This window comes from Sulfitobacter sp. G21635-S1, from assembly GCF_027213915.1.
In the GTDB taxonomy this organism is placed as follows: Bacteria; Pseudomonadota; Alphaproteobacteria; order Rhodobacterales; family Rhodobacteraceae; genus Sulfitobacter.
On sequence record NZ_JAPWGV010000024.1, the window covers coordinates 56,693 to 99,669 of the forward strand.

Annotated in this window: 33 protein-coding genes and 1 tRNA gene (1 of these 34 cut by a window edge); 5 read left to right on the forward strand and 29 right to left on the reverse strand. The window is 62.9% G+C overall.

What is annotated here, in order from left to right:
- From O4H53_RS20325 to O4H53_RS20395, 15 genes are all read right to left on the reverse strand, one after another.
- Positions 1 to 627, reverse strand: partial view of an alpha/beta hydrolase gene (locus O4H53_RS20325; RefSeq protein WP_443069621.1) — the 5' portion only. It extends 336 nt beyond the left edge of the window; only the first 627 of its 963 coding nucleotides appear in the window; its start codon is at positions 625 to 627; its stop codon lies beyond the left edge, outside the window.
- On the reverse strand, positions 612 to 2,477 hold the full coding sequence (locus O4H53_RS20330; protein WP_269366735.1) for an acyl-CoA synthetase: 1,866 nt from the start codon (positions 2,475 to 2,477) through the stop codon (positions 612 to 614). The genes O4H53_RS20325 and O4H53_RS20330 overlap by 16 nt, the downstream gene beginning before the upstream one ends.
- A gap of 146 nt (positions 2,478 to 2,623) precedes the next feature.
- Positions 2,624 to 4,426 (reverse strand): ABC transporter transmembrane domain-containing protein, encoded by a 1,803-nt coding sequence (locus tag O4H53_RS20335; RefSeq protein WP_269366737.1) that lies wholly within the window; start codon positions 4,424 to 4,426, stop codon positions 2,624 to 2,626.
- 89 nt (positions 4,427 to 4,515) lie between these two features.
- Positions 4,516 to 4,589, reverse strand: a tRNA-Gly gene (locus O4H53_RS20340).
- 105 nt (positions 4,590 to 4,694) lie between these two features.
- Entirely contained in the window at positions 4,695 to 5,729 is a 1,035-nt protein-coding gene (locus O4H53_RS20345) for a pyridoxal-phosphate dependent enzyme (RefSeq protein ID WP_269366739.1), read from the reverse strand.
- Between the two features lie 160 nt (positions 5,730 to 5,889).
- Positions 5,890 to 6,456, reverse strand: coding sequence for a hypothetical protein (locus O4H53_RS20350; protein ID WP_269366740.1), 567 nt, complete (start codon positions 6,454 to 6,456; stop codon positions 5,890 to 5,892).
- On the reverse strand, positions 6,456 to 8,696 hold the full coding sequence (locus O4H53_RS20355) for a xanthine dehydrogenase family protein molybdopterin-binding subunit (RefSeq protein WP_269366742.1): 2,241 nt from the start codon (positions 8,694 to 8,696) through the stop codon (positions 6,456 to 6,458). The genes O4H53_RS20350 and O4H53_RS20355 overlap by 1 nt, the downstream gene beginning before the upstream one ends.
- Positions 8,697 to 8,698: 2 nt before the next feature.
- Positions 8,699 to 9,157, reverse strand: a complete 459-nt coding sequence (locus O4H53_RS20360; protein WP_114275919.1) for a (2Fe-2S)-binding protein — start codon at positions 9,155 to 9,157, stop codon at positions 8,699 to 8,701.
- Between the two features lie 118 nt (positions 9,158 to 9,275).
- Positions 9,276 to 10,556, reverse strand: coding sequence for a hypothetical protein (locus tag O4H53_RS20365; RefSeq protein ID WP_269366745.1), 1,281 nt, complete (start codon positions 10,554 to 10,556; stop codon positions 9,276 to 9,278).
- A 144-nt stretch (positions 10,557 to 10,700) separates the two neighbouring features.
- Positions 10,701 to 11,927, reverse strand: coding sequence for a hypothetical protein (locus O4H53_RS20370; protein WP_269366747.1), 1,227 nt, complete (start codon positions 11,925 to 11,927; stop codon positions 10,701 to 10,703).
- A 196-nt stretch (positions 11,928 to 12,123) separates the two neighbouring features.
- On the reverse strand, positions 12,124 to 13,341 hold the full coding sequence (locus tag O4H53_RS20375) for a hypothetical protein (RefSeq protein WP_269366749.1): 1,218 nt from the start codon (positions 13,339 to 13,341) through the stop codon (positions 12,124 to 12,126).
- Positions 13,342 to 13,481: 140 nt separating this feature from the next.
- Positions 13,482 to 14,735 carry a hypothetical protein gene (locus tag O4H53_RS20380; RefSeq protein WP_269366751.1) on the reverse strand — a complete coding sequence of 418 codons (1,254 nt, stop codon included), beginning with the start codon at positions 14,733 to 14,735 and terminating at the stop codon, positions 13,482 to 13,484.
- A gap of 544 nt (positions 14,736 to 15,279) precedes the next feature.
- Entirely contained in the window at positions 15,280 to 16,488 is a 1,209-nt protein-coding gene (locus O4H53_RS20385) for a hypothetical protein (protein ID WP_269366754.1), read from the reverse strand.
- A 400-nt stretch (positions 16,489 to 16,888) separates the two neighbouring features.
- Positions 16,889 to 18,001 carry an S-(hydroxymethyl)glutathione dehydrogenase/class III alcohol dehydrogenase gene (locus O4H53_RS20390; protein ID WP_114275969.1) on the reverse strand — a complete coding sequence of 371 codons (1,113 nt, stop codon included), beginning with the start codon at positions 17,999 to 18,001 and terminating at the stop codon, positions 16,889 to 16,891.
- 106 nt (positions 18,002 to 18,107) lie between these two features.
- Complete coding sequence (locus O4H53_RS20395) at positions 18,108 to 18,560, reverse strand: Lrp/AsnC family transcriptional regulator (protein WP_114275926.1); 453 nt, start codon at positions 18,558 to 18,560, stop codon at positions 18,108 to 18,110.
- A gap of 136 nt (positions 18,561 to 18,696) precedes the next feature.
- On the opposite strand from O4H53_RS20395, the gene O4H53_RS20400 reads away from it, so the two are divergent.
- Positions 18,697 to 22,095 (forward strand): indolepyruvate ferredoxin oxidoreductase family protein, encoded by a 3,399-nt coding sequence (locus O4H53_RS20400; protein WP_269366757.1) that lies wholly within the window; start codon positions 18,697 to 18,699, stop codon positions 22,093 to 22,095.
- Positions 22,096 to 22,103: 8 nt separating this feature from the next.
- Here O4H53_RS20400 and O4H53_RS20405 read toward each other — a convergent pair whose 3' ends face one another.
- The 5 genes from O4H53_RS20405 to xylF all read right to left on the reverse strand — a co-directional run bounded on the left by O4H53_RS20405 (position 22,104) and on the right by xylF (position 27,228).
- Entirely contained in the window at positions 22,104 to 22,448 is a 345-nt protein-coding gene (locus O4H53_RS20405; protein WP_269366758.1) for a hypothetical protein, read from the reverse strand.
- A gap of 121 nt (positions 22,449 to 22,569) precedes the next feature.
- Entirely contained in the window at positions 22,570 to 24,006 is a 1,437-nt protein-coding gene (xylB, locus tag O4H53_RS20410) for a xylulokinase (protein WP_269366760.1), read from the reverse strand.
- Positions 24,006 to 24,755 carry an ATP-binding cassette domain-containing protein gene (locus tag O4H53_RS20415; protein ID WP_269366761.1) on the reverse strand — a complete coding sequence of 250 codons (750 nt, stop codon included), beginning with the start codon at positions 24,753 to 24,755 and terminating at the stop codon, positions 24,006 to 24,008. The genes xylB and O4H53_RS20415 overlap by 1 nt, the downstream gene beginning before the upstream one ends.
- Positions 24,756 to 26,057 (reverse strand): sugar ABC transporter permease, encoded by a 1,302-nt coding sequence (locus tag O4H53_RS20420; protein ID WP_269366763.1) that lies wholly within the window; start codon positions 26,055 to 26,057, stop codon positions 24,756 to 24,758.
- A 139-nt stretch (positions 26,058 to 26,196) separates the two neighbouring features.
- Positions 26,197 to 27,228: a D-xylose ABC transporter substrate-binding protein gene (xylF, locus tag O4H53_RS20425; protein ID WP_114275931.1), complete on the reverse strand. Its 1,032-nt coding sequence runs from the start codon at positions 27,226 to 27,228 to the stop codon at positions 26,197 to 26,199.
- A 208-nt stretch (positions 27,229 to 27,436) separates the two neighbouring features.
- Here xylF and O4H53_RS20430 point away from each other — a divergent pair, with 208 nt between their 5' ends.
- Entirely contained in the window at positions 27,437 to 28,702 is a 1,266-nt protein-coding gene (locus tag O4H53_RS20430) for an ROK family protein (protein ID WP_269366766.1), read from the forward strand.
- Positions 28,699 to 30,183, forward strand: coding sequence for a CRTAC1 family protein (locus O4H53_RS20435; RefSeq protein ID WP_269366768.1), 1,485 nt, complete (start codon positions 28,699 to 28,701; stop codon positions 30,181 to 30,183). The genes O4H53_RS20430 and O4H53_RS20435 overlap by 4 nt, the downstream gene beginning before the upstream one ends.
- 112 nt (positions 30,184 to 30,295) lie before the next feature.
- Here the strand turns inward: O4H53_RS20435 and O4H53_RS20440 are convergent, their stop codons facing one another.
- The 5 genes from O4H53_RS20440 to O4H53_RS20460 all read right to left on the reverse strand — a co-directional run bounded on the left by O4H53_RS20440 (position 30,296) and on the right by O4H53_RS20460 (position 35,710).
- The gene (locus tag O4H53_RS20440; protein ID WP_443069622.1) at positions 30,296 to 31,627 is read right to left on the reverse strand and encodes a cytochrome-c peroxidase; all 1,332 of its coding nucleotides are present in this window, start codon (positions 31,625 to 31,627) and stop codon (positions 30,296 to 30,298) included.
- Between the two features lie 382 nt (positions 31,628 to 32,009).
- Complete coding sequence (ggpS, locus tag O4H53_RS20445; RefSeq protein WP_269366770.1) at positions 32,010 to 33,497, reverse strand: glucosylglycerol-phosphate synthase; 1,488 nt, start codon at positions 33,495 to 33,497, stop codon at positions 32,010 to 32,012.
- A complete protein-coding gene (locus O4H53_RS20450; protein WP_269366772.1) occupies positions 33,487 to 34,251 on the reverse strand; it encodes an HAD-IIB family hydrolase in 765 nt (254 codons plus the stop codon). The genes ggpS and O4H53_RS20450 overlap by 11 nt, the downstream gene beginning before the upstream one ends.
- On the reverse strand, positions 34,251 to 35,381 hold the full coding sequence (locus tag O4H53_RS20455; RefSeq protein ID WP_269366774.1) for an NAD(P)H-dependent glycerol-3-phosphate dehydrogenase: 1,131 nt from the start codon (positions 35,379 to 35,381) through the stop codon (positions 34,251 to 34,253). The genes O4H53_RS20450 and O4H53_RS20455 overlap by 1 nt, the downstream gene beginning before the upstream one ends.
- Before the next feature lie 170 nt (positions 35,382 to 35,551).
- Complete coding sequence (locus tag O4H53_RS20460) at positions 35,552 to 35,710, reverse strand: hypothetical protein (RefSeq protein ID WP_269366776.1); 159 nt, start codon at positions 35,708 to 35,710, stop codon at positions 35,552 to 35,554.
- 90 nt (positions 35,711 to 35,800) lie between these two features.
- Here O4H53_RS20460 and O4H53_RS20465 point away from each other — a divergent pair, with 90 nt between their 5' ends.
- Positions 35,801 to 36,694: a UTP--glucose-1-phosphate uridylyltransferase gene (locus O4H53_RS20465; protein ID WP_269366778.1), complete on the forward strand. Its 894-nt coding sequence runs from the start codon at positions 35,801 to 35,803 to the stop codon at positions 36,692 to 36,694.
- A 34-nt stretch (positions 36,695 to 36,728) separates the two neighbouring features.
- Entirely contained in the window at positions 36,729 to 38,387 is a 1,659-nt protein-coding gene (locus tag O4H53_RS20470) for an alpha-amylase family glycosyl hydrolase (protein WP_269366780.1), read from the forward strand.
- A gap of 54 nt (positions 38,388 to 38,441) precedes the next feature.
- On the opposite strand, the gene O4H53_RS20475 is transcribed toward O4H53_RS20470, so the two are convergent.
- From O4H53_RS20475 to O4H53_RS20490, 4 genes are all read right to left on the reverse strand, one after another.
- The gene (locus O4H53_RS20475) at positions 38,442 to 40,199 is read right to left on the reverse strand and encodes a TRAP transporter permease (RefSeq protein WP_269366782.1); all 1,758 of its coding nucleotides are present in this window, start codon (positions 40,197 to 40,199) and stop codon (positions 38,442 to 38,444) included.
- Between the two features lie 57 nt (positions 40,200 to 40,256).
- Positions 40,257 to 41,207, reverse strand: coding sequence for a TAXI family TRAP transporter solute-binding subunit (locus O4H53_RS20480; RefSeq protein WP_269366783.1), 951 nt, complete (start codon positions 41,205 to 41,207; stop codon positions 40,257 to 40,259).
- A gap of 80 nt (positions 41,208 to 41,287) precedes the next feature.
- A complete protein-coding gene (locus O4H53_RS20485; RefSeq protein ID WP_269366784.1) occupies positions 41,288 to 42,127 on the reverse strand; it encodes a sulfotransferase in 840 nt (279 codons plus the stop codon).
- A 157-nt stretch (positions 42,128 to 42,284) separates the two neighbouring features.
- Positions 42,285 to 42,665: a rhodanese-like domain-containing protein gene (locus O4H53_RS20490; protein ID WP_269366786.1), complete on the reverse strand. Its 381-nt coding sequence runs from the start codon at positions 42,663 to 42,665 to the stop codon at positions 42,285 to 42,287.
- Between the last annotated feature and the right edge of the window lie 312 nt (positions 42,666 to 42,977).

Genomic DNA, 42,977 nt, shown 5'->3' on the forward strand with positions numbered 1-42,977 from the left:
ATCCGCGGCCGTAAGCTGTGGCGCATTTGCATGCTCCACATAAGACCCCTGCCCCCGGTCACCGCCCAAACCGGGATAGATCAGCAGCTGACCCCTGATCCGGCCCGGCAGCAACTGACGCGCCTGATGCGTCACCGCAGCGGCAAGGTTGCCGCCCGCGCTGTCGCCCGCCATGACCAAAGGACCTGGGTGAACCTTCGCGATGGCTTCGAAAGCGGCACAGGCATCGTTGAAACAACCCGGAAAGACCACCTCGGGCGCCAGCCCGTAATCGACCGAGATCACCCGGTATCCCGTGCGGTCACAGATCGCGGCGCAGATGTCGTCGTGGCTGTCCAGCCCGCCCACAACAAAACCGCCGCCGTGGTAATAGACCACCGTGACATCCGACGCCGTCTTCTCGTAGATCCGGCAGGGCACCGCGCCATAGGGGATGTCCCGCACAACGATTCCTGCGGGCCGTCCCTGATCAAAGAGGCGGCACATCCGGTCATAGACCTGCCGCTGCTCCCTGATCGTCATCTCGACGGCATCCGGCGGATAGGCGGCATCAAGCCGCGCAATAAAGGCCCAGGTCTCGGCGTCGATCAGCTGGTCATAATCCGGGGCGTTCACGCCTCCTCCCATGGCCGGGTAAAGCTGTCGAGCACGGCCCCGACGTCCTGCGGCGCGGCACCGTTCATGGAAATCCTGGCGACCAGGCCGCGTTTCTTGTCGTCGACCACATGATCCACCCGCGCGGCACTGCCCGCCGCCGTCAGCGCGGCATCATAGACACGGGTGATCGCATCCTTGCGCAGATCGGGTTTGAAAATCTTGCCCACCGCCGTTTTCGGCAGTTCCTTCATGATGGTGACATGTTTGGGCTGGGCCGCACGTTCGTGGACCTTCTCGCTGCAATAGACCAGCAATTCCTCTTCCGTGACCTCTGCCCCTTCGACCAGTTCCACATAGGCGCAGGGGATTTCACCCGCATGGGCATCCGGCTGTCCGATGGCCCCTGCAAAGGCGACGGCATCATGTCCCAGAAGCGCCTCTTCGATCTCGGCCGGGTCGATGTTGTGCCCGCCGCGAATGATCAGGTCCTTGGACCGGCCGGTGATCCACAGGTAGCCGTCCGCATCCATCCGGCCCAGATCACCGGTGCGCAGGAACTTGTCCTTGTAGTACAGATCCTTGTTCTTGTCCGCTTCGGTATAGGTATTGCCGACATAGACACCGGGGTTCGAAACGCAGATTTCCCCCACCTCGTCGATGCCCAGTTCCTTGCCGTTGCTGACGATCTTGATCTCGGTATAGGGGAAGGGAATCCCGATCGAGCCCACCTTTTTCAGCCCGTCCACCGGGTTGCCCGAAATCAGGCAGGTTGCCTCGGTCATGCCATAGCCCTCGACAATCGTCATGCCGGTTGTCTTCTCGAACCGGCGGAACAATTCCAGCGGCAGCGGGGCAGAGCCGGAGAACGCCGTCTTCACGCTGGAAATATCCGCATTGACCGGGCGCTGCATGGTGGCGGCAAGGGCCGTCGGAACAGAGACCACAAAAGTGACCTTCCAGCGTTCCACCAGCTTCCACAGGTTGTCGAACACGCCCTCGCCGCGATAGCCCTGCGGCGTCGGGAAAACGATATGCGCGCCCGACGACAACGCCCCCAGCAGCATCACCTGGCAGGCCATGACATGGAACAGCGGCAGCGGGCAGAGCATCACGTCTTCTGCGGTCAGCAGCAGTTCGGAGCCGATCCAGCCGTTGTAGATGGTGCCGGAATAGAGGTGCTGTGCAACCTTCGGCATGCCGGTGGTGCCGCCGGTGTGGAAATAGAAGGCCACGCGGTCTTCCTGCACGTCCTCAAAGGTCAGCTCCTTGGGTTGCTTGCTGATCTCGGCGTTGAAGTTCAGGTACTTCGCCTGATTTCCCACCAGCCCCTTGGGCCGGATCAGTGGCACGATCCAGGATTTCGGCGGCGTCAGGTAGCGCACAAGGTCCACCTCAAGCACCGTATGAACCCCGGGTGCAAGCTTGACGGCTTCGGCTGTCTTTTCGGCCACGTCGGTCTTGGGGAAAGGCCGCAGGGTGACCACCACCGATGCCCCGGTCTCACGCAGGATCGAGCCGATCTGTTCGGCGTCCAGCAGCGGGTTGATGGGGTTGGCGATGCCGGCCACGCCGCCCCCCAGCAGGGTCAGAACGGTTTCATTGCAATTGGGCAGGACATAGGCCACGACATCCTTCGGGCCGATGCCCAGAGACCGGAACAGGTTGGCCGTCTGGCTGACCTTGTCCTTGAGCTGGGTCCAGGTAAAGGTCTCGGCCTTGTCCTTGGGGCCGGAAAAGATCTGGTAACTGATGGCCTTGTGGTTCGGAAACTTTGCCGTTGTCCGGCTGATCAGACCATAAAGCGTTTTTGGCAGATCACGCTCTGCCCAGGGCATTTCGCCTTCGATCTTCTTGCGGTCTTCGATACCACTGTATCCCATGAACAATCCTCCCCAAATGCCGGTTTCCGGCTGAATTTTTCCTGGGTCAAAGGATGCGATGAAACCGGGTAATTCGCAAGGCAATGTCCACCCGCACCACGGTCAAATGACGCAGCGGCAGGATTCCGGGCCGGAATTTCGCGCCCCTATTCGGCAGCGATGCCATCGGTGAATTGCAACCGTGCCAGCCGGGCATAGAGGCCCCCCCTGGCCACCAGGGCATCATGGGTGCCTGTCGCCACCACGCGCCCCGCTTCCAGAACGACAATGCGGTCCGCCTTTTTCACGGTCGCCAGACGGTGCGCCACGATCAATGTGGTACGGTCACGGCTCAGGTGGTCCACCGCCTGTTGCACCGCACGCTCGCTTTCGGCATCCAATGCGCTGGTTGCCTCATCCAGCAGCAGCACCGGCGCGTCGCGCAGGATCGCGCGGGCGATGGCAATGCGCTGCTTCTGCCCGCCGGACAGCATGACGCCACGTTCGCCCAGATAGCTGTCATAGCCATCGGGCAGTGCCGCGATGAAATCATGCGCGGCAGCGGCCCTTGCGGCGACCTCCACTTCCGCATCGCTGGCTTCGGGCCTGCCAAAGCGAATGTTTTCCGAGGCCGAAGCGGCAAAGATCACCGGGTCCTGCGGCACCAGCGCGATGGCCTGACGGAAGGCATCCCGCGCCACTTCGCGCAGGTCCACCCCATCCAGCGTGATGCGGCCGGACGAAGGATCATAGAACCGCAGGATCAACTGGATGATCGTGGTCTTTCCCGCCCCGGATGGGCCGACGAAAGCCACCGTTTCGCCCGGCTGAATGTCCAGCGTCACCCCATCCAGCGCCGCAGTGCCGGGTCGCGCGGGGTATGAGAAATGCACATCCTCGAACAGGATCCGCCCGCGTACCGGGTCCGGCAAAACACCCGCTTCCACCGGGTCCTGCACACTGTCCTCGGCTTGCAGCAGTTCGACAAGCCGCTCCGTCGCGCCCGCCGCGCGCTGCAACTCGCCCCAGATTTCCGACAGCGCCGCAACCCCGCCCGCAACCATCACCGCATAGATCACGAATTGCACCAGTGCGCCGGGGGTCATATTGCCCTCGCGCACATCATTGGCCCCGATCCACAGAACCCCGACCACGCCGGAGAAAACCAGGAAAATCACGATCACCGTCATCGCGGCGCGGGTCTTGATCCGGCGGCGGGCGGCGTCGAACGACCCTTCGGTCATGCGGGCAAAGGCATCGCGCGTCACGGTTTCATGGGTAAAGGCCTGTACCGTCTGCACCGCACCCAGGCTTTCCGAGGCATTGCCGGAAGACGCCGCGATCCAGTCCTGGTTTTCCCGGCTGATGACGCGCAAGCGGCGGCCCAGCACAAGGATCGGGATGACCACCGCAGGCACGATCAGCAGCACCAGCCCGGTCAGTTTGGCCGAGGTCAGCAGCATCAGCGCAAGCCCCCCCGTGAAGATCAGGATGTTGCGCAGGGCGATGGAAACGGAGGAGCCGATGACGCTGAGGATCAGGGTGGTATCGGTGGTGATCCGGCTCAGCACCTCACCGGTCATGATCCGTTCATAAAACGCAGGGCTCATGGAAATGACCCTGTCAAAGACCGCGCGCCGGATATCGGCAACCACACGTTCGCCCAGCCGCGTCACCAGCGCATAGCGCAGCCCGGTGCCGACAGCCAAGAGCGCCGCGATCCCCAGGGCAGCCAGAAAGTAACGGTCCAGCAGTTCGGTTTCGGCAGACCGGAAGTTGTCCACCACCCGGCGCACCGCCAGCGGCAGGGTCAGCGACACCATCGCCGTCAGCATCAGCGCCAGCACCGCCAGGGCCATCAGCCCGCGATAGGGCAGCATGAAAGGCAAAAGCGCCCGAAGCGCGCCGATCCGCCGCGACTTTTCACGTTCTTCGGTCTGGGTCGGTGCGGGAACGGGTGCGCGTGCCATGGTTCGTCCTTTTTAGTCGTGACGTGTCATGGCGCGGCAGCACGCAGGGGTCAAGCGCCACCGATGTCGCAGTTGAACTTTGGAAGGGCTGGAGCGGGCGGCGGGAATCGAACCCGCATCATCAGCTTGGAAGGCTGAGGTCTTACCATTACACAACGCCCGCGCAGGGATTGAGTTAAGTCATCCGATCCGGAGCGTCAAGAAGGGCAATGCCGGCTTTCGACCCGCAGGCAGATATATCCGCCCCGCGCGGCGCACCCCGTCCCGGTCAGCTTTCCGGGCCCTCGCTGAGGATACACAGCACATTTGCCTTTGGCGTGATGCCCAGCGCGCGCTTGCCCTCCGCCCCAAGGGCCAGCAGGGCGGCAATGCCCGCAGCCCCCGAAGGGGTCGAGGCCAGACCGGCGACCATCGCGGTCCCCGCGCCTACCTGCGCCTCCTGCTCGGTGATCAGCGCATAGGCATCCGCATCGCGCGCCAGCCCCTTCAGGGCGATCAGCGAGGGGCTCTTGCAATCCAGCCTGCCCATGTTGCTGGCGGGCCCCGGGCTGGTCACCGCCCTGCCCGCCGCAACCGAGCCATAAAGCGCCGGGGCCACTGCCGGTTCGACCACGACGATCCGCGGGCCATCCCCCCAATGCGCCCGTGCACAGGCGGCACAGGCCCCCGCCAGCCCGCCAACCCCGGCCTGCAGAAAGATATGGCTGGGCACCCGGGGCATCTGGCGCACCGCCTCGGCCATCAGCGCGAGGTAGCCTTCCATCACCGCCAGCGGATCTTCGGTATATCCCGCCCAGGCCGTATCCGACAAAAGATGCCAGCCTTTCGCCGTCGCCTCCTGCTCCGCCGCGGCCATGGCCTCCTCATAGGTCGCCCCCGCGCGGCGCACCTCGGCCCCTTGCGCTTTCAGCCGCCCGGCAAAGGCATCCGCCACCGTTTCGGCAATATAGATGACCGAAGATGCACCGAATGCCGCCGCACCCGCCGCCACCGACAATCCGTGGTTGCCCGCACTTGCGGTGACATAGGTCCGGCCGCGCGCAGCCTTGCCGTGGCGGGCGATGACATGGGCGGCCCCCAGCGCCTTGAAGCTGCCAAGCCCCATGCGCCCGCGTTCATCCTTGACCCAGACCTGCGCCACTCCCGCCTCCACCGCGATGGCCTCGGCCTCCACCAGCGGGGTTTCGGCGGCAACCGGACAGCGCGCCAGCAGCGCCTCTACCCCGGCCGCATCAGCAACGGGGAATGGGATGTCATCCAGACCGGAAACAGCGACCGGACGTGCAACGTTCAAAATATCCATAAAGCGTCCGACCTTATATCTGAATCATCCCGTGACACGCATGTCCCGAGAGCGCCGCAGGCGCGGCAGGGTATTCGTGTCTCAAGTTCAAGGTCGGGCGCCTGGGTTACCGGACACGGCGACGCAGGCCACGTCAGGTGCTGCCCGGCAACTGCATATGTCAATCGCAGGGCGCACCGGCGGCCCCCCAGATCTCCACATCGGCGGCGATATCCTCGGGCGTGCCATCAGGGGCAGAGCGGCCCGCGCCGGGGGCATAGCCCCAGGCCACGAAAGGCGAGCTTCGCAGGTGTTCGGCAAGCTCGGCAATATCGTTGCCGTCATTGGTTTCCGGATCGCGCATCTGTGCGCAGATCTCGGCGCTGGACCTGCCCAGCCAGGCCAGCTCGACCGGGGGCAGACGCCAGGCATCACTGATATGGGGCGGCGCATGGGGCACGGTATTGGCCCTGCCCGTGGTCACATGACAGGTCCGGCAGGGCGTGCTCAGCGCGCCGATCCGGGTCTCGTCCGCCAGAACCCCCATGCCGTGAACGGTATCTGCCCCATAGCCCAAACCGTTCCACATCGGTTGACCGCTTTCGCCCACATGGCAATTGGTGCAGCGCGGATGCGAGACCTTTTCAAAGATCCGGTCCCAGGCGGCAAGGCCCGCTTCCCGGCTCTCCGTGGTTTCCTGTGCGGCCAGCGGGGCTGCCAGCAACAGCGCTGCAATCAAGAGGCGCATCAGACAAAACCCACATGTTTGGCAAAGGGCAATTCGCGGATCCGCTTGCCGGTCGCGGCAAAGATCGCATTGCCCAGCGCGGGTGCGGCGGGTGGCACGCCCGGTTCACCGATGCCGCGGATCCTGTCGCCGTTTTCCAGACCGCGCACCATGATCTGAGGTGTCTGGTGCAGGCGCATCCCCTCGAACACATGGAAATTGTCCTGCTGGGCCACGCCCCCAGCATAGGTCAGCTCGCAGTTCATCGCATGGCCCAGCCCCCAGATCACCCCGCCCGAAAGCTGCGCCTCGAAGTTCACCGGGTCCAGCACCCGGCCCACATCGGCGGCGACAAAAACCTTGTCGATGCGGATGCCGCGATCCGTCTCGGTGACTTCCACCACCTCGGCCACCGGCACCCCGAAGGACAGGGTAAAGGCGACCCCGCGCCCCCGCCCCGGGCCAAGGTCGCTGCCCCAGCCCGACATCTCGGCCACCGCTTCAAGCACCTTGCGCGAAGTGTCGTGCCAGCACAGGCGCAGCCGTTCCTCCAGCGGGTCGGCCCCGGCGGCGTGGCACAGCTCATCCAGAAAGCTCTCATGCAGGAAGCCATTGCCGGAGGCCCCGACCGACCGCCAGGAACTGACCGGCACCATCGGCGGCACCCGGTAGCCGGTGACCCGGTAATCCGGGATCGCATAGGGCTGGTCCCAGGCGCCGGCGACAATCGCCACATCCGGCCCGATGGCGGGCTGGCCCAGACGGCCCAGCGAGGACGCGGTCACGGAAGGCGCCGCAATGCCCAGATCATAGGCTGCCACCTGACCGCCCGACACCGCCCCCCGCGCGCGGCTGATCGCCAGCGGACGGGGAAAATCATGGGTCATGTCCTCTTCCCGGCTCCAGACCATCTTGATCGGGGTGTCGGGCATCTCCAGCGCAATCTCGACCGCCTGCCGGATGTAATCGTCTTCCAGCCGCCGCCCGAAGCTGCCGCCGGACATCAGCACATGCACATGGACGTTTTCAACCTCAAGCCCGGCCACGGCAGCGGCCCCCTCCTGCACGAAACGCGGGATCTGGGTGCCGGTCCAGATGTCGAGCCGCCCCTCCGTCAGTTTCACGACCACGGACATCGGCTCCAGCGGGGCATGGGCCAGATAGGGGATGCGATACTCAGCCTCAAGCACATCCGCACCGTCGAGCGCCGCTTCCACATCGCCCTCGTCCTTGAACCGGCTGTCCTGCCGGTCCTCGATGAAAGAGGCGGCAACATCGGCAAACTGCGCGGCCGTATCGCCGATATAGGGCGCTTCGCCCCAGTCCGCCTTGACCGCATCCGCCGCCTGAAAGGCGCGCCAGGTGTTGTCCGCAACCACGGCAAAACCCCCGGTGATCGGCATGATGGCCTGAACGCCCCGCATCACCTCTGCCTCGGTCGCATCATAGCCCAGAATGCCACCCCCAAGCGCCGGATTGGTGCGGGTGGTGGCATGCACCATGCCCTCCATCACCAGGTCGATGCCATAGATCTGCGTGCCGGTGGATTTGGCAATGATGTCGGTGCGCAGATGATCCCGCCCCAGCATCCGCCATTCCGACGGGTCGCGCAGGGTGACATCCTGCACCGGGTCAATCTCTGCCGCCGTGGCGGCCAGATCGGCATAGGCCAGCCGCATCCCGTCAGGCAGCACCACCGCGCCGCTTTCGGTGCGCAGCTGATCGCGGTCCAGGCCGGTTTGCTGCGCCGCCGCCGCCAGCAGCGTCGCGCGCGCGACAGCGCCGGCATGGCGCAGACGGTCGTACATATCCGGCACCGTCGACGACCCACCGGTCAGCTGCAGCCCCAGAAGCTTGCCCACCACATCCGCCGCCCCGCGCCCGGTGCGCGCCATCATGCTGTCGGAAGTCGCGGCAATCGGCATGCCTTCCGCGGCTACAACCCCGTTGTAATAGGCGGCCGAGGGCATGCCCGGATCAATCCGCACATCCGCCAGCTCCACATCCAGCTCTTCCGCCAGCAGATGCGCCTGGATCGAATAGGCGCCCTGCCCCACATCGGCACGCGGGGTGATCAGCGTCACGCCCTGGGCATCCACCTTGACGTAGGGGTTGAAGGCCACCTCGCCCGGTTTCAGCTCTGCCAGCAGCGGGTTCTTCACGTCCCGCTTGTACATGTAGGTGCCAAAGGCGACCCCGCCCAGCACCGCGACCGACCCCACCAGAAAGCTGCGGCGCGCGATGGTTTTCACCCGTCCCATGCTCAGACCCCCTGCAACTTGGCGGCGGCGGTCTTCACGGCGGCGCGGATGCGCGGATAGGTCCCGCAGCGACAGAGGTTCCCGCTCATCGCTGCGTCGATCTGTTCGTCGGTCGGCTCCGGGTTGAGGTCGAGAAAGGACGCCGCCTGCATGATCTGCCCCGACTGGCAGTAACCGCATTGGGCCACCTGATGGTCCACCCAGGCCTGCTGTACCGCATGCAGCGCCTGCGGGGTTCCAAGCCCCTCGATCGTGGTCACTTCGCCATCCACATCTGCCGCCGCCAGTTGACAGGACCGCACGGCGACCCCGTCCACATGTACGGTGCAGGCCCCGCATTGCGCGATCCCGCAGCCATACTTCGGGCCGGTGATGCCCAACTCGTCACGCAATACCCACAAAAGCGGCATGTCGTCTTCGACCTCCACCTCGTGATCGGTTCCGTTGACGCGCAGTCGCATGGTCAGCCTCCAACTGGTCTTGTGGGGGAAGCTTAGCGCCAAAAACCGGCAGGTAAAGCAGGAGAAGACGGCCGGGCCATTGACCCGGCGGCAGCTTCAGACCGTCAGGAAATCCCCTTCAGCGCGAGGCTTCCAAAGCCTCAAGCGCAGCCAGTCTGCTGACCAATGTCCTGATCTCAGATTCCTGGCGCGCATTCTGCCGTGTCAGGGCCGCGATCTTGTCTTCCTGCTCCAGTGTGTACAGCGTCAGTTCCTCGATTTTCTTCAGATGCGCCATCTGCATCTCGGTCATGTCCACACCATTTGCCCTGATCTCAGCCTCCGAAGGGATGTCCGGCAAATGCCTGTTCGTGCCGATGAAATCCCTGACCTCGGCCAGCGACCGCAGGGGGTAATCCGCGCCAAAGACGTAATCGGGCACGTTCAGCGTGGTGTTGTTCACCACCAGCCGTCCCGTCACCACAACCGCGTCAGGGGCAGAATTGATGCCCAGTTTCAGCAGGTTGTTGTTGGCGGCATTGTCGATCTTCAGCGGCGTGTTGCCCCCCGCGATGCCGACGTTCAGACGACCTGAATCCTGCTGATTTCGGAATTCCCATGTGCTGGGGGTGGTGCCGTTCTGCTTGAGGCGGAACGCGGAATCGGAGCCGCTACCCGCCGCTTCGAAAAGCGCGAAGGCATCCGTATTGGACGCATTGGACCGGATGTGCAGCAATTCCTCGGGCGCATCGGTGCCAAGACCCACAAATCCGGTTTCGTCGAGATGGAAAGACCCGGATGGCGCCGTCCGGTCAATGCGGAATGGGGTGGTCCCGGCGGTCAGATCGCTGACGCTGAAAGCGGTTTGCCCGACGATCCGCCAGGCCTGTGGCGGCAAAAGCCCATTGCCGGTCTGTTCCAGCCGCAAGCCGGGGCCGATGGCCCCGGAGGCATGCAGCCGGTCCTGCGGAAACATCGTGCCCAGCCCGATGCCGCCACCATTGTCGATCCAAAGCGCATTCTCGGGCGCGCCACCCTCAATGCTGAAGGGGATTGTGTCAGCACTCAGATCCTCGATCGAAAAGCGTTCGATCCCGCCATTGTAATCGTCGTTCGGCCTGATCCGCCAATCGCGCCCGGGGTAATGCCCAGTCCCTGCTACCGACTGGTTTACCATGTCAATCCAGGCCTGCTTTGGTGTGTCGATGGTAAGCGGCCTGTCATAACTGGTGGGCTCGTCCTCGCCGCATCTCAGCCCCAGACAAAGGTTGCCGATGCTGGCGCTGCCCGCAACCGTGAGGTCCGCTTTCTGCAGGTCTCCGTCAGCGATACGGACACCGTTGTTGAAGATGTCCTGCGCCGAAGCGGTCAGTGCGGAGGTCATCGACAAAGCGACAATGATAAAAAGCCGGATCAACATGGGACAGTCTCCCGAAACGGAAATGGCGCAGGCAATGGCCGGGGTGCTGGCGCAAAATGACTTATGTTAAAATCCCGCCTCCCCTCAGACGGCTGGCAATAGTTAACAGGACGGGAGCCCGTCCTGTCAAACCTCATGGCGCGCCTATTGCGCCGCAAGCGCCTCCAGCGCCGCTTCCAACCGGGCGATACGGTCCTCCTGCATCGCAATGCGCGCGTCCTGGGTTGAAATGCGGTCCTCTTGTTCAAGCGTATAAAGCGTCAGCTCCTCGATCTTTTTCAGGTGGAGCATCTGCATCTGGGTCATGTCGACACCGGTCGCAGCAATCTCAGCAGCCGATGGCACATCCGGCAGGTGGCTGTTGGCGTCGATAAACGCCTGCACCTCGGCCAGTGGGCGCAGGGGATAATCGGCGTCGAACACGTAATCCGGCACGTTCAGTTGCGTGTTGTTCACGACCAGCGTACCGGTGATGTTCACCTCGCCCGGAAGGCCGTTGCGCCCCAGCCGCAACAGGTTGTTGTTGGCGGCACTGTCGATCTTCAGCGGCGTATTGCCGCCCGCAATGCCGACGTTCAGACGGCCGGAATCCTGCTGGTTGCGGAATTCCCATGTGGTTGGGGTCACCCCGTTCTGGCGCAGGCGGAAAGCCGCGTCAGAGCCTGCGCCATTGGCATCGAACAATGCAAAGGCGTCGGTGTTGATGGCGTTGGAACGGATGTGCAACCGTTCCTCGGGCGAACCTGTGCCGAGGCCGATATTGCCATCTCTGTCGACCACCAGCGAGCTGACCGGCGCGCCGGCCCTGACGTGAAACGGTATCGTGCCGCCGGTGGTATCGCTCAGGAAAAAGGACGTTTCGTTTCCGCCCAAATCCCAAACCCGGGGCGCAAGGATCACAGAACCTTGTTCAAAACGCTGGATCGCCGTGTTCTGACTGAAAATGTGCAGTTCCTGTTGCGGCAGAGCGGTCCCGAAACCGATCCTTGGCTCGCCACCTACCGATGAGACGTAAAGACTGTTGGGATGAGTGTTGGCTTCGATCCGGAACGGCGTTGTGTTGTTGGTCTGGTCGCGAACGACGAAATTGTTCGACCCGTCAACATTGGTCTGCAGACTCCAGTCGGCAAACCCACCGGAGACGCTGGTGTCATCGAACAGGATCTCCGGTTGGGTGCTTTTGATCTTGATGTCTTCATTGTTGAAAACCTCACCATCCACGCATGAGACAGCGCCGACGCATAGATTGCGTTGGACGATCAGATCGTCGGCAATCACCTGATCGGCGCTGGCCGGACAGGCCATGAAAGCGAGGCCCAGAAAGGCCCCAAGACACGAGACGGATTGTGGTACGAATATCTTGATTGGCATCTGTCAGTCTTCCTGTGAAAATACGAAACGCGTGGAATAGGGTTGTCCCAATCATCGGCCGGGACATACAGCGACCATGCCAACAGGCAATGATCCTGCCAACATCTTATTTCAGAAGGCCCGCAGCGCCTGCGCGCCTTCGAAAGTCGTGTTTCGCATCCACGGGCCCCGCGCCGGTGCGGTGACCGCATGGACCTTATCTGAGGCTGTCGATCTGAGCCTGAAGGAGGGCGATCGAGCGCTCTTGCGCAGCCAGACGCATGTCCTGCCCCGCGCGGGCCTGTTCCAGTTCCAGGGTATAAAGCGTCAGTTCCTCGACCTTCTTCAGCAGCGTCATCTGCATCGCAGTCATATCGACACCTTTCGCAGCAATTTCCGCCGCCGATGGTACATCCGGCAGGTGGGAGTTTTCGTCAATGAACGCCTGCACCTCGGAGAGCGGGCGCAGCGCGTAATCATGTGCAAAGACGTAGTCGGGGACATTCAACTGGGTGTTGTTCACCACCAGCGTGCCGGTGATATTGACCTCTCCGGGTTTGCCGTTCCGGCCGAGACGGATCAGGTTGTTGTTTGCGGCATTGTCGATTTTCAGCGGCGTGTTGCCACCGGCAATACCGACATTCAAGCGACCGGAATCCTGCTGATTGCGGAATTCCCATGTGGTGGGGATGAGGCCGTTCTGGCGCAGGCGGAAGGCGGCGTCCGATCCTGCCCCATTGGCATCGAATAGCGCGAATGCATCGGTGTTACTGGCGTTCGTGACAATATGTAGCTTTTCTTGGGGGGAGTCTGTGCCCAGCCCAATTTTTTCCCCGTTGATGACGAACGACAATTGGTTGTTTCCACCGGGAACGATCAGGAAAGGTGTGGAGTCTGCAGTCACATCGTAGATCTGAAAACCGGCATTTAGAGAAACCGGATCACCGATCTGCCAGGCTTGTCCGATTGAGGTGCTTTGCAGCCGAAGCGATGGCGAGGAACTGTCCGAAACAATGTGCATATCTGCCTGTGGGATGGAGGTGCCCAAACCGATATCGCCATCCGCTGCCACAAACAGGCTGCTGGTCGGCGCATCGCCCTCGACCACGAATGGCGTGGTGTTCGCCGTCAGGTTCCTGAGAATGAATCTTTCCAGCCCGGTCGATCCTGTTTCATTCGCTTCGAGCGCCCAGTCGGCTGTTGGGAATCCGGAGCTGGTGGAGTTATCTTCAAACACGACCCGCGTGTTGTTGCCTTTGATCACTACGCTATCATAAAGGCCTGCGAATGTTTCGTTAGTTGCGCAACCAAGACCCACGCAAAGGTTGTCGCGGATGGTTGGGCTCGTGCTGCTCAGCACTTCGGCGTGCAGCGGCGCGGCAACAATCAGCAGGTTGAAAAGAAAAGGTGTCAGCAGGAAGTTTCTGTTCAGCATGGTTTTTCCTTTGATAAATTTATCGAATGTCTCGGTGCAAATCGCTTGACGGCAGTCTCTCGGGTGCCTGCTCCGCCGACTAAATAACGGAGCAAATCCGGCGTTCTGTAAAACAACCACCAGTAGAGACACTAATCCATCTATTCCGACAGCAGCGCTTCGATCCTGGCCAGTCTTGTCGTCAACGCAGCGATCGTTGCTGTCTGTTCAGAGATCTCCTTCTGCTGCTCCAGCGTATAGAGCGTCAGTTCCTCGATCTTTTTCAGATGCACCATCTGCATAGCGGTCAGGTCCACGCCATTCGCCTTGATTTCGGCCTCTGAGGGGACATCCGGCAGGTGGGAGTTTTCGTCAATGAACGCCTGCACCTCGGAGAGCGGGCGCAGCGCGTAATCATGTGCAAAGACGTAGTCGGGGACATTCAACTGGGTGTTGTTGACCACCAGCGTGCCGGTGATGTTCACCTCGCCGGGCAGGCCGTTGCGGCCCAGACGGATCAGATTGTTGTTTGCGGCATTGTCGATCTTCAGCGGCGTGTTGCCGCCAGCGATGCCCACGTTCAGACGGCCCGAGTCCTGCTGATTGCGGAATTCCCATGTGGTTGGGGTCACGCCGTTCTGGCGCAGCCGGAATGCCGCGTCAGAGCCTGCGCCGTTGGCATCGAACAATGCAAAGGCGTCGGTGTTGATGGCATTGGAACGGATGTGCAGCAATTCCCCGGGCGTATCGGTGCCAAGCCCGACAAAGCCATCGGTGTCAATGTAGAGCCGACTGGAATTGTCCGTCAGGTCGCGGATTTCGAAGGTGTCGGCGGCGGTCAGTTCCCAGGAATGCGCGCTGCCGCCACTCCTGGTCATGCGGATTGCGGCTTCGTTTCCTGTATCGACAAGATGCACCTTGGCCTGCGGGATCGAGGTGCCGAGGCCCAGATTGCCCGACGTGGCAAGCCAGAAAGCATTGTTCGGCACTGCGCCTGCAATGGTAAAGGGCGTGGTGGCTGCCGAGTTATCCTCGACCGAGAAACGGTCAATCCCGCCGCTGTTGGGATCGTTGACGCGCAAGGTCCAGTCGCGGTTGGGCACGGATGCACCCGACGTATCGACAAACTCGATGGAAGTGTTGGTATATCTTAACCGCAGCGCGGTCTCATTGGGAATAACCTCGCCGGGACTGCAGCTGTTGCCCATGCAGACCTTGCCGTCAAGGACGGTCAGGTCTTCGACATAGAGGCTGCCTTCGGAAGGGTTTCCAACCTGCCCGACTGCGAGCGGCACCTGGATCACCAGATCGCCTTCGATGTTGACATCATTGGGGTGGGTGGTCTGAGCCAGGACAGGTCCCGCCAGCAGGCAGAACATGGTGCAGAGGGACGGGGCAGGTAATTTAATCGGCATCATAGCCTCCTGGGCACCTGGTGGCCCCGGCCCGGCCAGGGAACATGGTGCAAAAAAGTTTATCAAAATGAGGACACAGCAAGGCGCCCGGTGCAGCAAGTTAGCGCCCGGATTTGCCTTGCGTCAATTGTTTCGGTGGCGCGGGTCAAACCGCGCTGTTGCACCCGGGCCGTCTGGATCCGGCCAGGCCGGGCCTGAAGGACTTCCATCTGGGCCGGTTTGCCCTCTTGCAGGCGGCGCGTTTGCAGGCGGCTCTTGCGCTCTGCCGGGGCTTGCAGAGCGTCCGTTCTCAACCTTCTTCACCAGCGTCATCTGCATCGCGGCCTTGGCAATGCCCCTGGATGCGATCCCGCCTTCGGACATCTGTTCTGGCGACTGGCTGTTGGCGTCGGCAGGGACCGCAGGCATGCCCGGGAGCACAGGCGCAATCCTAAACGCAAGAAGCGGCACCCATTTTCATTTCTGGCCCCGGATCATGGGCCGAAATTCAAATGGATGCCGCGTGGGTCCTTTCACAGGACCGGTTGGCTGTCAGCCGTCGTCCTTATTCGGTCAGCAGCGCCTCGACCCGGGCCAGACGATCACGCAGATCGCTGTTCTCCTGTTTCTGCGCCGTGATCGCATCTTCCTGCTGCAGGGTGTAGAGGGTCAGTTCCTCGACCTTTTTCAGCAGGGCCATCTGCATGCCGGTCATGTCCACGCCGCCAGCCGCGATGTCCTTTTCAGAGGGCACTTCCGGCAGGTGGCTGTTCTGATCAATGAATGCCTTCACCTCTGACAGGGGCCGCAGCACGTAGTCATCCTTGAACACATAGTCCGGCACGGAAAGCGCGACATCGTTTACCAGCAGACGCCCGGTAATCCGGACCACATCGGTTTCAGTGTTCGAGCCAAGACGCAGCAGGTTGTTGTCGGCCTGATCGTCGATCTTGAGCGGTGTGTTCCCGCCCGCAATGCCGATATTCAGACGGCCCGAATCCTGCTGGTTGCGGAATTCCCAGGTTGTCGGGATCAGACCGTTCTGGCGCAGCCGGAAGGCCGCATCGGAGCCGCTGCCATTGGCATCGAACAGGGCAAATGCATCAGTATCCGGCGCGTTCGAGCGGATATGAAGCTGCTCCTCCGGTGCCGCAACACCGAAACCGACCCTGCCCGTTTCCGTGATGATCAGGCTGTCATTGGGCGCATCCGCTTCAATGACATAGGGAATCTTGGTGTGGGTCACATCCACAATCAGAAAGTTGCTTTCATTGGCAACCACATCCCAGATCTGGGCTCCCGGCCCACCGGCGGTCTGCTCAAGGCGGATACCGGGGCTGTCGGTGGCCGTCAGGTGCAGATCCCGCATCGGGAATTGCGTGCCCAGACCGACATGGCCGGTGTCATCAAGGATAAAGCCGTTGCCCGGCGCCCCCGCCATGATGCGGAAGGGTTGCTGGCCCCCGGTGACATCCGTGATGGCAAAATAGCTGTCGCCGGTCGGATCATTGTCGTTGATATTGATGCGCCAGTCGTTCAGGGGCGCGGGCGACACCGAGGTATCGTTGAACAGAATACTGACATTTGTGCCTGCCAGTGTCAGTTCGTCATCGGGCGATTCAAAATCGTCGTCACATCCCCCCCCGATACAAAGGCCGACACCCAGAAGGGCCCCCAGGTCAAGATCGATATCAATGATCTGAGCCTGTGCCGGAACACTTGTCATCGTAATGGGCAGAATCGCCGCGATCAGGGATTTCCTAAAATTGGTCATTTCACTTCTCCAAACCAGTACCCCTATGGTTGTAGGCGGAGAATCCGAATAAATTTTGACGAGATTTCTCAATATTACGGATTGGACCCGTTCTATTAACTGAATCTTAATTAAATTTACGTAGCCCGCAAAATCAGGCACTTCCGGGGGCCAAACCTCGGAAATGCCACGGAACCGGTGGGAAAAACGCCCAAAATGTGCCGCTCGCCTGCAAGTTGTAGGCGTAAGGATTAACATTATTGAATTTTCGCAGGCCGCATACAGCGCCACACTCGCACCGGAACACAAGGCCGTTCAGACCTTGGAGTCGTTCAGACCCTGTTTTGCTTCGCGCTACGGGTTGCGAAACAAAACAGGTCTTTCGGCAGCATTATAGCATATGTGACGATAAAGTCATCCGTTAAAATTCAACTACCGCGCGAATGGACTTTCCTTCATGCATCAACTCGAAGCCGTAGTTGATCTCATCCAGGGTCAATTTATGCGTAATCATCGGGTCGATCTCGATTTTTCCGGACATGTACCAATCGACGATCTGCGGCACATCGGTCCGGCCCTTTGCACCGCCAAAGGCCGTGCCGCGCCAGACCCGCCCGGTCACCAGTTGGAAGGGACGGGTGGAAATTTCGGCCCCGGCAGCGGCCACACCGATGATGATGCTTTCGCCCCATCCCTTATGTGCAGCTTCCAGCGCGGTACGCATCACCTTGGTGTTGCCCGTCGCATCAAAGGAGTAATCCGCCCCGCCGCCGGTCAGTTCGACCAGATGCGCGACCATGTCACCCTCTACATTGTTGGGATTGACGAAGTCGGTCATGCCGAAATACTTCGCAATCTCGGCCTTGTCGTCGTTCAGGTCAACGCCGACGATCTGGTCCGCACCCGCCAGGCGCAGCCCCTGGATCACGTTCAGCCCGATGCCGCCAAGGCCAAAGACCACGCAGCGCGCCCCGATCTCGACCTTGGCGGTGTTGATGACCGCCCCGATCCCCGTTGTCACGCCGCAGCCGATATAGCAGATCTTGTCAAAAGGTGCATCCTTGCGCACCTTGGCCAATGCGATTTCCGGCACCACCGTGTGATTGGCAAAGGTGGAACAGCCCATGTAGTGATGGATGGGCGTGCCATCCAGCATGGAGAACCGCGTGGTTCCGTCCGGCAAAAGCCCCTGCCCCTGTGTCACGCGGATCGCCTGGCAGAGGTTGGTCTTGCCTGACAGGCAATATTCGCACTGCCGGCACTCCGGCGTATAAAGCGGGATCACATGATCGCCCGGTTCCAGCGTCGTCACACCTTCGCCGACTTCCAGCACGATACCGGCACCCTCATGGCCCAGGATCGCGGGAAAGATGCCTTCGGGATCGTCGCCCGAACGGGTGAATTCATCGGTGTGGCAAAGCCCGGTCGCCTTGATCTCGACCAGCACCTCCCCCTTCTTTGGCCCTTCGAGGTTCACTTCCATGATCTCTAACGGTTTACCTGCCTCAACGGCGACGGCTGCACGGGTCTTCATCATGGGGAGTCCTCCGGTTTTGAATTTCTGGCAAAAGGCCCAAGCTGGGCCGCGATGTCAAGCGGCGCGCGCCTGTCGGGCAAGAAATACCAGCCGGTGACAGGGCTCAGCCGCCCAGCGGCGCATTCGACTTGATCCGCCGCAGCACGACATTGGTCTGCGCCGAGTTGACGGCGGGCTGCACAAACAGGAAATCTTCGAGGAAGGTATTGTAGGCGTCGATGTCCCGGCACAGCACCCGCAGGTGATAATCCGCCTGCCCCGTGGTGGCAAAACACTCCGTCACTTCCTCGCGCAGCTGCACCGCCGCGATGAAGCGCGCCAGCGCCTGGGTGTCGTGGCGGGTCAGATGCACATGCACGATCGCCTCGAACCCAAGGCCCATCGCAGCCGGATTCACCATCGCGCCATAGCGTTCGATCACCCCCGCCTCTTCCAGCGCCCTGACCCGCCGCCAGCAGGCCGATGCAGAGATATTCAACTTTTCCGCCAGCTGTGCGTTGGACTGACGGGCGTCCTGCTGCAGCAGGCGCACAAGTTTGCGATCAATGGCTTCCATCTGCCTTCCTGAATTATTTGTTCACCATATGGCGTACTGATGAATTATTCACCCGGATATCACAAGGGACGAAGCGAGAATAGACAGCAAATACCGGAAAAACTGCGCTAAACTGACCTTTCAGGAGGCATTTCACATGACCAAGCAGGACCAGAATTTTTCCACCTATGCGCTGGACGACCGCTACGCGCTGCCGCGCGGGCGCGTCTTCATGACCGGCACGCAGGCACTGGTGCGCATCATGCTGGACCAATCACGGCGCGATCAGGCGGCGGGGCTGAACACCGCCGGTTTCGTCTCGGGCTATCGCGGCTCCCCGCTGGGTGGTCTGGATCAGGAGATGTGGCGCAACAAGTCGCGCCTGGACGCGGGCCGCATCAAATTCCTGCCTGCGGTGAACGAAGACCTTGGTGCAACCGCCGTTCTGGGCGCGCAGCAGGCCCATTTGGACCCCCATGCGGAGGTCGAGGGCGTCTTTTCCATGTGGTACGGCAAGGGACCGGGCGTGGACCGCTCGGGCGATGCGCTGAAACACGGCAACGCCTATGGCTCCGCCCCCAAGGGTGGCGTGCTGGTGGTGGCGGGTGACGATCACGGCTGCGTCTCTTCCTCCATGCCGCATCAATCCGACGTGGCCTTCATGGCCTGGTTCATGCCCACGCTGAACCCGGCCAGCGTTGCCGAATATCAGACCTTCGGCGAATACGGCTTTGCCCTGTCGCGTTTCACCGGCACCTGGGTCGGGTTCAAGGCGATTTCCGAAACGGTGGAATCCGGTGCCTCCGTCGATCTGGCCCCGGACCGCGAATTCGTCCAGCCCGACTATACCGCGCCACAGGGCGGGCTGCATGTACGGCTGGGCGATCTGCCCTCGCCGCTGATCGAAACCCGCCTGCACGACAAGCTTGAGGCGGTCGAAGCCTTTGTCGAGGCCAACCCCATCGACCGGCGCATCTACGACCTGCCCGGCGCCTCCTTCGGCATCGTGACCACCGGCAAGGGGCATCTCGACCTGATGGAGGCGCTGCGCCTGCTGGGCCTGACCGAGGACCGCTGCCGCGCGCTTGGCATCGACATCTACAAGGTCGGCATGGTCTGGCCGCTGGCCCGGCGCGATGCGCTGGCCTTTGTCCGCTCCAAGCGCGAAGTGCTGGTGATCGAGGAAAAGCGCGGCATCATCGAAAGCCAGTTCAAGGAAGCGTTTTACGACTGGCCCGGCTCCAAGCCCGCGCGCATGGTCGGCAAGCACGACGAGAACCTGGAGGAACTGGTACCCTGGACCGGCGAGCTGTCGCCGCTGAAACTGGTGCCGATCCTCGCCGCGCGGCTGCATGCCTTCTTCCCCGGCGAGGGGCTGCAGGACAAGGCCCGCGCCCTGACCGACACGCCACCCACCCTGCTCAACGTGCCCGGCGCCACCCGCACGCCCTATTTCTGCTCGGGTTGCCCGCATAACACCTCGACCAGGCTGCCCGAAGGCTCCACCGCCAATTCCGGCATCGGCTGCCACGTCATGGCCTCCTGGATGGACCGCGACACCGCCGGTTTTGCCCAGATGGGCGGCGAAGGCGTGCCCTGGATCGCCACCTCGATGTTCAACGGCGGCAAGCATGTATTCCAGAACCTTGGGGAAGGCACCTGGTATCACTCCGGTTCGCTGGCGATCCGGCAGGCCGTGGCCGCCAAGACCAATATCACCTACAAGATCCTCTACAACGACGCCGTCGCCATGACCGGCGGCCAGCCGGTGGACGGCCCGGTCTCTGTCAGCGGCATTGCGCAGGCGGCGCGGGCCGAGGGGGTCACCCGCATCGCCATTGTCTCCGACATGCCGGAAAAGTTCACGCAGGGCGACTTTCCCATGGGGACCACCTTTGACCACCGCCGCGATCTGGACACGGTACAGCGCGAGCTGCGCGAGATTCCGGGCGTCACCGTCCTGATCTACGAACAGATGTGCGCCACCGAGAAACGCCGCAAGCGCAAGCGCGGCACGCTTGAGGATCCGCCGAAGTTCGTGATGATCAACGATCTGGTCTGCGAAGGCTGCGGCGATTGTTCGCTGGAATCCAACTGCCTGAGCGTGGAACCGAAAAAGACCGAATTCGGCACCAAGCGCCAGATCAACCTGAGCACTTGCAACAAGGATTATTCCTGCCTCAACGGCTTCTGCCCCTCTTTCGTGACCATCGAAGGGGCCACCCGCCGCCGCAAGTCCGGTGCCGGTTTCGACGTGGCCGAGATGGCCGCCGCGCTGCCCGACCCCGAGATGCCGCGCCTTGACGAGCCCTATGACCTGCTGGTTACCGGTGTCGGCGGCACCGGCGTGGTGACCGTGGGCGCGCTGATCTCCATGGCGGCGCATCTGGAGGGCAAGGGCGCCTCCGTGCTCGACTTCACCGGTTTCGCGCAGAAATTCGGCACCGTGCTGGGCTATGTGCGGCTCGCCAACCGGCCCGATGATGTGCATCAGGTCCGGATCGAGGAAGGCCACGCCGACGCGGTGATCGGCTGCGACATGGTGGTAAGCTCCGCACCCAAGGCCTCGGCCCATTACCGCAGGGGCACACGGATCGTGCTGAACCGGGCGGAAATGCCCACCGGCGACCTGGTGCTGAACCGCGATGCCGATCTGGCGATGGACAGGCGCGAGGCGGTCATCGCGGGCGTTGTCGGTGCCGGGAACCTCTCTGCCTTCGATGCCAATGCCATGGCCGAACGGCTGATGGGCGACGCCGTCTTTGCCAATGTGATGATGCTGGGCTTTGCCTGGCAGAAGGGTCTGGTGCCGGTCTCGCTCACCGCGCTTTATCAGGCGATCGAGCTGAACGGCGTGGCCCCCGACCGCAACAAGGACGCCTTTGCCTATGGCCGCGTCATGGCGGCGGACCCGGATAAGCTGGCCCTGCCCCAACCGACCCCGCCGGATGAGACGGTTCAGGGCTTGATCGACCGGCGCATGGAATTCCTGACCGATTACCAGGACACCGCCTATGCCCGCCGCTACGCTGAGACACTGGCCCGTTTCGCCAATACCGGCGCGACCGATGCCATGCAGCGCGCGGCAGCGAAATCGCTGTTCAAGCTGATGGCCTACAAGGACGAATACGAGGTCGCCCGCCTGCACAGTCAGACCGGTTTTGCCGCGCGCATCGCCGAGGAGTTCGAGGGCGATTACAAGGTCAGACATCACCTCGCCCCGCCGATCTGGCCCACCGGCCGTGACACCCGTGGCCGCCCCTTCAAGAAGAGCTTTGGCCCCTGGATGGGGTCTGCCTTCCGCCTGCTGGCCCGGATGAAACGCCTGCGCGGCAGCTGGGCGGATGTGTTTTCCTACGGGGCGGACCGGCGGCTGGAAGTGGCGCTGATCGGCTGGTACGCGGATCTGCTGGACCAGGTGGCCCGCAGCGCATTGCCCGAGGAGGACAAACTGGCCCTGCTCGCCGCACCGATGGAAATCCGCGGCTACGGCCCGGTCAAGGAAAAGGCGGCTGAAAAGATCCGCGCCGAGGTGAAGGCGCGCCTGTCAGCGTAACGTTTTCTTCAAAGAAAACGACCCGGAGTTTTCAAAAACTCCGGCGCGCGGCGAGGCACGGTCAGGAAAACGACAGCCGAAAGCGCCGGACCCAGGCACAAGTGCTGCCGCCAGCCGTACGTTTTCTTCAAAGAAAACGGACCGGAGTTTTCAAAAACTCCGGCACGCGGCAACGCACGGTCAGGGAAACGACAGCCGAAAGCGCCGGACCCAGGCACAAGCGCTGCCGCCAGCCTTACGTTTTCTTCAAAGAAAACGGCCCCGGAGTTTTCAAAAACTCCGGCGCGCGGCGAGGCACGGTCAGGAAAACGACAGCCGAAAGCGCCGGACTTTGGCAGAAGCGCTGCCGCCAACCTTACGTTTTCTTCAAAGAAAACGGACCGGAGTTTTCAAAAACTCCGGCGCGCGGCAAGGCCCGGCAAGCGCTCAAAGGGTCATCACCCCCGGCGCGCTGGCCGGATCAGGCCGCAGCCCTCAGTCCAGATCCCGGATCACCGCATAGGCCGCCCGGTAACGCGCATGGCCATCGGCCATCGCATCGCTCAGGGCCGGGTCAGGTGCCATGCTGCGCGCGATCGGGGGTTTGGCGGCAATCTCCGCCCCGGCTCCGGTCGCGGCCATCTGACCCAGCCGCGCCGCACCCATGGCCGCACCGAAATCGCCCGCCTGCGGCACCTCCAGCGGAAAGCCCAGGGTGCTGGCCAGCATCGACAGCCAATGATCCGACCGTGCCCCGCCGCCCAGCGCCAGCGCGCTTTCGATCCGCGTGCCGGTTGCCCCCAGGGCGAGGTTGCAGTCTGCAAAGGCATAGCTGACCCCCTGCAATACCGCACGGGCCGCCGCGCGGGCATCGGTGGCGTGATCCAGATGCAGGAACTGCCCCCGGATCGCCGCATCATTATGTGGTGTGCGCTCGCCGCCCAGATAGGGCAGGAACAGCGTTCGGCCCGGAGCCTGCACATTTCCCAGATCGCGGGTCAGATCGGCCGCCGATTGCCCGGTCAGCCGCGCCAGCCATTCCAGGGCATCGGTTGCCGCAAGGATCACCCCCATCTGGTGCCAGGTATCCGGCACCGCATGGCAGAAGGTATGCACCGCTGTCTCCGGGTCGGGGCGATAGCCGTCATTGGCGGCAAAGAGCACGCCCGAGGTGCCCAGCGACAAAAAGGCGGTGCCATCACGCACCACCCCTGCCCCGATGGCCGCTGCCGCATTGTCCCCGGCACCGCCCGCCACCACCGCGCGCGGCAGGCCCAGCTCTGCCGCCAGATCGGCACGCAGCCGGCCCGAAACCTCCGACCCTTCGACCAGCGTCGGCATCTGCGCGCGGCCAAGATGGCACGCCGCCAGCAGATCATCGGACCAGTCCCGCGTGCCGGTGTTCAGCCAGGCGGTTCCGGCGGCGTCGGACATTTCCGACACATGTTCGCCGGTCAGGAACAGGCGCAGGTAATCCTTGGGCAGCAGCACTTTGGCGATCCTGTCAAAAACCGCCCGCTCGTTTTCGCGCACCCATTCAACCTTGGGCGCGGTAAAGCCGGGAAAGACGATGTTGCCGGTGATCTCGCGGAACTGCGGCTGGGCATCCATCGCGGCGGCCTGCACATGGCTGCGGGTGTCGTTCCACAGCATGCAGGGCCGCAGCGGCGCGTCATCGGCACCGATCAGCGTGGCCCCATGCATATGCCCCGACAGGCCGATGCCCGCGACGCCCGAACAATCATGCGCCGCCGCCAGGGCGCCCAGCGCCTGCACCGCCGCATCACACCAGCTTTGCGGGTCCTGCTCGGACCAGCCTGTGCCGGGGCGCTGCACGCTCAGCGGCACCGCATGTTCCGCCAGCACCTCATGCGCGTCGTTTATCAGGATCGCCTTCAGCGAGGATGTTCCCAGATCAAGGCCGATGAACATCAGGCGGCCTCGCGCGGGTTCTTGCCCAGGATGATCATCGACAGGATGTCATCCTCCGTCACATCCTCGACCCTTTCGGTGCCGACCATCTGGCCGTTCTTCATCACCGCCACGCGGTCGCACAGCTCCATCATCTCGCGGGTGTCATGGCTGATCAGGAAAATGCCCAGCCCCTGTTTCTTCAGCTCCTGGATCAGTTCGGCCACCATCGCGGTTTCATGCACCCCCAGCGCCGCCGTGGGTTCATCCATGATCAGGATCCTGGCGTTGAAATAGACCGCGCGGGCAATCGCCACCGACTGGCGCTGCCCGCCCGACAGGGCCGACACCGGCTCTTTCAGCTTCTTGAAGTTGGGGTTGAGCCGCGCCATGATCTTGCGCGTCTCCGCCTCCATCCGGTCGTCATCGACAAAGCCGAGCCCGGTGATCAACTCGCGTCCCAGAAACAGGTTGCTGGCGGCATCCAGATTATCGGCCAGCGCAAGCGTCTGGTAGATCGTCTCGATGTTGTAGTCGCGGGCGTCGCGGGGCGAATGGATCGTGGCACGTTTGCCCTCGATCCAGATCTCGCCGGAATCCATCTTGTAGGCCCCCGACAGCATCTTGATCAGGGTCGATTTTCCGGCCCCGTTATGGCCCAGCAGCCCCACCACCTCGCCTGCGTGCAGGTTGATGCTGACATTGTCCACCGCCTGCACCCCGCCAAAGGCGATGGAGACGTTCTTCATTTCGACCAAAGGTGTCGTCATTTACTTGGCCCCCATTCTCTTGCGATACTGAATGTCGATAAAGACCGCAAAGACCAGCACCGCGCCCACCACGATGTTCTGCAAGGGCGCATCGACCCCCACCATCGCCATGCCCGATTGCAGCGACTGCATGATCAGCGCGCCCAGGATCGCGCCATAGATCGTGCCGATCCCCCCCGACAGCGCGGTGCCGCCGATGACTGCCGCCGCGATCACGCGCAATTCGTCCAGCGTGCCCAGGTCGTTGGAATGGTTTGCCAGCCGCGAAGAGGCGACGATGGCGGAAATGGCGCAGAGCACGCCCATCAGGGCAAAGATCTTGACCGTGAGGAACCGCGTATTGATCCCCGACAGCTCCGCCGCATCCGGGTTGCCGCCGGTGGCAAAGATATAGCGGCCAAAGCGGGTGCGCCGCGCAATCACGGTCATCACAACCGCGATGCCCAGCAGCAGCAGCACCGAAATCGGCAGCCCGTAGACAGGGTTGCAGCCCTCGGCCACCTCGCAACCGTATTTTGCCGGGTCGCGCGCCACCACCCGCTCCGGCACGCCGTAATTGGTCAGGATCGCGATGAACCCCGCAATGGCAGCGGTGGCGATCACCGCCAGCGTCACCTCGGCCCAAAGCGGCTTGACCGGAAAGTCATGCGCCACCTTCACCCGGCGGGCGTTGAAGATCAGGATCACGGTGGCCGCAATGGCGATGACACCCAGCCCCCAGCTCAGCGGTCCGCCAAGGGTTCCGTTGATGCCGCCGAAGGTCATGAAGGTACTGTCCAGCGGCCCGATGGTCTGGCCCGCCGTCTGATACCAGCCCACGTTGCGCCAGATCAGGAAACCGCCCAGCGTCACGATAAAGGCGGGAATGCCCTGGTATCCGATCAGCCAGCCATTGAAGGCTCCGATCATCCCGCCAAAGATCACACCCACGGTGATGGCGATCCACGGGATTGCCCAATGGCCGATCTCCAGCCCGAGGCCCGGCAACCAGCGCACCTGCGTCATCGCCATCAGCGCCGAACAGGCCGCGAGGATCGCGCCGACGCTCAGGTCGATGTGGCGCGTGACGATGACAAAGACCATCCCCGTCGCCATGATCGCGACCGAAGCCGTCTGGATCGTCAGGTTGAAGATGTTGCGCGGCGTCAGGAAACGCCCGTCAGTCAATACGTTGAATACCAGCGCCACCAGAATGAAAGCCCCGATCATGCCCAGCAAACGGGTGTCGATCTCAAGCGAGTTCAGAAAGCTGCGTTTGGGGGCTGTCGGGCTTGGCCGGGTGTCGGTCGTGGAATCGGTCATGTCTATGGCCTTCGCATATGGCGCGACGGGCCCCTGCAGGGCCGTGCGGCGCGGTGCGGAATCAGGGGGTGTGCATCAGCTGCGCGGCGCGCGGCTGAATGATATCTCGGGGGCGGCGAGGGCCGCCCCCGGATCGCGGTCAGTTACAGGGTGCCGGACCGTCGGTCACGCCCTGGCACAGGGCCTCCTGGGTGATCCAGCCCGCGTCGGTCACGACGGTCAGGTTGTCGGCGGTCACCGGCACCGGGGCCAGGAACTTTGCCGTCAGCACGGTGCCGCCCGGCGATGTCCATTCCTGCGCGCCCTCGACGGCAGACATTTCGGTGCCGCCTGCCAGGGCCACAGCGATTTCACCCGCAGCCTTGCCCAGCTCGCGCGCGTCCTTCCAGACGGAAACGGTCTGTGTCCCCTTGGCGACGCGGTTCAGCGCGGCGTGGTCGCCGTCCTGACCGGAAACCGGGATGCCTTCCATGCCCTGCGCGGTCAGCGCTGCGACAACGCCACCGGCGGTGCCGTCGTTGGAGGCGACAACCGCATCGACGTTGTTGTCGTTCGCCGTCAGGATCTGCTCCATGTTGCGCTGCGCGTTGGCAGGCAGCCAGCCGTCCGTATAGGCTTCATCGACGATGGTGATCTTGCCCGCGTCGATGGCCTCCTGCAGCACTTCCTGCTGGCCGCCACGCAGGAAATCCGCGTTCGGATCGGTGGGCGAGCCCTTGATCATCACGTAATTGCCTTCCGGCTGCGCCTCGAACACGGCACGGGCCTGCATCCGGCCCACTTCCACGTTGTCGAAGGTCAGATAGAAGGCGCGGCTGTCTTCGATCAGCCGGTCATAACCGACAACCGGAATCCCCTCGGCCGCGGCGGCATCCACGGCGGGGCCGATCGCGGCACTGTCCTGCGCCAGAATGATCAGCGCATCGACGCCCTGGGCGATCAGGCTTTCCACGTCCGACAGTTGCTTGGCCGAGGATGATTGCGCATCGGCAGAGACATAGGTCGCGCCGGCAGCTTCCAGAGCGCCCTTGATTGCGGCCTCATCGGTTTTCCAGCGCTCTTCCTGGAAATTCGACCAGCTCACGCCGACCGTCATGCTGTGACTATCCGCCCAGGCGAATGATGTGAAACCTGCGACCGCAACGCCAGCCGCGAGCATTTTTTTGAACATGTCGTCCTCCCTTATGATTCCCCCTGTCGCGCAGGAGGCGAGTCAGTTGACCCTGAGAATAAGGTCGCTCAATTTATTTTAGCTGTCAAAATAATAATTCTCAAAACGCTCTTATATTCACAGATTTTCCTTCCCAAACGCCAAAGTCTTCGCCAAAATCATAAGAAGCGGCCCATTGACGGGTTATTTATGTTTAGAGACTGAATTTATGGACGGCCATAGTACTGATCTCGCAGAGAGCCCGCTGCAAGGATGCGGGCCGCAACTGAGCAAAGGGCGGGCAGCTAACACCCCGCTGCGTGTCCAGATTTTCGATTATGTACGCGCATCCGGTTCCGCTGCAAGGGCCGACATCACCCGCGCGCTTGATATCAGCGCAGGCTCCGCCACCACCCTCACGGCAGACCTGATTGCGGCGGGATTGCTGCGCGAGGTCACCGGCATGACGCGGGAGGCCGGGCGCGGCCGCCCCCCCGTCGCGTTGCAGGTCGTGCCCGACGCGGCCCATGTCATCGGGATCAAGCTGTCCTACAACCGGCACACCGCGGTGCTGACCGATTTTGCGGGCAATATCCTGGCGGACACCGCGCTGCCCACCACCCAGGCCGTTCACTCCATGCCGCAGCTGATGGAAGAGATCGGCGCGCTGATCGACCGGATACTTGCCGAGAGCGGCAAGGCCCTTGCCGACATCCGCGCCGTCGGCATCGGCATGCCCGGCATCGTCGAATTCGATACCGGCACCATCGCTTGGTCGGCCCTGCTGTCCGAACGCGACCAGAACCTGCGCGCGGCTTTTGCAACGCGCTTCGACATGCCGGTCTATATCGACAATGACGCCAATATGCTGACCCTTGCGGAACTCTGGTTCGGCGAAGGACGGCAGAAAAGCGATTTCGCGGTGGTGACCATCGAAAACGGCGTCGGCATGGGGCTGGTGCTGAACAACCGCCTCTATCGCGGCGCGCGGGGCATGGGCCTGGAACTGGGTCACACCAAGGTGCAGCTAGACGGCGCGCTCTGCCGCTGCGGCCAGCGCGGCTGTCTTGAGGCTTATCTGGCCGATTATGCGCTGGCGCGCGAGGCCGCAACCGCCCTCGGCCCCGGCACCGACACACCGCAAAGCAGCCAGATGCTGCTTGAAACCCTGTTCCAGAATGCCAAGGCCGGGAACCGCGCCGCACGCACCATCTTTGAACGCGCCGGGCGGTATTTGTCTGTCGGCCTGTCAAATGTCGTGCAATTGTTCGATCCTGAGCTGATCATCCTCTCGGGGGAGCGGATGCAATACGACTACCTTTATGCCACCGAAGTGCTGACGGAGATGCAGGAGCTGACCCTGTCAGAGGGCCGCGCCCCCTGCGAAGTGGCGATCCACGCCTGGGGCGATCTGGTCTGGGCGCGGGGCGCCACCGCGCTGGCGCTCGCGGCACTGACCGACACGCTGATCGGCGGAGAAGGGGAGACAACATGAAACGCGCGCTCCTGCTCGCCTGCCTCATCGGCACCACGGCCCAGGCCGGCCCGCTGTTCGAGGACATGTCCGGCGCCCTGCCCGCGCACAGCTATACCGGCGGCTGGGAACATTTTGTCGGCGGCGGCGTCGCGGTTTTCGATTGCGACGGCGACAGCCTGCCCGACATCTTTGCCGCAGGCGGAGAGGCCCCTGCCACCCTGATCCGCAACCGGGGTGATTTCCGGTTTGAAGCCGCCCCCCTGCCCCCGCTGACCGGCGTCACCGGGGCCTATCCCATCGACATGGATGCCGACGGGCGGATGGACCTTTTCGTTCTGCGCGCAGGCCAGAACATCGCCCTGCGCGGCGGTGCCGATTGCAGCTTTGCGGATGCCACCGCGCAATGGGGCATTCCAGCCGATACTCGGTGGAGCACGGCTTTCACCGCATGGTGGGAGGCCGGTGAGAGCCGCCCGACCCTGGCCATCGGCAACTATGTGGACCGCAACGACCCCGATGGCCCTTTCGAGGCCTGCGATGAAAACACCATTCTGCGCCCCGTCGCAGGCGGATATGAAGCCGCGCCGCTCACGCCGGGCTTCTGTCCCCTGTCGATGCTGGCAGCACGGGATGCACGGGGCCGCCAGACGCTGCGCATCTCCAACGACCGGCACTATTACGTCAAGGGCGGCCATGAACAGATGTGGGACATCGCGGAGCGCCGTTTTCTGGGGCCGGAGGACGGCTGGCAGAACGTGGCGCTCTGGGGCATGGGGATCGCCTCGCGCGATCTTACCGGGGATGGCGCGGACGAGGTGATGCTGACCTCCATGGGCGACCAGCTGTTGCAGATCGCCCAGCCCGACGGCACCTATGCCGCCGCCCCCTATGCCATCGGCACCTATGCCCAGCGGCCCCATACCGGCGGTGACGGACGCCCCTCCACCGGATGGCACGCCGAATTCGGCGATGTGGACAATGACGGCCGCGCCGACCTGTTCATTGCCAAAGGCAACGTGGACCAGATGCCGGGCCTGGCCACCCGCGACCCCAACAACCTGCTGATGCAACAAGCCGACGGCACTTTCACCGAAAGCGCGGCAGAGGCCGGGGTGGCCACCGTCAAACGGTCACGCGGCGCGGCGCTGGCGGATTTCGATGGCGACGGGCGGCTTGACCTGCTGGTGCTGAACCGCCGCGCCCCGCTTGAGATCTATCGCAACGTGACCCCCGAGACGGGCCATTGGATTGGCATTACACTGAAGCAGAAGGATGGCAACCGCGATGCCATTGGCGCCGTGATCGACCTGCGCAGCGGCCCGCTGCGGCAATCCCTGCAACAGGTGATCGGCGGCGGTCACGCGGGCGGTCAGATGCTGCCGCGTCATTTCGGATTGGGCACGGCGGAGAGTGCGAAAGTCACGGTCACCTGGCCCGATGGCAGCAGCACGGCACATAACCTCGGCACGGGCATGACCCACCTCATCGAAAAGCCCTAGCGAGGCACCCCGCCCCGCGCGCGGTGTTAACCAAACAAAAATGTTTATTAACAATGCACTGGGGTCCACATGGCGAACCTTCTGGTTTCTTATTACCTAGAGTCAGGTCCCGCTACTTCTGCACCGGCAATCCGCTGGGCACGGTTTCGGGGATGCCCAGCCGCCCGTCGATTGCCACCGGGTCGGTCAGCGTATCCAGAAAGGCGACAATTGCAGCGATATCTTCCGGGGAAAGCTGCACCGATGGCACCCGGACCGCCGCCAGAATCGCGGCAAGCTGATCAGGGTCATGCATCACGGTGAAATCCTCGGCCTCGAAACGCGGCAGCACGGCCTGCCCTTCGTCATACCCCGCCAGCCCCGCCGCCGGGTCCGCATGGGCGGCGACAAAGGCCCGCAGATCACCATGCCCGCCCGCGTGACCATAGGGCGCCGTCAGCGCCACATTGCGCAGCGACGGCGTGCGAAAGGCATAAAGGTCCGCCGGATCCCCCGTCACCCGAAAGCGGCCCTCGTCGCGGTCATTGTCCTCGAAACTGGCGGATTTGCCGGGGCCGATCTGCGGCGCGCCCATGGCGTGAAAATCATGATCGGTCAGGAAGGGGCCGCTGTGGCAACCGGCACAGCCGGCTGTGCCATAGAACAGCTCCATCCCGGCTCGTGCCGCGCCCTCAAGCACCGCCTCGCCACGCAGGACCGCATCGAAGGGCGCGGTATCGGAGCGCCACTCATGCTCCATGAATGCGGCAAGCGCGTTGGAAATATCCGTGAAGGCGATGTCATCCGGGCCCTTCACATGCGGATAGACCGCCGCGAAACGCCCGGCATAGGCGGGCAGTGCCGCGACCCGGCGCGCGATCAGGTCCCAGGCGCCGCCGGGCCCGGTGATCACCCCCTGCCGCACCGCACGTGCGACGTCGTTCTCGCGGTGCGATCCGGCCATCTCGTCCCGGCTGAGGACCGGAAACATCGTCTGCGCCGACAGGGCAGAGGCAAAGCCGGTCACCATGTCGGCGTCCATCGGCGTGCGCAGCCCGCCGGGCCAGTCCGGATCGGCCTCAAGCCTGCCGTCGTGAAACAGGGAGGTGAACTGGTGAGCGCCGAGGTTGAACAGCCCCGGCGCGTTGCGCGGAATGCGCTCTTCCGGCAGGTTGTCCGGGTCGGCCCTGCGCTCGGGCCCCATCCCGATACCGCCATCCCCCAGAGACAAGGACACCCCGTCACTGGTGCCGAAATCCGGGTGGTGGCAGCTTGCGCAGGAAACACTGCGGTTCCCCGAGAGGACCGGATCGTAGAACAGCAACTGCCCCAGCCGCGCCTCTTCCAGGTCGACGGGGCGGTAATCGCTGTCGGTCACCGGATCAGGCAGACCCTGCGCCATCACGATGGCAGGCCAGCAGGCCAGCCCGACAAGGATCTTTCGCAATGACGATACCCGTTTCATGCCCGCCACCATAGCCGATGCATGGACATAGAAAAGGGGTCAGGCGGATTTGGCGTCATGTCAGATGCGTAAACCGCCCGACCCGGCGAGGGGCCAAGTGGTCATTCGTGAGAAGTGCCGCGAAGGGCGGGAGCGCACCGAGCCTGTGCACTAAAAGTCCAAACCCATTGCCAAAGCAAAGCTTTGGCAGCGCCCGAACCGCCCCCACGGGGCGGGCGCTTCGCTTCCGCCCCTCGGTTCGGGCGCGACCTGTTTCGGATGTTGGACATGGCAGCAAAGTCCGCTCACCTGCCCTCGCCCCATACCGCACCAAAGGTCCGGTCTGGGGCGGAATTGCCTGACACGCCCCCCTGACATGACCCGGAAAATTCGACACGAAGGGTCAAGAATTCACGGCATGCGAGACGTCGAACTGGTGCTTGTGCTCCTCCGCCCAGGCATCCAGCGTATAGCGGAACACCGCCTTGCGCAGTTCGACCATCCGCGCGCGGCGTTCCTCCTCGGGCATCTCCAGCGCGGTAAGGATCGCATTGTCCATGGACCGGTGCGAAAACGGATTGGTGATCACCGCCGAATGCAATTCCACCGCCGCACCGGCAAATTCCGACAGGACAAGAACCCCGTCCCCGTCGCTGCGTGCGGCGACAAATTCCTTGCAGACCAGGTTCATCCCGTCCACCAGCGGCGTGATCCAGGCCACATCCGCCGCCATGTAGTAGGACAACAGCTGCTCGAACGGAATCGCCCGCGAGATCAGCGCGATGGGTTGCCATTCCAGCGTGCCGAAGCGGCCGTTGATCCGGCCTGCGGTTTCCTCGATCCCGGTCTGGGTGCGCGCATAGGCCGACATTTTCCGGTCGGCGCTGACCGAGACATGCATCAGCCTGATCTTGCCGCGCAGGTCCGGGTTGTCTTCCAGCACCCGCTCGAAACTTTCCAGCTGGTCCACACCACCCTTGGTGTAATCGGTGCGCCCGACCGAAAGGATCAGCCGCTCATCCCCCATGCCCTCGCGAATCTCGCGGGCTTTCTGCTTCAGTTCCGGCTCCTCCGACCGCCCCGAGATATAGGCGGCGCTGACCCCGACAGAGGCGGAGCTGATCGCGATCTTGCGCCCGTCCTGGGTGATCGAGGTCGGCACCCGCCGCTCGCTCAGCGCGGTGCCGTCCGACACCAGCTCGGGGGCGACATGGCCGATGGTGATATCGTCCAGATCGAAGAGCGAATTGGCAACCGCCACGAAGTTCGAGGCATAGCGCGGGATGTGAAAGCCGATGATGTCGCATTTCAGCAGGCTGTCCACGATCTCGCGCCGCCAGGGCAGCACGTTGAACATATCCGCCGCCGGAAACGGCGTGTGGTGGAAAAAGCTGATCGTCACATCCGACCGCAACTGGCGCAGATAGCCCGGCACAAGCCAGAGGTTGTAATCATGCACCCAGACCCGCGCGCCCTTGCCCGCCTCGCGCGCGGCGGCTTCGGCAAAGGCCCAGTTCACCTCGCGGAAAGTGGGCCAGTCGACGGGATCGTAATTGAACTTTTCCTTGAAGCTGTGAAGGATCGGCCAGAAGGCCTCCTTCGAGGAGACATGGTAAAAGCTTTTGACCTGGGCCTCGGTCAGCGGCAGGCGGGACACATTGTAGGTGCCGTGATTGTCGTTGATCTCCACCACTTTCTCGAAACCGGGGTTGGCCGGGTCTTCTGCCAGTTTCCAGGCGATCCAGGTGGCATGTTCGGCGGTGCCGAAAAAGCTTTTGAGCGTGGGCACAATGCCATTCGGGCTCTTGTTCTCGCGCAGGACCGTCTTGCCGTTTTCCTCGACTTCTTCGTAGGGCTGGCGATGGTACACGATGACCAGATCAGATGACATCAGTCAGTATTTCCTTTGCATCGGGATGAAGATCAAAAGCGATCATGGCCTCGACGATCCCGGCTGCGCCGATGCCCTTGGCGTGGTGTATCCGGGGCAGATCCGGCAGCGCCTCGATCAACCTTGCTTCTGACCCGCCGACAGCGACGGCGGGTGTGCCCGCCACCAGCATCGACAGATCGTTCAGCGTATCACCGGCGGCCAGAACCCGTTCGGGCGGCAGCGACAGGTGCTCCAGCAGCCGCAACAGCGACGGCCCCTTGCTGACCCCGCGCGGCAACACGTCCAGATAGCGGTTGTCCGAAATCAGGACATCATGGCCCATGCCGTCAATCACCTCCGCCGCGCGCGGATCGTAGCTTTCGGGATCATAATCGAAACTGACCCGGTAGCGAAAGGCGGTCTTCTGCTCGGTCAGCCCGGGGAAAGATTTCAGCGCCGCGCGCACCGCATCGCCGCTGTCGTTCCATTGCGCGGCGATTTCGCGTTCCAGCGTGTCGATCGGCGTGATCCCCTTTTGCGGATGCACCCGGGCGATGCTGGTGCCCACGTCGCAGACCGCATATTCGGGCCAGGGCAGCTCATTGGAGGAACACATCTTGTGGATGAATTCCGGGTCCCGGCCGCTGACGAAGACCAGACCAACCGTGTCCCGGTTGTCTTCGATCCAGCGATAAAGCGCGCGGCGGTCGGCCTGGGTGCCACCCAGAAAGGTGCCGTCCAGATCGGTGGCCAGTACAAATGGCTTATCCATCAGGCCACCCCCCCGTCGAGACGGGTCATGGATTTATGCGCCGGGTTGTTCAGGGTCAGGTCCATCGCCCGCGGCTCTGCCGAGATCGGCTGGGTCCAGAGCTCTGCAAATGCCGCGTTCAGATCGCGCCCCTCGTGCAGGATGCCGAACACCGTCTCGCAGATCGGCATTGCCACCCGGACCCGTTTCGCCAGATCAATGACGGAGCGGGCATTGGCCTCGCCCTCGACCACCACCGGCGCGCCGTCGAAACACTGATCGCGCGGGATGCCCTGACCCAACTGCACCCCCAGCGACATGTTGCGCGAGGTCTGGCTGGAGCAGGTCAGGGTCAGATCGCCGGTCCCGGCCAGGCCGGTGACCGTCTCGCGCCTGCCGCCCAGCGCCTCTGCCAGCACCTTCATCTCGTCAAGGCCCCGCGTGATCAGCGCGGCGCGGGTGTTCTCGGCAAATCCCGCACCCGTCATCATGCCGCAGCCGATGGCGACCACGTTCTTCACCGCGCCGCCGATTTCGACCCCGACCAGATCGTCGGAGATATAGGTTTTGAAAAAGCCCGTGCTCATCGACAGCGCCAGCCGCGCGGCGGGGCTGTGCGAGGGCTCAAGCCGGTCCTTGTGGCTGAATTCAAAGGCGACGGTGGCCGCCGTCGGATGGCCCAGCGCTGTTTCGCGCGCAAAGGTGGGGCCGGAAATGGTGCCCACGGGCACATGCGGCATCTCTTCCGAGACGACCTGGGACATCAGATAGCCTGTCGTGGGTTCGATCCCCTTGGTGCAGATCGCCACCGGCGTGCCATGTTTGACCAGACCGGAAATGCGCGATGCCATGGCACGCACCGCGCCGGAGGGCACCACCAGCAGCACCGCATCCGCGCCGTTCAGCGCAACCTCCAGATCGTCCGTGGCGGTCAGGGACGGGGGCAATGCGATTTCGGGCAGATACTTTGCATTCACATGAGAGCTGTTGATCGACTGAACAGTCGCCCGGTCGCGCGCATAAAGCTGCACCGCCCTGCCCGCCTTTGCCGCAACGCTGGCCAGCGCCGTCCCCCATGCGCCACCACCGATCACCGCAATCCGGGCATAGGGTTGTTCCTGGGTCGGCAGCATCTTGATTTCTGCTGTCATATCTTGAACTCCTCTTGTGCCAATACATCGACGCGGCCCCTGGCCGGGACCGATCCATGCATCCGCTCTTCATGCTCAGCTACTGACCTAACGGGATGTTGTGTCAGTTCAATGCGCGACGCCGAGAAAGCCGGAATTCGCCCTGATCCCGTCCGAATTTCGCATATTTTTTAGGCAATCCGCGGAATGACGCGCAATCCTTGCTCATCCCCTGCGCGGGTGCCGCAGCGCAACACCGCAGGTTTAATATATTGAAATGTTGTGATTTTCCGACCTGGAAAGCCGATATCCGCCATCCCTGAGCCGTGGCGCTCGGCGGTTCTGCGCATTTATCAAGCAGGCGCGCGGCCCGGTTTTTTTGACTTTCTGCACCTGCAGCCTTACCTCTTTCCGAGTGTTGGAAACAGGAGTGAAACGAAATGACAAAGACAGTGCGCACAGCGATTTTTCCGGTTGCCGGCATGGGCACCCGTTTTCTGCCTGCAACAAAGGCGGTTCCGAAAGAGCTGTTGCCTGTTCTCGACACACCATTGATCCAATATGTGATCGACGAAGCCCGAGATGCCGGGATCGAACGGATGATCTTTGTCAATCACCCCTCCAAATCCGCCATCGAACATTACGTGATGCATGACATCGCCCTGGGCGAGACCTTGTGCCAGCGCGGAAAGAACAAACTGGCCCAGCAGCTGCATGATGCCGCCCTGGACGAAAGCAAGCATGACATCGTCTTTGTCCACCAGCACCAGCCCCTCGGCCTTGGCCATGCGATCCTTTGTGCCGCCGAACACGCGCTGCCGGGGGCCGTCGCCGTGCTGCTGCCGGACGATCTGATCCTCAGCGGCAAGGGCTGCCTGAGCCAGATGATCGAGGCCTACAAGACCGCGCCGGTCGACCATATGCTTGCCACCCTCGAAGTGCCGCGCGAAACGGTTTCGAGCTATGGCGTGCTGTCGATTGCCAAGCATGACAATGCGCTGGCCTATTGCGACGGGCTGGTCGAAAAACCGGATGCCGATCTGGCCCCCTCCACCACCGCCGTGGTCGGCCGCTACATCCTTGACGGCGGCATCTTTGACACCCTGCGCCGCCAGAAACCGGGTGCGGGCGGGGAAATCCAGCTGACCGATGCGATTGCCGCCGATATCGGCAGCAAAAGCGTGGCGGGCTATCGCTTTATCGGCAAACGGTTCGATTGCGGGTCAAAGGACGGTATGCTGAGCGCGCAGTTGTTCCTGGCCCAGCAGGACGCCCAGTTCGCCCATGTGATCGGCGATTTCCTGAGCGCGAACCAGCAGATGAGCGTCGCCTGACCGCAAGCGCCAGGAAAGGACTGTAACAGCAGACATGACAGAACCAGAATCCCCCGATCCCGACTGGTGGCGCGGCAGCGTCATCTACCAGATCTATCCGCGCAGCTTTCAGGACAGCAATGCGGACGGTATCGGCGATCTTCAGGGGATCGTGCAGCGCATCGGCTATGTGGCGAGCCTGGGTGTGGATGCGATCTGGATCTCGCCCTTCTACCGCTCGCCGATGAAGGATTTCGGCTATGACGTCAGCGATTACTGCGACGTCGATCCGATCTTTGGCAGCCTGGCGGATTTCGATGATGTGATCGCGGCGGCGCATGATGCCGGGATCAGGGTGATCATCGACCTGGTGCTGTCCCATACCTCTGAACAGCACGCCTGGTTTGCCAACAGCCGCGCCTCGCGGGATGGGTCGCTGGCGGATTGGTACGTCTGGTCAGACCCGAAACCGGATGGCACCGCCCCGAACAACTGGCTGTCGATCTTTGGCGGCTCGGCCTGGCACTGGGACCCGCGGCGCGAACAATATTACCTGCACAACTTTCTGGCCTCGCAGCCCGATCTCAACCTGCACAATCCGCATGTGCAATCGGCCCTGCTGGAGGTCATGCGCTTCTGGCTCAACCGCGGGGTGGACGGGTTCCGCTTTGACACCGTGAACTTCCTGTTTGCCGACAAGGATTTGCGCGACAATCCCGCACTGGAGAAGGAGCAGCGCAGCGACATCCTGACGCCTTCCGTGAACCCCTATAATTACCAGGATCACGTCAATTCGAAGAACCGCCCCGAAACGCTGGATTTCATTGCGCGCATCCGGGCCTTGCTGGACGAATACGACGCGGTCACATCGCTTGGCGAAATCGGGGATGCCACCAAGGGCCTGCAACTGCTGGGAGAATACACCAGGGGCGCGGACCGGCTGCACATGTGCTATGCCTTTGAATTCCTCGCGGCGGAACCGCTGAACGCCTCGCGCGTGGCGGAGGTGCTCTATGCGGTCAACCAGGTCGCCCGCGACGGCTGGCCCGCCTGGGCGTTTTCCAACCATGACGTGATGCGCCATGCCAGCCGCTGGGGCCTGTCCCCCGCCGCGCAGCGGCTTTATGCGACACTGCTGATGTGTTTGCCGGGGGCTGCCTGCCTTTATCAGGGAGAGGAGTTGGGGCTGGAGGAGGACGATATCTCTTTCGAAGACCTGCAAGACCCCTATGGGCGTGAATTCTGGCCCGAGTACAAGGGCCGCGACGGCTGCCGCACGCCGATGGTCTGGGACCAGACCGAAAGCAATGCAGGTTTTTCCAGCGGCGTGCCCTGGTTGCCGCTGAGCAATGAGAACCGCCACCGCGCGGTGCATGCGCAGGAGGCGGAGCCGGGGGCGATCCTGCATCATTACCGCAATGCCATCGCCTTTCGCGGCAAGCACGCGGCGCTCAAGGTCGGGCGGCAGGAGGGCGTCTATGTCTTTACCGATGTGCTGCATTTCCAGCGGGTGACGGAGGAGGAGACGATTTTCTGCGCCTTCAACATGTCCGACACCCCGTCGATGCACAGCCTGCCGTCGGGGACATGGAAGACCATCGGCCGCAAGATCGGCAGCGCCAGCCCCTCGCCGGACGGGCGGCTGCATCTTGGTCCCTGGCAGGTCTGCCTGGCAAAGAAGATCAGCGAAGCGGCCCAAAGCGCCCCGCCTTGAACGTGAATCGCCGATACCGGATGTATCAGGTGAAAGGCAGGACGCCGTGAACCGTCAGAGCGCCAGCCGGGCAAAGATGATTGCCGCACCGGCGGCAAAGAGCCCCGCGCGGATGGCGATGCCACGCGGCGAGATCAGCGCCGATGACATCAGCGCCAGCCCGGCCCCCACCTGCACCAGCGCGACGCCTGCCATCAGTGGCGCGCTGCCCAGTGCGATCAGGTCGGGATTGGCGATCATCGCCAGCGGGATGACATAGAGCCCGAAGCCCAGGGACATCGCGGTCACCGCCACCTTGAGCCAGTTTTCCCCGATCATGCCCGCCGCGATGAACACCGCGCCGCAGACCGGGGGCGTGATGGTGGACAAGAGGGCAAACCAGAAGACGAAGAGATGCGCCTGCAGCGGCACCAGCCCCAGTTCGATCAGGGCGGGGCCCGCCACTGACACGCAGATCACATAGGCCGCTGTCGTCGGCACCTCCATCCCCAGCACCAGACAGGCCACGGCGGTCAGCAGCAGCGCGGGCCAGAGCATGCCCCCCGATCCAGAGAGGATCAGCGAGGTGATCTTGACCCCAAGGCCCGTGATCGAGAGCACGCCGATGATGATCGAGGCACAGATGATGATGGCCGCGATCATCGAGACCTGCCTTGCCGCGTTGAGCATGGCGCTTTCGATCCGCCCGCTGATCCCGCGCCAGGTGCCGATGCCCTGCGCGTTGAAGAAGAGCAGGGCAAAGGCCGCAAGGATTGCCATGGTCGCGGCATATTGCGGCGTCACCTTGATCCAGAACATGCCCCAGAGCAGTACGGTGAAAGGCACCGCAAAGAAGGCCGATGTGATCAGTACATCGCGCAGGGCGGGGCGGTCTTCCGCCCGGATGCCCGACAGGTTGCCGCGCGACGCATAGGCGTTCACGCCGACCCAGACCGCCCAGAAGTACAGCAGCGCAGGCAGCACCGCCGCCGCCATGATCGCGGTGTAGGGCACGCCCGTCAGCTCCACCATCACAAAGGCCCCTGCCCCCATCAGCGGCGGCATGATCTGCCCGCCGGAGGAGGCGACCGCTTCCACCGCTGCGGCAAGGCGCTTGGGGTAGCCAAGGCGCGTCATCGCGGGCAATGTGATCGCCCCGGTCGAGGCGACATTGGCCGAGGCCGAGCCGGAGATGGAGCCGAAGAGCGCCGAGGAGAGGACCGATACCTTGGCTGCACCGCCCTTGAGCCGTCCGGCAGCGGCGGCGGCCAGGTTCATGAAACCCTGCCCCGCCTCGCCCGCATTCAACGCCGCACCAAAGATGACAAAGATCGCCACCACGCTGACGGAGACGCCCGTCAGGCTGCCCCAGATGCCGCCTTCGGCAATGGTCAGCGTGCCCAGAAAACTGGGCAGGGGCGTGCCGGAATGGCCGAATTCGCCCGGAATATATTGCCCATACAAGCCGTAGACCAGCGCCAGCAGCGCGACCAGGGGCAAGGGCCAGCCGATGGCCCGGCGCGCGGCCTCCAGCACCACCACCAGCAGGGTCACGGCGATGCCGGTCTGGAACGGCCCTTCGAGGAAACCGTATTGGTCTGACAGCATGTTGTGCGACAGGGCCACCCAGAGGCTCGCCCCGATGCCCAGCACCGCCAGAACCGCCCCGCTGCCCCACATCAGCCGCGACTGCCCCGCCCCCAGCAGGATCCAGGGCAGCGCCAGCGCCAGGTGCAGCGGGCGGCTGACCAGATTGGGCACCAGCCCCGAAAAGATCAGGCCAAGGTGAAAGACGACCAGCACAAGGGCCGCAAGAAAGGCGATAAGACGCATCAGGGAGCCTTCGACAGCAGAAAATGGGCGCGCGGGGATCCGGCGCGCCCGGGCGCTTTACATCTGCGCGTCGCTCAGGGTCCAGCCCATTTCCTTGTAATAGCGCACGGCGCCGGGGTGCAGCTTGCTGGTGATCGTTTCCATCAGCCCCTCGTCCACCGCGTTCCACCAGGGCGCGGAGGCGCCCATCGCGTCACGCTGTTCCCAGAACGTCCTGGTCAGCGCATAGGCGGTGTCATCGCTCATCTTGGTGGTGGCAAAGGCGACAACCGGCAGCGATGTGGTGACGATATCGCTGTCCTGCCCGGCATAGGTGCCTGCCGGGATCACCAGCCTTGTCCGCTTGGTTTCCGCGATCTGCGCGTCGCTCAGCGACAGGACGGTGACACCGGTGGTTGCCGCTGCCTCGACCACATTGGGTGCCGGATAGGAGCCGGCGGTGACAAAACCGTCGATCTGCCCGTTCTTGAGCGCGGCAACCGCGTTGGACAATTCCGCATCGGCCAGGTTCACCTTGCCTTCCAGACCAAAGAGTCCGAGATATTTCTCGCCTTCGGTCGCACCGAAAGAGCCCTTGCCCAGCAGGATGGTCTTGCCCTCCATCCCGGCAAAATCGGTGACGCCGCTGGCGTCCGACATCACGAAATGCATGGTCAGCGAGGGGATCGGGAAGAGCGCGCGGATCTCGTCAAAGGCGGGATCGCCCTTGCCCTCGAACATCGCCTTGCCCTGCTGGGCAAGCCCGACCAGCGCAGGCGGCGTGGTAAAGACATAATCGCCGCCCCGCGCCCGTACTTCCATGACGTTCTGGACCGAACCCTGGCTTTCCTCGACGGTCACGATCACGCCGCCATCGGTGCCTTCCTTCATCGCCTCGGCGATCTGCACGCCCATCTGATAATAGGACGATCCGGTCTTTGCGGATTTATAGGTCACACGCTCCTGCGCCGTGGCAAGGCCTGCGGTCACAACCAGCGCGAGGCTGGCCAGAACAGGTGTCAGTTTCATGGTAAATTCCTCCCTCGGAAATATCTGCGGCCACTGTTCCACTCTCCGCGCCGCGCTTCAAGCCGCGAGGTTGGATTTGATCAGTCCAGGACTTCTGCCAGCGTATAGCCAAAGGTCGCGGCCCGCGCGCCGCAGATGTCCCAGACCCGGCGTGCGGCATCCGCATCCATCTCGATCACGCCGGCACGCCCGGCATCCACCGCAAGCGGCGGCGCAGCGGCGGGTGCCGCACGGTAGAGGAACCCGGAGAGGGCGGCAGCGGTCGTGTCGGGATGATCAAGCGTATCTTCGAAACGGACCACATGCAGCTCGGGATCACCATCGAATGTGCGCGCCATCAGATCGGCCTGATGCAACCAGCTGAAGGCATTGTGGATATGGGTGCTGTCCGTTTCGATCAGCGCGGGGTCGCGCCCGGCATGGACATAGGCCGCAGGCAGGGCCGCCCTTCCCATCGGATTGTTCATGCGCGAGGTCATATGGGTGCGCCGCAGGCTGGCGCGCACCGGATGGCGCACCAGATGCAGGCATTGCGCATGGGGAAAGGCCGCCCTGGCCAGATCGCAGATCAGCGTGGTTTCGGGCAGTTTCCACCCCCAGTATCCGCTTTCCACCTGCCCCGCGCGCGCCAGCACCTCAGCCGCCGTTTCATGCAGTTGCGTGATATAGCCAGCCCGCCGCGCGGCATCGGGCGGCACCTCGCCCGACATCACTTCGATCGCGATGGCATAGATCGTCTTGACCCATTCCACGGAATCAAAGCTCTTGTTGATTTCCGAGCCGAGGAAAACGCCCTGCCCCTGGACAAATTCCGACAAAAGCCGGGTGCCGCCACCGCCGCGGCCCAGCAGGATGACAGGGCGGCTTTCGCCCATCAGCTGGCCACCGGGGCCCCTGATGGCGGATGAACTGTTGGTCATATGCGGCATCCCTGTCCTGCGACTGCCCCTGTTTAGCGTCAGGCAGGTCAGGCGGAAAGGCCCTGGGCGGGGCCGTTCCGTTCTGTTGCCGACAGGCCGCGCAAGCGGCGGCGGGCAGCGTGATCCCTGGCAGGGCCGCCTGCCGCAGGACCGTTTGTCAGCCTTCTTCGGTGGGGCCGCCCGCCTCTTTCCAGCCGGGGAAGCCGCCGATGTTCGTCACATTGGTATAGCCCATGTTCTGCAGGGTCTTTCCCGCCAGTGCCGCCTGGCCGCCCGCCCCGCAGATCAGATAGATTTCGCCATCCTGCTTCAGCGCCGGATTGTAGAATTGTTCCATCGCGGGATCGGCACGAAATTCGATCATGCCGCGCGGAATGCGATGCGCGCCCTTGATCGTACCGCTTTTGGCAATGTCGGCGCTGTCGCGCACATCGACAAAGACACCGCCCCCCGCCGCATGTCTGGCAATCGCATCGGCCACCGCCATCTTCGGCACGGTTTCATTGGCTTCGTCCAGGTAGTCTTTTGCAGTTTTCATGATCGCTCTCCTTCAATGGGTCCTTCCGGGAACTAGGTCGTGTTGACATGCATTGTCGCCCACCCGTTTCAGTCCAAAATTGCTCAGTTCCAGGCAAGAGAGCGCAGGAATAGCCAGCTATTTCAAGCTCTCTTTGCGCGCCCCGCCTTGAAATTGAAGCGCCAATACCCTGCCGCGCTACGCGCTCTCGGGACATTGGCGAAGTGATTTGCCTTATAGTAAAGGCGGGACGCTGTAACGCAGAAATGGGCAATTTTGGCGAAACCCCTGCGGGGCGCGGCGGATTTTGCCTCTGCCCTCCCGGATGTTCGC

What these genes read in the sequence shown, in the direction of transcription:
- O4H53_RS20390 (WP_114275969.1), bottom strand. Translation starts at nt 18,001, where the DNA reads ATGAAGACCCGTGCAGCCGTCGCCGTTGAGGCAGGTAAACCGTTAGAG.
- O4H53_RS20400 (WP_269366757.1), top strand. Translation starts at nt 18,697, where the DNA reads ATGACCAAGCAGGACCAGAATTTTTCCACCTATGCGCTGGACGACCGC.
- O4H53_RS20415 (WP_269366761.1), bottom strand. Translation starts at nt 24,755, where the DNA reads ATGACGACACCTTTGGTCGAAATGAAGAACGTCTCCATCGCCTTTGGC.
- O4H53_RS20470 (WP_269366780.1), top strand. Translation starts at nt 36,729, where the DNA reads ATGACAGAACCAGAATCCCCCGATCCCGACTGGTGGCGCGGCAGCGTC.
- O4H53_RS20420 (WP_269366763.1), bottom strand. Translation starts at nt 26,057, where the DNA reads ATGACCGATTCCACGACCGACACCCGGCCAAGCCCGACAGCCCCCAAA.
- O4H53_RS20450 (WP_269366772.1), bottom strand. Translation starts at nt 34,251, where the DNA reads ATGGATAAGCCATTTGTACTGGCCACCGATCTGGACGGCACCTTTCTG.
- O4H53_RS20355 (WP_269366742.1), bottom strand. Translation starts at nt 8,696, where the DNA reads ATGGGACGGGTGAAAACCATCGCGCGCCGCAGCTTTCTGGTGGGGTCG.
- O4H53_RS20395 (WP_114275926.1), bottom strand. Translation starts at nt 18,560, where the DNA reads ATGGAAGCCATTGATCGCAAACTTGTGCGCCTGCTGCAGCAGGACGCC.
- O4H53_RS20490 (WP_269366786.1), bottom strand. Translation starts at nt 42,665, where the DNA reads ATGAAAACTGCAAAAGACTACCTGGACGAAGCCAATGAAACCGTGCCG.
- O4H53_RS20335 (WP_269366737.1), bottom strand. Translation starts at nt 4,426, where the DNA reads ATGGCACGCGCACCCGTTCCCGCACCGACCCAGACCGAAGAACGTGAA.
- O4H53_RS20435 (WP_269366768.1), top strand. Translation starts at nt 28,699, where the DNA reads ATGAAACGCGCGCTCCTGCTCGCCTGCCTCATCGGCACCACGGCCCAG.
- O4H53_RS20365 (WP_269366745.1), bottom strand. Translation starts at nt 10,556, where the DNA reads ATGTTGATCCGGCTTTTTATCATTGTCGCTTTGTCGATGACCTCCGCA.
- O4H53_RS20350 (WP_269366740.1), bottom strand. Translation starts at nt 6,456, where the DNA reads ATGCGCCTCTTGATTGCAGCGCTGTTGCTGGCAGCCCCGCTGGCCGCA.
- O4H53_RS20370 (WP_269366747.1), bottom strand. Translation starts at nt 11,927, where the DNA reads ATGCCAATCAAGATATTCGTACCACAATCCGTCTCGTGTCTTGGGGCC.
- O4H53_RS20385 (WP_269366754.1), bottom strand. Translation starts at nt 16,488, where the DNA reads ATGACCAATTTTAGGAAATCCCTGATCGCGGCGATTCTGCCCATTACG.
- O4H53_RS20465 (WP_269366778.1), top strand. Translation starts at nt 35,801, where the DNA reads ATGACAAAGACAGTGCGCACAGCGATTTTTCCGGTTGCCGGCATGGGC.
- O4H53_RS20455 (WP_269366774.1), bottom strand. Translation starts at nt 35,381, where the DNA reads ATGACAGCAGAAATCAAGATGCTGCCGACCCAGGAACAACCCTATGCC.
- O4H53_RS20375 (WP_269366749.1), bottom strand. Translation starts at nt 13,341, where the DNA reads ATGCTGAACAGAAACTTCCTGCTGACACCTTTTCTTTTCAACCTGCTG.
- O4H53_RS20330 (WP_269366735.1), bottom strand. Translation starts at nt 2,477, where the DNA reads ATGGGATACAGTGGTATCGAAGACCGCAAGAAGATCGAAGGCGAAATG.
- ggpS (WP_269366770.1), bottom strand. Translation starts at nt 33,497, where the DNA reads ATGTCATCTGATCTGGTCATCGTGTACCATCGCCAGCCCTACGAAGAA.
- O4H53_RS20380 (WP_269366751.1), bottom strand. Translation starts at nt 14,735, where the DNA reads ATGCCGATTAAATTACCTGCCCCGTCCCTCTGCACCATGTTCTGCCTG.
- O4H53_RS20485 (WP_269366784.1), bottom strand. Translation starts at nt 42,127, where the DNA reads ATGACCAACAGTTCATCCGCCATCAGGGGCCCCGGTGGCCAGCTGATG.
- O4H53_RS20360 (WP_114275919.1), bottom strand. Translation starts at nt 9,157, where the DNA reads ATGCGACTGCGCGTCAACGGAACCGATCACGAGGTGGAGGTCGAAGAC.
- xylB (WP_269366760.1), bottom strand. Translation starts at nt 24,006, where the DNA reads ATGTTCATCGGCCTTGATCTGGGAACATCCTCGCTGAAGGCGATCCTG.
- O4H53_RS20345 (WP_269366739.1), bottom strand. Translation starts at nt 5,729, where the DNA reads ATGGATATTTTGAACGTTGCACGTCCGGTCGCTGTTTCCGGTCTGGAT.
- O4H53_RS20430 (WP_269366766.1), top strand. Translation starts at nt 27,437, where the DNA reads ATGGACGGCCATAGTACTGATCTCGCAGAGAGCCCGCTGCAAGGATGC.
- O4H53_RS20475 (WP_269366782.1), bottom strand. Translation starts at nt 40,199, where the DNA reads ATGCGTCTTATCGCCTTTCTTGCGGCCCTTGTGCTGGTCGTCTTTCAC.
- xylF (WP_114275931.1), bottom strand. Translation starts at nt 27,228, where the DNA reads ATGTTCAAAAAAATGCTCGCGGCTGGCGTTGCGGTCGCAGGTTTCACA.
- O4H53_RS20480 (WP_269366783.1), bottom strand. Translation starts at nt 41,207, where the DNA reads ATGAAACTGACACCTGTTCTGGCCAGCCTCGCGCTGGTTGTGACCGCA.
- O4H53_RS20440 (WP_443069622.1), bottom strand. Translation starts at nt 31,627, where the DNA reads ATGAAACGGGTATCGTCATTGCGAAAGATCCTTGTCGGGCTGGCCTGC.
- O4H53_RS20460 (WP_269366776.1), bottom strand. Translation starts at nt 35,710, where the DNA reads ATGCGCAGAACCGCCGAGCGCCACGGCTCAGGGATGGCGGATATCGGC.